52 protein-coding genes and 1 tRNA gene (1 of these 53 running past the window's edge) are annotated in these 56,462 nt (G+C 62.3%); 30 read left to right on the forward strand and 23 right to left on the reverse strand.

The window, feature by feature from the left end; translation table 11 throughout:
* Positions 1 to 85 precede the first annotated feature (85 nt).
* The 7 genes from AOQ71_RS31605 (at position 86) to AOQ71_RS31635 (ending at position 6,451) form a co-directional block, all read left to right on the forward strand.
* Positions 86 to 2,032, forward strand: a complete 1,947-nt coding sequence (locus AOQ71_RS31605) for a hypothetical protein (protein ID WP_057755376.1) — start codon at positions 86 to 88, stop codon at positions 2,030 to 2,032.
* Between the two features lie 3 nt (positions 2,033 to 2,035).
* Entirely contained in the window at positions 2,036 to 2,722 is a 687-nt protein-coding gene (locus tag AOQ71_RS31610; protein ID WP_057755377.1) for a hypothetical protein, read from the forward strand.
* A gap of 664 nt (positions 2,723 to 3,386) precedes the next feature.
* Complete coding sequence (locus AOQ71_RS31615; RefSeq protein ID WP_057755380.1) at positions 3,387 to 3,719, forward strand: hypothetical protein; 333 nt, start codon at positions 3,387 to 3,389, stop codon at positions 3,717 to 3,719.
* A gap of 1 nt (position 3,720) precedes the next feature.
* Positions 3,721 to 3,921 (forward strand): hypothetical protein, encoded by a 201-nt coding sequence (locus AOQ71_RS31620; protein WP_057755382.1) that lies wholly within the window; start codon positions 3,721 to 3,723, stop codon positions 3,919 to 3,921.
* A gap of 18 nt (positions 3,922 to 3,939) precedes the next feature.
* Positions 3,940 to 4,215, forward strand: a complete 276-nt coding sequence (locus tag AOQ71_RS31625; protein WP_157083721.1) for a hypothetical protein — start codon at positions 3,940 to 3,942, stop codon at positions 4,213 to 4,215.
* 2 nt (positions 4,216 to 4,217) lie between these two features.
* A complete protein-coding gene (locus AOQ71_RS31630; protein WP_057755386.1) occupies positions 4,218 to 4,826 on the forward strand; it encodes a hypothetical protein in 609 nt (202 codons plus the stop codon).
* A 5-nt stretch (positions 4,827 to 4,831) separates the two neighbouring features.
* Positions 4,832 to 6,451 (forward strand): hypothetical protein, encoded by a 1,620-nt coding sequence (locus AOQ71_RS31635; protein WP_057755389.1) that lies wholly within the window; start codon positions 4,832 to 4,834, stop codon positions 6,449 to 6,451.
* 309 nt (positions 6,452 to 6,760) lie between these two features.
* Here the strand turns inward: AOQ71_RS31635 and AOQ71_RS31645 are convergent, their stop codons facing one another.
* From AOQ71_RS31645 to AOQ71_RS31660, 4 genes are all read right to left on the reverse strand, one after another.
* Positions 6,761 to 7,288 (reverse strand): hypothetical protein, encoded by a 528-nt coding sequence (locus AOQ71_RS31645; protein ID WP_057755393.1) that lies wholly within the window; start codon positions 7,286 to 7,288, stop codon positions 6,761 to 6,763.
* A complete protein-coding gene (locus tag AOQ71_RS31650; protein WP_057755396.1) occupies positions 7,285 to 7,743 on the reverse strand; it encodes a hypothetical protein in 459 nt (152 codons plus the stop codon). The genes AOQ71_RS31645 and AOQ71_RS31650 overlap by 4 nt, the downstream gene beginning before the upstream one ends.
* Complete coding sequence (locus tag AOQ71_RS31655; protein ID WP_057755397.1) at positions 7,740 to 8,045, reverse strand: hypothetical protein; 306 nt, start codon at positions 8,043 to 8,045, stop codon at positions 7,740 to 7,742. The genes AOQ71_RS31650 and AOQ71_RS31655 overlap by 4 nt, the downstream gene beginning before the upstream one ends.
* A 637-nt stretch (positions 8,046 to 8,682) precedes the next feature.
* A complete protein-coding gene (locus tag AOQ71_RS31660) occupies positions 8,683 to 10,062 on the reverse strand; it encodes a site-specific integrase (RefSeq protein ID WP_057755399.1) in 1,380 nt (459 codons plus the stop codon).
* A 309-nt stretch (positions 10,063 to 10,371) separates the two neighbouring features.
* On the opposite strand from AOQ71_RS31660, the gene AOQ71_RS31665 reads away from it, so the two are divergent.
* The gene (locus tag AOQ71_RS31665; RefSeq protein WP_057755401.1) at positions 10,372 to 11,595 is read left to right on the forward strand and encodes a hypothetical protein; all 1,224 of its coding nucleotides are present in this window, start codon (positions 10,372 to 10,374) and stop codon (positions 11,593 to 11,595) included.
* Between the two features lie 212 nt (positions 11,596 to 11,807).
* Here AOQ71_RS31665 and AOQ71_RS31670 read toward each other — a convergent pair whose 3' ends face one another.
* The 3 genes from AOQ71_RS31670 to AOQ71_RS31680 form a co-directional block, all read right to left on the reverse strand.
* Positions 11,808 to 12,938, reverse strand: coding sequence for an acyl-CoA desaturase (locus tag AOQ71_RS31670; RefSeq protein WP_057756698.1), 1,131 nt, complete (start codon positions 12,936 to 12,938; stop codon positions 11,808 to 11,810).
* A gap of 296 nt (positions 12,939 to 13,234) precedes the next feature.
* Positions 13,235 to 16,753, reverse strand: coding sequence for a transcription-repair coupling factor (mfd, locus tag AOQ71_RS31675; RefSeq protein WP_057755403.1), 3,519 nt, complete (start codon positions 16,751 to 16,753; stop codon positions 13,235 to 13,237).
* Entirely contained in the window at positions 16,750 to 17,040 is a 291-nt protein-coding gene (locus AOQ71_RS31680; protein ID WP_057755405.1) for an FAD assembly factor SdhE, read from the reverse strand. Before AOQ71_RS31680 ends, mfd begins: the two co-directional genes overlap by 4 nt.
* 257 nt (positions 17,041 to 17,297) lie before the next feature.
* On the opposite strand from AOQ71_RS31680, the gene recG reads away from it, so the two are divergent.
* Positions 17,298 to 19,406: an ATP-dependent DNA helicase RecG gene (recG, locus tag AOQ71_RS31685; RefSeq protein WP_057755409.1), complete on the forward strand. Its 2,109-nt coding sequence runs from the start codon at positions 17,298 to 17,300 to the stop codon at positions 19,404 to 19,406.
* Here recG and panE read toward each other — a convergent pair.
* The 4 genes from panE to glmS form a co-directional block, all read right to left on the reverse strand.
* Positions 19,403 to 20,332: a 2-dehydropantoate 2-reductase gene (panE, locus tag AOQ71_RS31690; RefSeq protein ID WP_057755411.1), complete on the reverse strand. Its 930-nt coding sequence runs from the start codon at positions 20,330 to 20,332 to the stop codon at positions 19,403 to 19,405. The two genes, recG and panE, sit on opposite strands and share 4 nt — an antisense overlap.
* Positions 20,333 to 20,391: 59 nt before the next feature.
* Complete coding sequence (locus AOQ71_RS31695; protein WP_057755413.1) at positions 20,392 to 21,246, reverse strand: NAD(P)-dependent oxidoreductase; 855 nt, start codon at positions 21,244 to 21,246, stop codon at positions 20,392 to 20,394.
* Positions 21,247 to 21,354: 108 nt separating this feature from the next.
* On the reverse strand, positions 21,355 to 22,125 hold the full coding sequence (locus AOQ71_RS31700) for a DUF502 domain-containing protein (RefSeq protein WP_057755415.1): 771 nt from the start codon (positions 22,123 to 22,125) through the stop codon (positions 21,355 to 21,357).
* 79 nt (positions 22,126 to 22,204) lie between these two features.
* A complete protein-coding gene (gene glmS, locus AOQ71_RS31705) occupies positions 22,205 to 24,031 on the reverse strand; it encodes a glutamine--fructose-6-phosphate transaminase (isomerizing) (RefSeq protein WP_057755417.1) in 1,827 nt (608 codons plus the stop codon).
* Between the two features lie 221 nt (positions 24,032 to 24,252).
* Between glmS and AOQ71_RS31710 the strand changes: the two genes are divergently transcribed.
* The gene (locus tag AOQ71_RS31710) at positions 24,253 to 24,474 is read left to right on the forward strand and encodes a hypothetical protein (protein ID WP_057755420.1); all 222 of its coding nucleotides are present in this window, start codon (positions 24,253 to 24,255) and stop codon (positions 24,472 to 24,474) included.
* 6 nt (positions 24,475 to 24,480) lie between these two features.
* Here the strand turns inward: AOQ71_RS31710 and glmU are convergent, their stop codons facing one another.
* A complete protein-coding gene (gene glmU, locus AOQ71_RS31715) occupies positions 24,481 to 25,836 on the reverse strand; it encodes a bifunctional UDP-N-acetylglucosamine diphosphorylase/glucosamine-1-phosphate N-acetyltransferase GlmU (RefSeq protein WP_057756700.1) in 1,356 nt (451 codons plus the stop codon).
* Between the two features lie 180 nt (positions 25,837 to 26,016).
* Between glmU and AOQ71_RS31720 the strand changes: the two genes are divergently transcribed.
* Together AOQ71_RS31720 and AOQ71_RS31725 are read left to right on the forward strand one after the other, a co-directional pair.
* Positions 26,017 to 27,468, forward strand: a complete 1,452-nt coding sequence (locus AOQ71_RS31720; protein WP_057755423.1) for a hypothetical protein — start codon at positions 26,017 to 26,019, stop codon at positions 27,466 to 27,468.
* 393 nt (positions 27,469 to 27,861) lie between these two features.
* Positions 27,862 to 28,242, forward strand: coding sequence for a hypothetical protein (locus AOQ71_RS31725; protein ID WP_027534560.1), 381 nt, complete (start codon positions 27,862 to 27,864; stop codon positions 28,240 to 28,242).
* Here the strand turns inward: AOQ71_RS31725 and AOQ71_RS31730 are convergent.
* Complete coding sequence (locus AOQ71_RS31730) at positions 28,202 to 29,761, reverse strand: glycoside hydrolase family 17 protein (protein ID WP_057755425.1); 1,560 nt, start codon at positions 29,759 to 29,761, stop codon at positions 28,202 to 28,204. The two genes, AOQ71_RS31725 and AOQ71_RS31730, sit on opposite strands and share 41 nt — an antisense overlap.
* Before the next feature lie 329 nt (positions 29,762 to 30,090).
* On the opposite strand from AOQ71_RS31730, the gene AOQ71_RS31735 reads away from it, so the two are divergent.
* Complete coding sequence (locus tag AOQ71_RS31735; RefSeq protein WP_057755430.1) at positions 30,091 to 30,687, forward strand: hypothetical protein; 597 nt, start codon at positions 30,091 to 30,093, stop codon at positions 30,685 to 30,687.
* A 210-nt stretch (positions 30,688 to 30,897) separates the two neighbouring features.
* The gene (locus tag AOQ71_RS31740; protein WP_057755433.1) at positions 30,898 to 33,564 is read left to right on the forward strand and encodes a glycosyltransferase; all 2,667 of its coding nucleotides are present in this window, start codon (positions 30,898 to 30,900) and stop codon (positions 33,562 to 33,564) included.
* A 51-nt stretch (positions 33,565 to 33,615) separates the two neighbouring features.
* Here the strand turns inward: AOQ71_RS31740 and AOQ71_RS31745 are convergent, their stop codons facing one another.
* From AOQ71_RS31745 to AOQ71_RS31760, 4 genes are read right to left on the reverse strand one after another with little or no spacing between them, the layout of a single operon-like run.
* Complete coding sequence (locus tag AOQ71_RS31745; RefSeq protein ID WP_083514627.1) at positions 33,616 to 34,689, reverse strand: alcohol dehydrogenase catalytic domain-containing protein; 1,074 nt, start codon at positions 34,687 to 34,689, stop codon at positions 33,616 to 33,618.
* Positions 34,690 to 36,588: an acyl-CoA synthetase gene (locus AOQ71_RS31750; protein ID WP_057755439.1), complete on the reverse strand. Its 1,899-nt coding sequence runs from the start codon at positions 36,586 to 36,588 to the stop codon at positions 34,690 to 34,692. It abuts the gene before it with no gap.
* Positions 36,589 to 36,631: 43 nt separating this feature from the next.
* Positions 36,632 to 37,741 carry a VOC family protein gene (locus AOQ71_RS31755; protein WP_083514628.1) on the reverse strand — a complete coding sequence of 370 codons (1,110 nt, stop codon included), beginning with the start codon at positions 37,739 to 37,741 and terminating at the stop codon, positions 36,632 to 36,634.
* Positions 37,742 to 37,756: 15 nt separating this feature from the next.
* Positions 37,757 to 39,370: a bifunctional 3-(3-hydroxy-phenyl)propionate/3-hydroxycinnamic acid hydroxylase gene (locus AOQ71_RS31760; RefSeq protein ID WP_057755444.1), complete on the reverse strand. Its 1,614-nt coding sequence runs from the start codon at positions 39,368 to 39,370 to the stop codon at positions 37,757 to 37,759.
* A gap of 170 nt (positions 39,371 to 39,540) precedes the next feature.
* Between AOQ71_RS31760 and AOQ71_RS31765 the strand changes: the two genes are divergently transcribed.
* A complete protein-coding gene (locus AOQ71_RS31765; RefSeq protein ID WP_057755447.1) occupies positions 39,541 to 40,494 on the forward strand; it encodes a fumarylacetoacetate hydrolase family protein in 954 nt (317 codons plus the stop codon).
* 13 nt (positions 40,495 to 40,507) lie between these two features.
* Here AOQ71_RS31765 and AOQ71_RS31770 read toward each other — a convergent pair whose 3' ends face one another.
* The gene (locus AOQ71_RS31770; protein WP_245317285.1) at positions 40,508 to 41,467 is read right to left on the reverse strand and encodes a TetR/AcrR family transcriptional regulator; all 960 of its coding nucleotides are present in this window, start codon (positions 41,465 to 41,467) and stop codon (positions 40,508 to 40,510) included.
* 294 nt (positions 41,468 to 41,761) lie between these two features.
* On the opposite strand from AOQ71_RS31770, the gene AOQ71_RS31780 reads away from it, so the two are divergent.
* The 3 genes from AOQ71_RS31780 to AOQ71_RS31790 all read left to right on the forward strand — a co-directional run bounded on the left by AOQ71_RS31780 (position 41,762) and on the right by AOQ71_RS31790 (position 43,633).
* A tRNA-Lys gene (locus AOQ71_RS31780) sits at positions 41,762 to 41,837 on the forward strand.
* A gap of 189 nt (positions 41,838 to 42,026) precedes the next feature.
* The gene (locus AOQ71_RS31785) at positions 42,027 to 43,145 is read left to right on the forward strand and encodes a hypothetical protein (RefSeq protein ID WP_057755452.1); all 1,119 of its coding nucleotides are present in this window, start codon (positions 42,027 to 42,029) and stop codon (positions 43,143 to 43,145) included.
* 2 nt (positions 43,146 to 43,147) lie between these two features.
* On the forward strand, positions 43,148 to 43,633 hold the full coding sequence (locus AOQ71_RS31790) for a hypothetical protein (protein WP_057755455.1): 486 nt from the start codon (positions 43,148 to 43,150) through the stop codon (positions 43,631 to 43,633).
* A 198-nt stretch (positions 43,634 to 43,831) separates the two neighbouring features.
* Here AOQ71_RS31790 and AOQ71_RS46085 read toward each other — a convergent pair whose 3' ends face one another.
* Entirely contained in the window at positions 43,832 to 44,326 is a 495-nt protein-coding gene (locus tag AOQ71_RS46085; protein ID WP_162268431.1) for a hypothetical protein, read from the reverse strand.
* Positions 44,327 to 44,471: 145 nt separating this feature from the next.
* Here AOQ71_RS46085 and AOQ71_RS31800 point away from each other — a divergent pair, with 145 nt between their 5' ends.
* The 5 genes from AOQ71_RS31800 to AOQ71_RS31825 all read left to right on the forward strand — a co-directional run bounded on the left by AOQ71_RS31800 (position 44,472) and on the right by AOQ71_RS31825 (position 47,185).
* Complete coding sequence (locus AOQ71_RS31800; protein WP_162268432.1) at positions 44,472 to 45,098, forward strand: hypothetical protein; 627 nt, start codon at positions 44,472 to 44,474, stop codon at positions 45,096 to 45,098.
* 465 nt (positions 45,099 to 45,563) lie between these two features.
* Complete coding sequence (locus AOQ71_RS31810) at positions 45,564 to 46,169, forward strand: hypothetical protein (protein ID WP_057755470.1); 606 nt, start codon at positions 45,564 to 45,566, stop codon at positions 46,167 to 46,169.
* Positions 46,170 to 46,250: 81 nt separating this feature from the next.
* The gene (locus AOQ71_RS31815) at positions 46,251 to 46,514 is read left to right on the forward strand and encodes a hypothetical protein (protein WP_057755473.1); all 264 of its coding nucleotides are present in this window, start codon (positions 46,251 to 46,253) and stop codon (positions 46,512 to 46,514) included.
* A gap of 126 nt (positions 46,515 to 46,640) precedes the next feature.
* Positions 46,641 to 46,886 carry a hypothetical protein gene (locus AOQ71_RS31820; RefSeq protein WP_057755477.1) on the forward strand — a complete coding sequence of 82 codons (246 nt, stop codon included), beginning with the start codon at positions 46,641 to 46,643 and terminating at the stop codon, positions 46,884 to 46,886.
* 11 nt (positions 46,887 to 46,897) lie between these two features.
* Positions 46,898 to 47,185, forward strand: coding sequence for a hypothetical protein (locus tag AOQ71_RS31825; RefSeq protein ID WP_157083722.1), 288 nt, complete (start codon positions 46,898 to 46,900; stop codon positions 47,183 to 47,185).
* Between the two features lie 25 nt (positions 47,186 to 47,210).
* Here the strand turns inward: AOQ71_RS31825 and AOQ71_RS31830 are convergent, their stop codons facing one another.
* Positions 47,211 to 49,430 carry a KAP family P-loop NTPase fold protein gene (locus AOQ71_RS31830; protein WP_083514631.1) on the reverse strand — a complete coding sequence of 740 codons (2,220 nt, stop codon included), beginning with the start codon at positions 49,428 to 49,430 and terminating at the stop codon, positions 47,211 to 47,213.
* A gap of 232 nt (positions 49,431 to 49,662) precedes the next feature.
* On the opposite strand from AOQ71_RS31830, the gene AOQ71_RS46090 reads away from it, so the two are divergent.
* From AOQ71_RS46090 to AOQ71_RS46095, 5 genes are all read left to right on the forward strand, one after another.
* Positions 49,663 to 49,815: a hypothetical protein gene (locus AOQ71_RS46090; RefSeq protein WP_162268433.1), complete on the forward strand. Its 153-nt coding sequence runs from the start codon at positions 49,663 to 49,665 to the stop codon at positions 49,813 to 49,815.
* Positions 49,812 to 50,033, forward strand: a complete 222-nt coding sequence (locus tag AOQ71_RS31840) for a hypothetical protein (RefSeq protein ID WP_057755489.1) — start codon at positions 49,812 to 49,814, stop codon at positions 50,031 to 50,033. The genes AOQ71_RS46090 and AOQ71_RS31840 overlap by 4 nt, the downstream gene beginning before the upstream one ends.
* Positions 50,034 to 50,037: 4 nt before the next feature.
* Positions 50,038 to 50,376 (forward strand): KTSC domain-containing protein, encoded by a 339-nt coding sequence (locus AOQ71_RS31845; protein ID WP_057755492.1) that lies wholly within the window; start codon positions 50,038 to 50,040, stop codon positions 50,374 to 50,376.
* Positions 50,377 to 50,411: 35 nt separating this feature from the next.
* A complete protein-coding gene (locus tag AOQ71_RS46710; RefSeq protein ID WP_205668278.1) occupies positions 50,412 to 51,554 on the forward strand; it encodes a hypothetical protein in 1,143 nt (380 codons plus the stop codon).
* 269 nt (positions 51,555 to 51,823) lie between these two features.
* A complete protein-coding gene (locus tag AOQ71_RS46095) occupies positions 51,824 to 52,780 on the forward strand; it encodes a hypothetical protein (protein ID WP_205668279.1) in 957 nt (318 codons plus the stop codon).
* Between the two features lie 1,040 nt (positions 52,781 to 53,820).
* Here the strand turns inward: AOQ71_RS46095 and AOQ71_RS31860 are convergent.
* The 3 genes from AOQ71_RS31860 to AOQ71_RS31870 all read right to left on the reverse strand — a co-directional run bounded on the left by AOQ71_RS31860 (position 53,821) and on the right by AOQ71_RS31870 (position 55,463).
* Positions 53,821 to 54,324 (reverse strand): hypothetical protein, encoded by a 504-nt coding sequence (locus tag AOQ71_RS31860; RefSeq protein ID WP_057755502.1) that lies wholly within the window; start codon positions 54,322 to 54,324, stop codon positions 53,821 to 53,823.
* Positions 54,325 to 54,566: 242 nt separating this feature from the next.
* Positions 54,567 to 55,172 carry a hypothetical protein gene (locus tag AOQ71_RS31865; RefSeq protein ID WP_057755505.1) on the reverse strand — a complete coding sequence of 202 codons (606 nt, stop codon included), beginning with the start codon at positions 55,170 to 55,172 and terminating at the stop codon, positions 54,567 to 54,569.
* A 12-nt stretch (positions 55,173 to 55,184) separates the two neighbouring features.
* Entirely contained in the window at positions 55,185 to 55,463 is a 279-nt protein-coding gene (locus AOQ71_RS31870) for a hypothetical protein (protein WP_157083723.1), read from the reverse strand.
* A gap of 125 nt (positions 55,464 to 55,588) precedes the next feature.
* Here AOQ71_RS31870 and AOQ71_RS31875 point away from each other — a divergent pair, with 125 nt between their 5' ends.
* Entirely contained in the window at positions 55,589 to 55,825 is a 237-nt protein-coding gene (locus AOQ71_RS31875; RefSeq protein WP_057755513.1) for a helix-turn-helix domain-containing protein, read from the forward strand.
* A 240-nt stretch (positions 55,826 to 56,065) separates the two neighbouring features.
* Positions 56,066 to 56,462, forward strand: the 5' portion of a protein-coding gene (locus tag AOQ71_RS31880; RefSeq protein ID WP_057755516.1) for a hypothetical protein. 662 nt of this gene lie beyond the right edge of the window; 397 of the gene's 1,059 nt are visible here — the first part of the coding sequence; the start codon lies at positions 56,066 to 56,068; the stop codon falls past the right edge of the window.

A 56,462-nucleotide genomic window follows, 5' to 3' on the forward strand; every position in this document is an offset into this window, starting at 1 on the left:
CCCGCCGCAGCGGCGCAATCAAAACGCGCCCGGTCATGGGCTGACGTGAAGAACCTGTAAGCCCAAAGGAACGGAGCACCTAGTCGTGTTTGACCTCGACCCGATCAAAATCGACCTGACGAAGCCGGAAGACCTTGGCAACGTTGCTGAGCAACTTGCGGGCATCAAGCGGAACAAGTCCGGCGACGTGACTGAGGGCGGCGACCTTGGCGTGTTGCGGTCCTTGGCGGAGGACATTATTCGACTCGTCAAGACCGACGAAGACAGCATGAGCGAGTTCCTGTCGCAGGCGGAAGCTGCGATGGAGTCCACGGCGCACGAGCGCAACACGTCGGCAAGCTCCGCCGATGACGAACAGCGCGGCAGCGGCGAGAAGCAACCACCGTCGACAGGCCTAATCAGCACGGCAGTCGCGCAGACGTCGGCACACACGGTCGGTCAACTGTTCTCTACGCCCGACATCGCTCGCGCCAGCAACAGCGGCGGCGAAGCTTTAGCTAAGTGGGTTTCCGATCAGGTGCGCGCGGTCGATCCCATGTGGGCCCAAGACACTGACGACTTGATGGGTCATGCCACGCTGACCGGCTTGGCTTGGCGCAAGCGTTCGTTCTCGACGATCACGGGAGGCTTCGAAAGCGAGTGGCTGACCGGAACGAGCGTCATCGTCAACGCCAAGACGAAGCGGCTCGACAAGACCCCACGCGTTGCACATCGCGATTGGCAGTACCCTAACGACATCATGCGCAAGATCGCAACCGGTCATTGGGTTGATTTCGAACCGAACTTTGACGACGACGAGATGGCTGGCCAAGAGGCGCAGGAGACGCTTGAAGTCGACATGTCGCTGGACCTTGACGGCGACGATATCGGCGAACCGTACATGGTCACGGTCGCGGGTGTCGGCAAGACTCCATGCGTCGTCAAGATCGAACCGCGCTGGACGAAAAAGACCGTCGTCATGATCGACGGTGACCCGGTCTTCCGCCCCTTCCTGCGTTATACGCCGTATCGCACGCGGCAGTCGCTCGACGGAAAGTTCTTCACGCCGGGCTACTACTCGCTGCTTGTGAACGACGAAAGCGCCATAAACCGGCTGTACGCGGCCATCATTGACGCTGCGGAAAGCGCTTCGGAAAACGGCGGCGTCGCGTTCGGTGGCGCTGCGTTGCCGAGCAAGATCGAACTGAAGGGCAACCGCATCACGACCATCCCGGGCGCGGACGGTCGCAACATCAACGAAGTCCTGCAGATGTTCCCCGTGCGGCAAGTTTCGCCGGCTGCGGTCCAAGCGCTTCAGTACATGATGACCGTTGCTGACCGTAAGTCCGGCGGTCTCAACGCCGCGGAGAATTCGCCGGCAAGCATGACAGCCACGCTCGCGAATGCGTTGACGCAGACCGGTGCGGCGTCTCAATCGGCTGTGTACCGTCGCGTGCTTAACGCGGTCACGGCGGAGTTAAAAGCCTTTGCCTACATGGCCTGGGCGCTCGACAAACTGCCGGAAGGTGTCGACCCGGCTTCGGTTTTCGAGTTGACAGCTGACCCGAACATGGCGACGCAGCAGGACCGCAACCGGCAAATTGCGGTCATGGCTCAACTCATGGCGAACCCGCACGCCAACCAGCAAGAGGCGCTGAAGCGGTTTCTCGAACTGTCGTACACGCGCAACCCGGAAGCGTTGATCGCACCTCCGCCGCAGGGACCGGCTCCGATGCCGCCGGAGCTGCAAATCAAGATGCAGGAAATCCAGAACAAGCACGAGATTGCGAAGGCTCAGCTTCAGGTCAGCATGGTCGAGGCGTTGGCGGCTGCGTACTTGGACGTCGCGAGGGCCGGCGCGGTCAGGACAGACACGCAGCAGCAGTTGCTGGGTCTCATGCAGACCGCCGGTCAGATGGGGCTACTGCCACCAACGCAAGCGCCGGGCGGTCCGCAAGTTCCTCCACCGATGGGTGGGCCGGGTGGCGCGCCGATGCTGATGCCACCAGCACAACCGCAAGCCTTCCAGTTCCCCGCACCGCAGGCAGCGTAACCCATGTCCACAACAGCAGCATCCATCGTCACGACCGCGCTCCGCTTGTATGGCGTACTGGACCAAACAGAACAGCCCGGCCCTGCCGACATCGCAAACAACGTCGCCATTCTGAACGACTTGCTGCGCAACGAGCACATGCACGGCGCGGCGCAGTACCTTATGCGGAGAATAACGGCCACAGTCCCCGCGGGGGTGCAGGGTAGCATCTACTCGTTTTCGATCGGTACGGCGTCCAGCAGCTATCTCGTGCAGTCCGACATCGTGGGCATCAAGGACATCTGGTGCAACGATGTCAGCCCGACAGTGAACCGCGAAACGCAACAGGCGCCGATTGCTGACGTCGTGCGCACCACGTTTCTCGGACTTCCGACGAAATGGCATCAGGAGCGGCAGGTAGACGGTTCGGTCACGGTCACGTTGTGGCAGCCGCCGCGCAAGGCAACCGCTATCCTCTTGGACGTTGGCGGTCGCATCTCGCCACTGACCGCGACCGATGGCAGCGATATCGTTGCGCTACCCCCGGAAGGCGCGCATGACGCGGCACTTCTGCTTGGCATGACCGTCATGAGCAGCTACGGCCGCAACCCCGCTAGCGTCAGCGCGGTCCTCGCACGTGCGCAGCAAGTCGACAAGCGCTGGCGCGAATGGTGCCTTGGGGCACAGTGGCTGAGGTTCGTTCGCTCTTAACGCTGATGCAGGATCGATAGACGTCATGGCACTCTCAGGAATTCACGTCACCGTAGGTCACGCGCGAACGGGCGGCGGTACGTACAGCACCGGTCCGACGCCGTTGCCGTACGCCGCGACCGCGTCACAGAACACGGCCAGCGCGGGGACTTTGTCCATTACGGCGCCCGGATCGTACGATCTCGCGTCTCCGGTGCTCACCAGCGTCAACGCGTCGTCGACAGTCTTCTACGCGGTCGGACCGTCGCCGGATGCCGTCAACGGTCCGCGGCGCTACTATGATCCGAGCCTTGGCCGCGAAGACATCTTTGCTGACATCGGCGATAGTATCGCGTGGACACCCGCGACGCTCTCTGGCGTACACGTCGCGTTCAGCTACGCAACCGCTGGGGGCGGCACCTATCGCAACGGTGATACGGCCCTGCCCTACAAGACTCTTGCCAGCCAAACGATGGCCGCGGCGGGTACATCAACGGTCTCATGTCCGCCGGCAACCACTGACGTCAACCCGGCGCTTATGTTGATGTCTCTCAGCGCGGCCGCGCCGATACTACGACCCGTCGTTCGGTCGCGAAGACATCTTCGTTAATCCCGGCGACAAGATCGCTTGGATCTTCGCTTAGCGCTTCTACCGAAGGAAAGGAACTGGAACATGGCTAAGAATATGACGTTCGGCGAGAAGGACCGCAAACCGGTGATGCCGAAAGGCGAGGTCCTGATGCATCGCCAGCAAGCGCACGCACTGAACGCGAAGGCTGAATTGCTTCGTGCACGTGCCGCGCTACACCACGCGAAAGCGGACTTGCAGGAGAAGCGGGAAGGCAAAGAGAGCACTCGCTATGTTGACATTCCGGTCCCGGCGCTGGCTGTGGTGGTTGCCAGCAACAAGCCGAAGAAAAGCGCCCTGAAGCCGGCTGCAACCGCCAAGGCTCCGGGGCTCGCGAAATCCGCAAAGGCCTTCGGTGCCAAGCCGGCGAAGCGCTCCAGCGGGAAGTAGGATGACAGACGCAGAGAAGGCGGCACTCGCGAAGGGGGATCGGGTGTTCTACCTGAACCTAGGGAAGATGACCGCCGGCACGGTCGTATCGCGGGACGATGCGAACGATCGAATTACCATCAACTGGGATGACACGGGCATGGGCGCGGTACCGATCAACGTTCCCGGGTTTTGGTCGTACGCAAATCGTCGCGTGCTGTAGAGAAAAGGAACTCGTACCATGTCATACGTCAACGCACGTCGCGGCTGGGGTGCCGCAAAGACCGGAGCCGGTCACTCTACTACCCGCACCTCCCGGCCGAAGGGCCATCGGATGACGAAGGGTGCGGCGCAAGTCGAGCGGCGTCGCGCCAATCAATCCGCGCTGTCGGCTGCCGGCGGCGGTGGCTTGGCGTCGAATATCGACCCGAACGACGTCGGCCCGACCGTGTCGGGTGCGATGCCGACCGGCATGAGCCAGTTCGGTCCTGACACCGCACCGCAACAGGAAGGCTGATCATGCAACAGGTCGCCGCGCAACTCGATAAGCTGCACATACTTGCGGCCCACAGCCTCCTGCAGCAACGCGATGCACTGGCGCGCGGCGACACCAAAGCCGCAGCCGCGCACCGGAAGAACGCAGACGCCGCGCTGAAGGTCGCCAAGGCCGCGGCGAAGAAATACTTTCCGGGCGAAGTCGGCGAGGCTATGGACCGTCAGCTAACCATGCTGGACGCGCGCCACCGCCGCTTGGTGAAGGCCACGGGCAAGACCGGTTTGCTTGACGTGGTCAACGCCGGGGGCGACAGGGGCAAGGAAGCGAAGGCCGCGTTTGAGGCGTTGGCCTACAACGACCCGCTAGCCCGTAGGGTCCTCAATGCGAACACGAACGCGATCGCAGAAGGTCGCCACCACAAGAGCAAGGGCGCGAAGGACAAGCTCGCGAAGGCCCTGCCGGCATACGACGGCAATCTGTCGCCAAAGGCTGCGCAGCAAATCCTTCGCCGCTATATCGCGGTCCGGGGCTCCGGCCGTCCGGTCATGATGCAGGATTTTCTCGCCGGCCACGGAGTCCGCAAGACCGCCGGACCGCAGGACATCGCTTCGCAGTTCGGAATTCAAGGTTGAGACCAATGTTCGGTACCACGCAAACGCTTGACGACCTTCTCACGCTGATCGGCCGCGACTATGCCGCTCGCTTCCTCCTCACTTGCGGCGGTGGCGACGGCGGGGGTGGCGGTGGCGACGGCGGCGGAGGTGGGGGTGGAGGCGACGGCGGCGGAGGCGACGGCAGCGCGAGCGCGTCAGATAGCGGCTCCGCGTCCAGCGACAACGGTCCCGGCGCATCCGCAGCGAGCGAGAGCGACAACGCACCAGCGGCGGACACCGGCACGGCAACCGCTACCGACGACGACGCGGAAGCACAAACGGACCCGACCTCACTACCGGCCATCAGCATCACGGCACCCGACGCAATAGGTGTTGCTGTTCCGGGCCCGACAGGCGCACCGGGGCACGCAAGCTCGGTCAGCAGCGACGACGACACCGGCCCGGATACTGGCGCGTCCACTACCGGCTTCGGGGCACTTGCTGGCTCCATCGGCGATGCAATCGGCAACATCGCCATGTCGCTGTTTGGCATCGGCCCGGCGGAAGCCAAGACCGCTACGAAAGGGCAGGCCCACACTGCAATCGCCAATGCGTTGGGCGGCTTTGCTTCGTTCGCCACGAACGCCCAGATTGCCGAAGCGGAACATGGTTTCACGTCTCTGACAGCCCAGCTAACGCAAGCTAAGACGCAGGCAGAGTACAATCAGGCTATAGCGCAGGCGAAGGCCGTTGCGGCACAGCGGGGCGCACCAAACTCGATTACGCAGGCGGTCATCTCCCAAGCGATGGCAATTGCTCCGTTCAGCCCTCCGCCGGCCCCACCTCCGCCCGCGCCTGCAAATCCGGCTCCGACACTCGCCCCGCCGTCAACGGCGGTTGCACCGCCGTCGCAAGCGACTAACACAAACCCCGCAGCGCTGACGGCCGCACAGATGACCGGCCTGATGGGCGTCGGTGCGTTCGGCAATCTTGGCTTGGGTATCGCGTCAAGCCCCGGCAGTTTGAGTAGCATCGGCACGCCGGCTGATACGGATTTCGGCAACATCGCTGGTACGGCCACGTCCGCGTTGGGCGAGATGGGTGCCTTTGGCGTCGGTCCGAACATCGGCACGCCCGGGACCGCTGGCATCGGTCCTGCCACCATGGGGTTTGACAACAGCATGGGCGTTGCACTCGGGCTCAACGACGTAGGCACCGCTGCACCGCAGGCCCCAGCGAACCCAGCCCCCACGGCAGCACCATCGCAAGCGGACGTCGCCAGCAGCTTCGGTATCGGATCAGACGCAACAGCCGCTCCCGGTCAGGCGAGCGCAAGCGTTGGGACCGGTGCGGTTGCCAGCAACAGCAGCGGGTTCGGCTTCGGCACGGGCGATAGCATCGGAGCGGGTGACGGTACGGGCGGCACTCCCGGGACCGGAGGCGCGCCAGGAACCGGTCAGGCAAGCGTCGGAACCGGTGACTTCGGCAGTTTCAGCAACAGCAGCGGGTTCGATGGCTTCGGCACGGGCGGCTTCGGCGGCAGCGACATCGCAAAACTGTTTGGGCTTCAACCGCAGGCGGTCCCCCAGCAACCAACGGACTTCTCCAGTCTCACGAGCGACCTGTACGGCGAAAGCCTCATGGCGCACGGGTTCGGGGGCTAGCGGCAGGGGTGCAAGTCAAGCGTCCTGTCTGCGGGGTGGTAGCACGAGACGTAGTTGACCGGTTCCGTTGCGGGCCACGACGCTGCTTGCGGTTCGGGCAACGCGCCGTGGCCGTCGCTGTCGTAAACGCGCTTGGTACAGCCTACGATAATGCCTATGACGCCCAAGCCGCGCGCTGCTCGCGGGTCCCTCGCCTTCGCGGTGGCTGAGCACTTCGCGTAATCGGACTTGCCGCTCATGCCAGCGCTGACGGTCGACAGTGTCGATAGCAGAGCGACGGTCGCGAGGACGGTTGCACGGAGCATGACGTTAGCGCACCGCATGTTGCGACTGCCTGTAGTCATGGACCGCTGGCGTGGCCTGCGTCATCTCCGAGACGGTCACGATTGCGGCAACCAGTCCGATGGCAGCCAGCGCGATGGTCAGCGGCGATAGCCTATCCGCGACAGTGGTCATGAAGGCAGCCGCCACCCCGTATAGCACGCAACCGGCGACCAAGACCGCTGCTAAGCCGGCCGAGTAGAGCGCTGCAGGACTGTGTACGGCGCTCCAAACGGTGCTTGCACTCACGTCGTAGACCCAAACCAAGTACGCCCCACCACCGATGACAGCGAGGACAAACAACGCCGGAGCGGCGAGGTCGCGAGCCAGTGCCCAGATGGTAAAGCCTACCCAAAAAAGCGCGCTCAACGCGAGAAGCGTCCACCAAGGCAAGCCGAGTACAGGAACGGCGATGGCGGTGACCGCTGCGGCCGCCAGCATCCGCCAATTCGACTTCAGCCAGTCAATGGCCGCGTTGATCCTGCCGGCTAGCCGTTCAGTCTCGGTACTGCTCATTGCAAAAGCCTCCTCTTGAGATCACTCAGTTGCTCAGAGTCTAGCGTATGGTTCTCGCACAGCGCTACCGCAATTTCTGTCAACTCGCGGTCGCGACCGGTCAGCAGCGACTTCGCAAGAGCCATCCCGGCGAAGAAGCACTGCGAGGCCTCGTCTGCCGACACGGTACCGAAGCGGGCTTCCAGCAGCCCGCGGACCGACTTGAAGTCGCCAAGGCAGGTATCGGCGACGTCTGCGTTGCGCAGCCAGTCTTTTTCGATCACAGCCCCAGCGGCCAACGCGGCGACCGCGTGCGGCAGCGGGATGGCGTCCGTGTTGACCGGGGTGACGCTGCCTAACGCTCCGGTGGTATCGGGAACGACTGTCGCTGACGCCAGCGGGATGCTCAGCACGAAGCAAGCTAGAATGTGCCCGGCTTCGTGGAGCGCGGTGTGTATGGCGCTATCCGCGTTCACCTGTCGCTCCGCGAGATGCCGGGCACCAACGAACGCCCGCCGATGCCAAGTTGCTCCAGCACAATGACGAGCACGTCAGCATCTGACATCCCGTTCGCTCGCTCGCCCATGCCGTCGCGTGCGTTCTTGCCGGCGAGATACGACGTAACCAGCGGTCTTGCGGTGCCGGCGCTGAGCGTTTCGATTATCGCTTCCGCGACGACAACGCCCGGATCGCAGTCCAGATCGGCGATTTCGGCTTGCACGGCTTCGGCTTCCTTGCGGTCGCGAAATGCGGCGAGGTTGGTAGGCTCGTCAGTCATGGTTCAGTTCCTTCTGCTTTTTGCGCCTTTGCGCGTTGATGGCTTTGCGATTGGCTTTCTGGTAAGCGCCGACTTTCTTGAGCACGGTTGCCCGGTTAGCCGCGTAGTGCGCTCGACCGGTTGCGCGTGTCTTTTCAGGGTCATCCTCGCGGCGCTCGCGGCTCCGCGCCTTCGTGCAAGTCGGACATTTGCGGTTTGAGACGTAGCGCAACGGGGCGCCGCACTGCCGACAGGGTTGCTGAGCAACGTAGAACTGCGTTCGCTTAGCCACGACGAACCCCGGTCGCGTGCTGCGCTCCGGTCGTGCTCGTTACCTTCGGTCCACGTTTGGAAAGCGCCCACGCGTCCAGATCGGCCGTGGCGTACATCGGATATCGGCCAGCATAGGAGAACGCTGGACCGTCACCGGCAGTTGCGAGGTTGGCGAGCGTCTTTGACGCAACGGCGAAGTGATTGGTAGTGAGGTAGGCGGCGGCTTCAGCGCGCGTGAGATCACGGGGCAAGGGAGACGTCTTTCGGTGGCGCGCAATGTGCGCGGTTGCCGCCGGGTCAACCGAAAGACTTCAGACTTCGAATACTTCAAACGTCAGGCCGGCGTGTGCCTGTGACTTGTTCCTACGAATTCCCGCTGATGCCGTCAAGTGCCCGCGGGGTCCCCCGTATACATCAACCACGCCGCAATGGCCCCGGATACCTTGTCGGCAGCGTTGCGGAGTTGAGCCGCGGTCTTGTGCGAATAGTCTTCCGTCTGCGTCTTCTTTGCGTGACCGACGAGAAGCCCCTTCGTCACATCCGACAACTCAATGTCGTCCGCTGTCGAGATGAACGAGTGCCGGAAGCCATGGATGCTGAGGCCCTTTAGTGCTGCCGGCCGGTCCCTCAGCGCGGCGCGAAACCATTTGCCCAAGGCATTGGCGCTGTAGTGCTTGCCGGCGCCGCGCGCGTCCGGAAATACGTACGGGTCGTTTCGGTCGACCCCGGCTGTCTGCTCCGCCAGTGCCAAGGCGTGCCGCAAGATCGCCAGCACTTCCGTCCCAACATGGCGGTCGTCGGTCTCGCCGTCTCGCGCGGCTGCGACGCCGATTGACTTGGTGTCGCGAAGCCGGAGCACGCCGCTATTGAACCCGATGTCGTGCTTTCTCAAGGTCAGGATTTCGTCGCGCCGGCAGCCCGACAGCGCAAGGGCGCGCACCGCTAGGACGGCTTGCCACGGCGCGCGGTTGCCGTTGTGGCTGGTGTCGCCCAGCCCGTCGCGTTCGGCCACTGCAAGGGCGCGTCCAAGCCACTGGTAGCCGTCCGCGTCTAATCTGAACTTACGCTTGCGGTCCTTGCCGGCGGTCAGCCCAGCGGCCGGGTTGTCTGCGCGAAGCCCCTCGCCTACGGCCCAAACAAACATGGTCGATATCCAGCCCATCATGCGGCGGTCAAAAGCGCGGGTGGGCGCGCTATCGCGGTTCCGCTTGATCCCGGGATACGTGGCACGCTGAAGCGCCTCCGTCGTGATCGTTGCAGCGCGTTCGTCGGCAATCGTGGACCGCTTCAAGACCGCCAGCCGGTATTCGTCTGCGGTTAGCGTCTTGGGCTTCCGTGCATAGTCGCTCTTGCGGTTCGGGGTCTCGCTCACGGCCTTGCTCTCCGCCTTGACCATGGCGTGGAATGCGTCGCCGATCTCCGCCACGGTCGCGCTCTTGCGTGCCGCCTTTCGCTCCGCCGCAGGATCAACGCCGTCAATCAGCAGCGCGGCAAGCTTGGACTTCGCCAGTTCGCGGGCTTGATCGACCGTGAGTTGACCGAACTGGCCTAAGGTATGCCGGCGAGCGGTCCCGTCCGGCAGCGTGTAGCGGATCAGGAAGCTTTTCGTCGGTGGCCGCTCAGATCGCGCGGGAGCCGGTTTGACGCGTAAGCCGAAGCCCCGCACTTCCACGTCCCAAAAGAATTGGTCGCTCTCGCAGCCATCCACATCGCGTTTGGGGGCCGCTTTATCGGCAACGGTCTTGGTCAGCTTGACGACGGGCATGGGGCGGTCCTGCGTCCTTAAAATGGTTGAGGCCTTTGGTTCAGGTAAAGCCGGGGTACCTCACAAGGCGGGAAAGTGCAAGAATTTGCGGGAACCGGCGGGAACGCGATTTGCGCCAAGCTGCTGTAGTTTCGGTGTTTCTTTGGGGTACCATGCACAGGGAACGCCGTTCGCTTAACCCTCTGATGGTTGAGGCTTTTCGCGATCGCTCCGGCCCGGTTTGAGAGCAGTTTTGCCGGGAACATTGACGCCGCATTAAGGCGGCCGGACTAGATTGCGCAGCATCGATTGCGTGATCCGAGTTTCCTGATGCCCCAGGCGGGCCCGATCCTCTTTGTGTCCAATTCCGAGCGCCCGGCCTTCGTTGCGGCGCTGGACGAGGCGCGTCTGTTTCCTGTTGTCGACAGCGATTGGGCGAGCGCCTCGCGCGCGGTCGAGGAGGTGCAGCCGGCCGCCGTCCTTGCGGCGATGTCCGGCGGGCACGAGCCGTACATGCCCCTGCTCGCGAAGAAAATCGCCGATCAGCCGCTCTATCTGCCGATGGTCGCGCTGGATGCGCCAGGCGCGCTGCCCCACAATGCGCTGCCTTTCGCCACACGCAGCAATGCCGCCGAGCGCCTGATCGCGCGCCTGCGCGCCGCCATCCGCGTCCGCACGCTGCACGCCACCGTGCTGCGCCGCCTGCCGGAAGTGAGGGTCGCGATGCCCGAGGCCGATCCGGTGCGCGATGCCATCGTGCTCCTGATAGGTCGCGGCGCCGCCTACCCCGCGCTATCGGTTGCGCTCGGCGAACGCACCGGCGTCGTCGGCGCGCTCTCGATCGAGGCTGCCGCCAAGCATCTGAATACGCGCGAGATCGACGGTGTCGTTCTGTCTGACGGTTTCACCCCGCGCGTCACCGACGCCTTCCTCACGGTGCTCGCGGAGGATACGCGCTTCCGCAACCTGCCGGTGGTCGTCACCGCGCACCAGCTCACGCAGAGCTACGACCTGCCCAATCTCGAGCTGATCCCGGGCGAGCCCGCCAAGATCGCCGCCAACGCGCTGCCCCTGATCCGCCAGCACGCCATGGCGGCGCAACTGAGCCGCACGCTGCGCTCGATCGATGCCGGCGGCTGGCTCGATCCGCGCAGCGGCCTGTTGACGGTAGAAGCCTTCGCGCGCGATTTCGCCAAGGCGGTGGAGCAGACGCTCGCCCGCGGCGGCGGCCTGTCGGTCGCGCGCTTCGCCTTCGATCCCGGTAATCCGCGCGCGCAGCTCGATGCTGCTCGGATCCTCAGCCGGCTGATGCGGCAGATGGACTTTGGCACGGCGCAGAAGGACGGCTCTGTGATCGTGGTGTTCGCCGAGACCGACTTCCGCACGGCGCACATGATCGCCCGCCGGCTGTCGGCGGTGATGAAGCACACGTCGAACGGCAAGCACGAAATGCGCAGCGATCCCGTGGTATCGGTGGATTCGCTGTCGCCGTCGGATACGGCAAGGTCGCTGCTGGCACGGCTGTCGGCGGATGCATCAAGGGCGGCGTCGTAAGGTCTCGTGCCCCGGGCGCAGCGCCCTTCGCGGTGCGCTGCCCCAACCATCACCGTCATTGCGAGCGCAGCGAAGCAATCCAGAATCTTTCCGCGGAGGATTTCTGGATTGCTTCGTCGCAAGAGCTCCTCGCAATGACGCGGTGAGAGCGGAGGCCTAAGCCGCCTTTTATTTGCCCTGCTCACCATATGGTCGAGGAAGGTCGCTCCGCGCTAAACGCGCCCCCTGGACTTAGCGTTGGTCGCCAAAACTGGAGCGGGCGCGGCCAGGAGAAACCCGACGGAGTCGTTGAGGAGCTCGTAGGCGCGGTCGACGATGTCGTCCAGGGAGATCGTCTTGGCGAACATGCGCTGTGCTTCGGCCAGCAACTGATCGCGGGTCGGCATGCTGGACAGGCGCAAATCGGCCTGATGCTGCAACTGGCTGAGCGTGTCCCGGACCGACAATTCAGTCTCGTGGATGGACGTTCTGATCGCATGCGCGATGTGCTCGGGGTTGAAGCGGGCGGCGAGCTGCTCGGCCGCCTGCTTGACCGCCCGTGATCCCAGCCGATGCTCATTGCGCAGAACCTGACTGGGCGGCATTTTCATGTCCCTGACAATGCCGAGCCAGGACAACGCCACCAGCACATAATAAGTGAGATCGATCTCATACCAGTGGAAACCCTGCCGCGCGCTGGCCTGATAGGCGTGATGGTTGTTGTGCCATCCCTCGCCCATCGTCAGCAAAGCAAGCAGCCAATTGTTGCGGGAGTCATCGCCGGTCACATATCGCTTGCGCCCGTGAACATGCGCGAGCGAGTTGATGCAGAACGTGGCGTGATAGAGCAGCACCGTGCTCCAGAGGAATCCGACCACGAGCCCCGACCATCCGGCAACAAGGAAGCACAACGCGGCGAGCACGACGGAAGGCAACAGCTCGATCCGGTGCAGCCACATCAACTCCGGATACGAGGCCAGATCTGCGACCTTCACCAGGTCGGTCGCATCATGCTGCCGGTAAAAGATCCAGCCGACATGGCTGAACACAAACCCCTTGTGCCGGGGTGAATGTACATCCTGCACTGTGTCCGAATGCAGATGATGATGGCGGTGCTTGGCGGCCCACCACAGCACGCTCTTCTGGGCGCTGCTCTGGGCAAGGAAGGCCAGGATGAACTGGAACCCCCGGCTCGTTGCGTAGGATCGATGCGAGAAGTACCGGTGATATCCGCCGGTGATCCCGAACATGCGCACCCAATACAAAGCGGCGCACATTGCAATCGCCTGCCACGTGATGCCGGACCAGATCGCAGCAACGCATCCCGCGTGAATCAAGACGAACGGCAGCACCTGCGGATACATGACATCGTCGTGGCCGTGCTCCGTTTCCTGCTCTGATTCCCGGTTCGAACCGGCATTGATAGACACGCGCGCGACCTCGACTGTTTCGACGTGCGGGCCAACCCGCAAACCGGTGTAAAAAAACCGCGGCCGGTAAACCAGTCGCGGATCGACGGATACGGTACGCAGGACTCAGTTAGCGAATTCGGAATCTGGCGGCTGCTTCGTCATTCCGCAAGTGGCCCAATGTCACTGTTTTCAGCCTTGGCGCGGCGCAGCCTGTATCATGGTGCGCCGCCTCCGCAATAATACGGACGCTACGCCGCCTTCTTGCTCGTCGCGAGCTGCGCCAATTGCCGCATGATTTCCGTCGTGCCGGCAAGCCGCTCTTCCGGCGTCTCCCAATCCTGCAGGAACACCACCTTCATGTCGGGCCGTACCTTGGCGGCCTGGCCGTGGCTCTTGATGAACGTCACCAGGCGATCGGGATAGGCGAAGGAATTGTCGCGGAAGGTGATGACGGCGCCCTTCGGGCCGGCATCGATCTTCTCGACATTGGCGTTTCGGCAGAACGCCTTGATCGCGGCAACCTTGAAGAGATAGCGCACCTCGTCCGGCAGCACGCCGAAACGATCGCGCATTTCAGCGCCAAAGTTCTCGATCTCCTCCTCGCTGTCGAGATCGGCGAGGCGCCGATACAGCGACAGGCGCACCGAGAGATCGCCGACATAGTCCTCCGGAATGAGCACGGGCATGCCGATGGTGATGGTCGGCGACCAGCGATCGGCGGCGGGCTCGGACACGCCGGCCTTGAGGTTGACGATCGCCTCCTCCAGCATCGATTGATAGAGCTCGAAGCCGACCTCCTTGATGTGGCCGGACTGCTCTTCACCGAGCAGGTTGCCGGCGCCGCGGATATCAAGGTCGTGCGAAGCGAGCTGGAAGCCGGCGCCCAATGTCTCCAGCGACTGCAGCACGGTGAGGCGGCGCTCGGCCTGCGCGGTGATCTTCTGCTGCGACGGCAGCGTGAACAGCGCATAGGCCCGCAGCTTGGAGCGGCCGACGCGGCCGCGCAGCTGATAGAGCTGGGCAAGGCCGAACATGTCCGCGCGATGCACGATCAGCGTGTTCGCGTTGGGAATGTCGAGGCCGGATTCGACGATCGTGGTCGAGAGCAGGATGTCGAACTTGCCGTCGTAGAACGCGGTCATGATGTCCTCGATCACGGCGGGCGGCATCTGGCCGTGCGCGACCGCGACCTTCATCTCCGGCACGTTCTTGTCGAGGAAATCCTTCACCTCGGCGAGATCGTCGATGCGCGGCACCACGTAGAACGCCTGGCCGCCGCGATAACGCTCGCGCAGCAGCGCCTCGCGGATCATCAGTGGATCGTGCGGGGCAACGAAGGTGCGGACCGCAAGGCGATCGACCGGCGGCGAAGCGATGATCGAGAGCTCGCGCACGCCGGTGAGCGCCAGCTGCAGCGTGCGCGGAATCGGGGTTGCCGACAGCGTCAGCACGTGCACCTCGGAACGCAGCGCCTTCAGCCGCTCCTTGTGGGTGACGCCGAAATGCTGCTCCTCGTCGACGATGACGAGGCCGAGATCGCGGAACTTGATCGCCTTGCCGAGCAGCGCATGGGTGCCGACGACGATGTCGACGGAGCCGTCGGCGATGCCCTTCTTGACCTGGTTCAGCTCCTTGGTCGGGATCAGGCGCGAGGCCTGCGCCACGTTGACCGGAAAGCCCTTGAAGCGCTCGGTGAAGGTTTTTGCGTGCTGGCGCGCCAGAAGCGTGGTCGGCACCACGACCGCGACCTGCTTGCCTTCGAGCGCGACGGCGAACGCCGCGCGCAAGGCGACCTCGGTCTTGCCGAAGCCGACGTCGCCGCAGATCAACCGGTCCATCGGGCGGCCGAGCTCGAGATCCTTGAGGGTGGATTCGATGGCGCCAAGCTGGTCCTCGGTCTCGTCATAGGGGAAGCGCGCGCAGAACTCGTCATAGAGGCCCTGCTGCACCGGCAGCTTCGGCGCCTCGTGCAGATGGCGCGCGGCGGCGATCTTGATCAGCTCGCCCGCGATCTCGCGGATGCGGTTCTTGAGCTTCGCCTTGCGGGTCTGCCAGCCGGAACCGCCGAGGCGATCGAGCTCGACATCGGTCTGGTCGGAGCCGTAGCGTGACAAGAGCTCGATGTTCTCGACCGGCAGGAACAGCTTTGTCTCGGCGGCATAATGCAGCTCGAGACAATCATGCGGCGCGCCGGCGACATCCAGCGTCTGCAGGCCGATGAAGCGGCCAATGCCGTGGTCGACGTGGACGACGATGTCGCCGGCGGTGAGGCTCGTGACTTCCGAGATGAAATTGTCGAGCTTGCGACTGGCCTTGCGCGGCCGCACCAGGCGGTCGCCCAGAATGTCCTGCTCGCTGATGACGGCGATCTCGTCGGTCTCGAAGCCGCTCTCCAGGCCAAGCACGGCGAGCATGGTCTCGTTGCGCGGCGTCGCCTGCACCGTGCGCCAGGAATTGACGCTGGTGGTGTGGGTCAGCTTGTGGTCGCGCAGCATCGAGGTCATGCGGTCGCGCGAGCCTTCGCTCCACAGCGCGATCACGACCTTCTTGCGCTGGGCCTGCAAGGCCATGACATGAGCGACGACTGACTCGAAAACGTTGACCTTGGAGTCGTTACGTTCTGGTGCAAAATCGCGGCCCTTGCGCGCGCCTGCATCGACGACGCTGGTGCCGTCGGCAGGCACCGAGAATGCCGTCAGCCGGATCAGCGGCATGTCGCGTTCGCGCTTGCCCCATTCCTCCTCGGTCAGATAGAGCCTATCAGGTGGCAGCGGCTTGTAGATGGCGCCCCCGCCGGGATGCTCCATCGCATCGCGGCGCGCCTCGTAATAGTCCTGGATCTGCTTGAAGCGCTCGCGGACGGCGTCCTCGGCCTGCGGCTCGATTGCGACGGCGGCACCTTGCAGATAGTCGAACAGCGTGTCCATCCGGTCCTGGAACAGCGGCAGCCAGTGCTCCATGCCGGGATGGCGGCGGCCTTCGCTGACCGCTTCATACAGCGCATCATCGCGCTCGGGCGCGCCGAATTCGGCGACATAGCCCATGCGGAATCTACGAATTGTGTCGGTGACGAGCTGGAATTCCGAGATCGGCACCAGATCGAGCGAGCGCATGTCGAGCAGCGTACGCTGGGTCTCGGCGTCGAAGGACCGGATCGATTCCAGGCTGTCGCCGAAAAAGTCGAAGCGAACAGGCTGATCGAGGCCGGCCGGAAACAGATCGAGGATGCCGCCGCGCACGGCATATTCGCCGGGCTCACGCACGGTCGACGACCTGACGTAGCCATTGTGCTCGAGCCAGGCGACGATGGTGTCCATCGGCACGACATTGCCGGGCGCAACCGACAGCGCCTGCGCCGCAACCAGCTCGCGCGCAGGCACGCGCTGCACGACGGCGTTCACCGTTGTCAGCACGATCAGCGGCTTGTCGCTGCCGGTGAGCGCGGCGAGCCGGGCCAGCGTGGTCAGGCGCTGCGCCAGAATGCCGCCGTGCGGCGAGACGCGGTCATAAGGCTGGCAGTCCCAGGCCGGAAAGGTCAGCACCGGCAGGTCGGGCGCGAAGAATTGCAGCGCGCGTTCGAGCTGCTGCATCCGCCCGCCGTCGCGGCAGACCACCGCGAGGCTGACAGCCGGCTGCTTCGGCCGTGCCGCGATGGCGCGCGCCAGATCCGAGACGATGAGGCCTTCGGCCCCCTCGGCGACATTGGCAAGCGTCAGCGCGCGGCCGGGCGTAAGCAGCTCGGCCGGTGATTTCATTCCTTGCTTCATACGTTGCCGTCCGCGATCGGATAGGCCTTGATGCGGGCGAACAGCGCGCCGGTGACATCTTCTGGCAGCAGCTTGTCACCGGTGATGGCGGCATAGAGATCGGGATCGTTGACCTCGAGCAGGGTCTCGAGCTCGGTCAGCTCCGCGTCCGTGAGGTTGCCGATCTCGGCATCCGCGAAGCGGCCGAGGATCAGGTCCATCTCGCGCGTGCCGCGGTGCCAGCAGCGGAACAGAAGCCGCTTGCGGCGATCGTCCAGCCCGTCGCTCGATCGTGTCGTTCCCGTCATGTCTCAAATCCAGTCAAACGCCGAAAGCCCGGACGTGCCGGGCCGGGGTGATATAGCCATTGGAACTGGCCGTGTCAGCCCTTTGTTATTGCAATTGTTTGGAGACCGTCATTGCCGGGCTTGACCCGGCAATCCATCGTCATTGAAAGATGGATGCGCGGGTCGCTGCTCCGCCAAAGGCTTCGCCGGGCTTTCGATCTTGGGCCGGCGAAGCCCTAGCGAAGACGGCAAGCCCGCGCATGACGAATGTTGCGAGAATGCGCCCCAGCCTGCTCAATCCGCTGTTTGCTCCCGTGACCAGCCTGCCCGGCGTCGGTCCGAAGCAGGACAAGCTGCTGCAATATCTGCTCAGCCGGAGCGAGACGCCGCGGCTGGTCGACCTGCTCCTGCATCTGCCGAGCCAGGTCATCGACCGCCGGGCGCGGCCGAAGATCCGCGACGCCAGCGTTGGAACCATGGTGACGCTGGAGGTCACCGTCGACCGTCACCGCCCGCCTCCGCCGCGCAATGCGCGCGCGCCGTATCTCGTCTACGCCAGCGACGACACCGGCGACGTCGTGCTGACGTTCTTCCGTGCCAAGCCCGGCTATGTCGAAAAGCTGCTGCCCGTGGGCGAAAAGCGCTACGTCTCCGGCACGCTGCAGATGTATGACGGCATCCCGCAGATCGTCCATCCCGACCGCGTGCTGGACGAGGAAGCGATCGCAAAACTCTCCGGGATCGATCCCGTCTATCCGCTCACCGAGGGTCTCGCGCTCGGCTCGCTCCGCCGCGCCATTGCGCAGGCCTTGCAGAAGCTTCCGGCCTTGCCGGAATGGATCAGCCCGGATGTGCTGCGCCGCTGCAATTTCCCGCCCGTGACCGAAGCGCTCCATCGCGTGCACCAGCCGGTCGAGTTGACGGACATCCTGCCCGATCAGCGCTTCTGGTCGCGCCTGGCCTTCGACGAGTTGCTGGCCGGCCAGCTCGCGCTCGCTCTGATCCGCGCGCAGCTGCGGCGGCCTGCCGGCGTGCGCAACGCCGGCGATGGGCATCTGCGCCACAAGATCATCGACGCCCTGCCCTACGCGTTGACACCTTCCCAGCGCAATGCCGCCGCGGCCATCGCCGACGACCTGAAGCAGCCCGTGCGCATGCTGCGTCTGCTCCAGGGCGACGTCGGCTCGGGCAAGACGGTGGTGGCCCTGCTGGCCGCCGCGGCCGTTGCCGAGGTCGGCAAGCAGGCCGCGTTGATGGCCCCGACGGAAATTCTCGCGCGCCAGCACATCAAGACCATTGCGCCGCTGGCCGAGCGCGCCGGCATGCGGGTGGCGATCCTCACCGGCCGCGAAAAAGGCAAGGAGCGGCGCGAGATCATGACCCAGCTCGCCGACGGCGAGATCGACCTGCTCGTCGGCACCCATGCGCTGATCCAGGACGACGTCGTCTTCCATGGTCTGGCCCTCGCCATCGTCGATGAGCAGCACCGCTTTGGCGTCCGCGAGCGGTTGGCGCTGACGTCAAAGGGCGAAGCCGTCGACGTTCTCGTGCTGAGCGCAACGCCGATCCCGCGCACGCTGGTCCTCACCTATTTCGGCGACATGGACATCAGCGAGCTCCGCGAAAAACCCGCCGGCCGCCAGCCGATCGACACCCGCGCGGTCGCCATGAGCCGGCTCGGTGAGGTCATGGATGGCGTCGGCCGCGCGCTCGACTCCGGTAAGCTGGTCTACTGGATCTGCCCGCTCGTCGAGGAATCCGAGGCCGAGGGCACCGAGCATCTCACCAACGCAACGAAACGTTTCGACAGCCTGCAAAAGCGTTTCGGCGATCGTGTCGGTCTGGTTCATGGCCAGATGAAGGGCACCGAGAAGGATCGTGTCATGGGCCAGTTCGCAGCCCACGAGATCGGCCTTCTGGTCGCGACCACCGTCGTCGAGGTTGGTGTCGACGTGCCGGCCGCCACCATCATGGTGATCGAGAATGCCGAGCGCTTTGGCCTCGCCCAGCTGCACCAGCTGCGCGGCCGCATCGGCCGCGGCTCGGAGGCCTCGACCTGCATTTTGCTTTACAGCGAGCCGCTCGGCGAAATGTCGAAGGCGCGGCTGAAAGTGATCCGTGAGACCACCGACGGCTTTCGCATCGCCGAGGAAGACCTGAAACTCCGCGGCGAAGGCGACGTGCTGGGCGTCCGCCAGAGCGGCCTGCCCGGCTACCGCATCGCGCGCTCGGAGGTGCACGGCCAGCTCATCACGCAGGCCAGAGACGAGGCGCTGCGCATCATGAAGGCCGATCCGAAACTGAAGGGCGAGCGCGGCGAAGCGCTGCGCTGCCTGCTGTATCTCTATGAACGGGACGAGGCGATCCCGTTGATCGGGGCGGGTTAGCTCACCGCTCGCCGCCGTCCGACTTCATAGGCCGCCACGTGCGCTCGCGCCAGATCCAGCAGCGGCGTGTCGACATTCAGCTTGCGGGCCCGGTTGGCCATATCGCCCAGGATATGCTCGGACTCGGTGATCGAGCCGCGCTCGATGTCGCGCAGCATCGAAGCCTTGAGCGGCGAGTCCAGGGTCGTGAACAGTTTTCGGTCAAACTCGATGAACGGGGCGCGCGGCTCGAAACCCGAGGCGGTCGCAACAGTGCAGCATTCCGCGAACAGGCGGAAGATCGATTGCTCGCCGTTCGGGACAGCCAGGATGTCGCCGATGCTGGCGCGCATCAGGCAGGTAATGCCGGCGAGCGTCGAGAGCTGGACGAACTTCTCCCACATGTCCTGCATGATCGCTTCGCTGGCGCGTACGTCGATCCCGGGGACCTGGAACAGCTTCTCCAGGGCAAGGGTGCGCTCACTCAGCGAACCCCCGGTTTCACCGAAGACGATGGTCTGATTGGCCATGAACTGAACGACACGGCCATCCACATCGAGCCCGGCGCTGACATTGGCGAGCCCACCGAGAACGCGCTCGCCACCGAACCGCGCCGTCAGGGCGTCGATGTGTTTCAGCCCGTTCAGGATCGGCAGTATCATCGTGCTCGGGCCAACGGCCGGGGCAAACTGGCTCATGGCGTCGTCGAGCGAATAGGCCTTCACGCCGAGGAGCACGACGTCGAAGGGCTCGCTGAGCTCGTTCGCCATCAGGATCTTCGGCTGCACGGCAAAGTCGCCGTGCGGGCTTTTGATCCGCAATCCATCCCGCCGCAATTGCTCGGCGCGCCCGGCCCGCACCAGAAAGGTCACGTCGGCGCCCGCTCGGACCAGGCAAGCTCCGTAATAGCCTCCGAGCGCTCCTGCGCCGATCACCAGCACTCTCATCTGAACTCCTGTGCCATGTTCCCGGCAGGCCAAAGCTTTGGCCGCCGAACAAGTGAAGATCAGGCCTTCTTTGCAGCACCGGTCGCGAACGCCTTCAGGAGCGACGCATCGACTGCCTCGCCTTTGGCATCGGCGGCCAGATGCTCGAACCATCTGGCAAAGCCTTCGTAGATCTGGCTCGCCGGATGATCGGGCCCGAGGAACCCCGATATCTCATGCATCTCCGCGACCCAGCGATAGGCCTTCGGGATCATGTCGGGCAGTGCGACCTCGAGCCGGGCCAGGATCGCGGGCTGGCTGAGCGCGAGCTCATCGCGCAGTGCATCGGCGGCCCCCGCCTTGGTCGCCGCGATCACCATGGCCGAGCCGATGCCGGCGAGGCCCTTGACGATGCCAGCATAGGACATTTTTAGCGCTGAGGCAGCACCCACCGGACCTTCGACGATGCGGATGTCGAGCCCCAAATCCTTGAGCAGGGCGAGATTCCTGGCGTGTTCGCCGGACATGTAGAAGGCCGGGCTCTTGCCGCCCGGCTGCGGCGGGAAGCCGATGATGCCGCCATCGACGAAGGGCGCCTGCGCCGAGCCGATGATCTCCTCGATCCGCTTCACCGTGTCGACATTGACGGCGTTGCAGTCGACCACGACCGGCTTCTTGTGGCGCTTCACAATCAATGCGGCCAGCCGCTCCGCCAGCGCCTCCGCCTCGCCCGGCGGCACGATCGAGAGAATGATATCGGCATCCGCGATCGCATCGTCCTCGGCGCCGATCATGCCGGCATCCGCCGCGCGTTTCAGCGTCGCCTCGCTGCGTCCCTTCAAAGACGTCAGCACGCGCGCGCCGTTCTCGCTGAGGCGACGGGCCACCGCGCTGCCCATGGCACCGGGGGCGAGGATCGCAATGGTCGTTGGCATCGGGCGCACTCCAGTTCGACGTCCGAGCGCTGCGCTCGGTCCGACCGGAACAATAGCAGAGGACGCGAACGCCAGCGTGACCGCAGGCCATCCCGCCGGGGAATAGCCCTACTCCGCCTTCGCAGGCTCAGGCTGGAGCGTAGAGGCATTGGCAATGCGCGCGGCATTGGCCATGCCCGCGAGCGCGGCGGCCTTCTTCGGGTCCGCTGCCGAGCCGGGCTGCACCACGCCGGCGGACATGATCAGCGTTGCGGCATCCTCGGCGGTGAGGTCGACCTCGATGATCTTGCTCTTGGGCACGTAGAAGAAGAATCCGGTGGTCGGGTTCGGCGAGCACGGCAGAAATACCGAGACATGTTCGTCCTGCCCCGGCAGGCTGCGCGAGATCTCTTCGTTCGGCGATTGCGAGATCAGCACGATCGACCACATGCCGGGCGAAGGAAACTCGACCAGGCCCACTTTGCGGAAGCTCGAACCCTTGCCCGAGAACAGCGTCTCGAACACCTGCTTCAGGCCGCGATAGATGGCACGAACCGCAGGGATCCGGCCGAGGAAAGTCTCGCCGACATCGACCAGCGTGCGGCCGATCAGGTTCGCCGCGAGGAAGCCGACCAGCGTCAGCGTGAAGAATGCGACAATCAGTCCCCAGCCGGGAACGCCGTAAGGAAGATAGGTTTCCGGCCGGTAGGCCTGCGGCACGAAGGGTCGCACCACGCCGTCGACCCAGGTGACGAACCACCAGACCAGATACAGCGTGATTGCAATCGGACCGGTGACGATCAGCCCGGTCAGGAAATAATTGCGAAAACGGCCCATCAGGCCGGTATGCGGTTCCGGAATGGGATCAAGTGGCGCAGGCGCGTCGTCGCGGGTGGTCATTCGGGTTCCAGGTCGGTCGCTTCGTCCAAGCTAGGGGCTTCTAGCAGGTTTTGGAAGAGTGCGACGTGATCCCTTCTGCCTATTCCACGGTCACCGATTTCGCGAGGTTGCGCGGCTGATCGACGTCGGTGCCCATCACCACAGCCGTATGATAGGCCAGCAGCTGGACCGGAACGGCGTAGACCATCGGGGTGAAGGCCGCGGCCATGTCGGGCAAGACGATGGTGACGAGCGAATTCACCGTCGCTTCCGCCGCCCCCTTGGCGTCCGTCATCAGGATGATGTTGCCGCCGCGGGCGGCGACCTCCTGCATGTTGGAGACGGTCTTCTCGAACACGCGATCGTAGGGCGCGATGACGACAACAGGCATGGTCTCGTCGATCAGCGCGATCGGGCCGTGCTTGAGCTCACCGGCGGCATAGCCTTCGGCGTGGATGTAGGAGATTTCCTTCAGTTTCAGCGCGCCTTCGAGCGCCAGCGGGAAGCTGGTGCCCCGACCGAGATAGAGCACGTCCCGGGATTTTGCGATCCGGTGCGCGAGCTTCTCGATCTGAACCTCATTGGTGAGCGCATCCGACATCAGACGCGGGATCTCGACGAGACCGTGAACGAGCTTGGTTTCGTCCTCATCGGACAATACGCCGCGCGCTTTGCCCGCGGCAATGGCGAGGTTTGCCAGCACCATGAGCTGGCAGGTGAAGGCCTTGGTCGAGGCGACGCCGATCTCGGGGCCGGCCAGCGTCTGCAGCACGGTCTCGCTCTCGCGCGCGATGGTCGAGGTCGGCACGTTGACGACGCCGATGGTGTGCGCGCCCTCTGCCTTGGCGTAGCGCAGCGCCGCCAACGTGTCGGCGGTCTCGCCGGATTGCGAGATGAAGATCGCTAGATCGCCCTTGCGCAGCGGCGCTTCGCGGTAGCGGAACTCGGAGGCGACATCGACCTCGACCGGCAGGCGCGCAAAGCGCTCGAACCAGTATTTGGCGACGATGCCGGCATAGCTCGCGGTGCCGCAGGCCGTGATGTTGATGCGCTGGATATCCTTGAAGTCGAACGGCAGCTTGACCGGCAGCGAGACGCGCTCGGTCGCCATGTCGACATAGCGCGCCAGCGTGTGGCCGACCACTTCCGGCTGCTCGTGGATCTCCTTCGCCATGAAATGGCGGTAGTTGGCCTTGTCGACCAGCGAGGTCGAGGCGGCGTGCTTGATCTTGTCGCGTTCGACGGCCTTGCCGTCCTTGTCGAAGATCGTGGCGCTCTTGCGGGTCAGCACCACCCAGTCGCCATCCTCGAGATAGCTGATCGTGTCGGTGAACGGGCCGAGCGCGATCGCATCCGAGCCAAGATACATCTCGCCGTCGCCATAGCCGATCGCCAGCGGCGGCCCGTTGCGGGCGCCGATCATGAGGTCGTCGTCGCCGGCGAAGATGAAGCCGAGCGCGAAGGCGCCGCGCAAGCGCGCCAGGGTCAGCTTGACTGCTTCCACCGGCGTGCTGCCGCGCGTCAGGAGATCGTCGACGAGGTGCAGCACGATCTCGGTGTCGGTCTCGGTGTGGAACACCGTGCCCTTCGTCTCGAGTTCCTCGCGCAGCTCGCGGAAATTCTCGATGATGCCGTTATGCACGACCGCGACGCGATCGGTCGCATGCGGATGGGCGTTGTTGACGGTCGGCTTGCCGTGGGTGGCCCAGCGGGTGTGACCGATGCCGGTGGTGCCCAGAAGCGGCTCAGCTTCCAGCCGCTTCTCCAGGTTCTTCAGCTTGCCCTCGGCGCGGCGGCGCGCGAGGTGCTTGCCTTCGAGCGTGGCGACGCCCGCGGAATCGTAGCCGCGATATTCGAGACGTTTGAGCGAATCCACCAATTGCTCCGCAACCGGCTCGCGCCCGAGAATGCCGACAATCCCGCACATGCGGATCAATATCCCCCAAATCGTCGAAAAATCGCCTAAACGACGCGTCCGATTTTTAGCCAAGTTCCTAAGGAACCAGATACTCAATAATTATGACCGATTGCGACAAGCGTCGCTGACGGCAATCCCGGGTCCCGTATCGATGTGACCAGCTTTTAACCTCGCGCATTAACCCGACGTCAACAAGTTTGGCCAACGATTCCCGCCCAGGAGATCAGGCCATGAAAGCCACCACGTCCGACCGCAAAGGTCGGTCATCGCTGTATATTCGTGCCAGTGAGACCTCCGGCACGCACCTAGCGCATTGGCCGCCGCCCCAGCGCGGCAAGGAAAGCAAGCCTGTCTTCATCAAGCATCCTGAAGGCGAGCCGATCAAGCGCGCCAAGCCGCGCGGCTGGCGCCTGACGCGCGCGATCTTCTCCGAATTCGCAGACGACGAATAACGCATCTTATTTTTCAGCCTTCTTCCCGCCGCTCTTCATCTCGCGATAGCGCGCCGCGCCGCCTTCCCTGATGGTCTGCTGGCTGCGCTCGAGCGCCATCGCATCGTCAGGCACATCTTTTGTGATCACAGAACCCGAGCCGATATAGGCGCCGTTGCCGATCTTGACCGGGGCGACCAGCGAGGAATTGGTGCCGACGAAGGCGCCCTGTCCGATCACCGTCTTGTGCTTCTTGAAGCCATCATAGTTGCAGGTGATGGTGCCGGCGCCGATGTTGGAATTCGCGCCGACGGTGGCATCGCCAATGTAGGAGAGATGGTTGACCTTGACGCCGGCCTCGAGCGTCGCCGCCTTGGTCTCCACGAAATTGCCGATCCGCGCGCCGTCGCCGAGCGACGTGCCGGGCCTGAGCCGCGCATAGGGCCCGACCGAAACCTTCTTGCCGAGCGTGGTCTCGACGATATGCGAGAAGGAATGGATCACGGTGCCGTCGGCGATCGAGACGCCGGGGCCGATCACCACGAACGGCTCGATGGTGACGTCCTTGCCGAACACGGTGTCGGCGGCGAGAAACACAGTTTCGGGGGCGATCAGGGTCACGCCCGCATCCATCGCGGCCTTGCGCAGCCGCGTCTGCATCACGCCCTCCGCTTCCGCAAGCTGGGCCTTGGTGTTGATGCCGCGCACTTCGTCCTCGCTGGTTTCGATCACGACGGACTCCCATCCATTGTCGTTGGCCACGCCGACCGCATCGGGTAGATAATACTCGCCCTTGGAATTCGCATTGCCTATTCTGTCGAGGATCGCGAGCGCGCGGCGGCCGTCGATCGCCATCACCCCGGCATTGCACAGATCGATCTTGCGCTCATCATTGCTGGCATCGGCATGCTCGCGGATCGCCACCAGGCGATTGCCCTCGACGATGAAGCGTCCGTAGCCTGTTGGATCCTTGGCGCGGAAGCCGAGCGCGGCGATCGCGGCCCCGCCGGCAAGCGGCGCGCGCAGCCGCGCAAAGGTCTCGGCCGAGATCAGTGGCGTATCACCGAAGGCGATCAGGACGTCATCCACGCCGCGCGCAATCGCCTTTCGCGCCGCCAGCACCGCATGCGCCGTGCCGAGCCGCTCGGCCTGCACGAAGATGAGCGCATCGGGGCGGATACGCTTGGCCTCGTCCGCGACCGCCTGATGATCGGGGCCGATCACGACCGCAAGCGCTGTGCCGGTTCCCTGCGGAGCGGCGCCAAGCACATGGGCGAGTAACGACTGGTGAGCGACGGAATGCAGCACTTTCGGCAGGTTCGATCGCATGCGCGTGCCCTCGCCGGCGGCGAGCACGATCGTGAGGCTTGAGCGGATGGTCATCGCAATCCTGTCAAATACGGCCGAATCGATCATCACATCGGCGGGCGGCACGCCGAAGCCGCCTGGGCTTTCAGCCTTGCTACCCCCGCAAACGCCCGGAATTCAAGTGCGCGTGGGTTTTCCTGTTAATGTTCCTTGATTGATTCGGGGAAGCCAGACAGGGCTGGGCACTTAACGTTCATGGCAAGGGATTCCGACCCACTGGCGGATGCCTTCGGCGACAAGGAGACCGGCGGGCTGTTCTCCGGACTTTTGGCCGAGGAAGGCGCGTTCGATCGTCGTTTGCTGTGGCGGCTGGGCTCGTGGGGCGTCGCCGCGGTCGGCGCCGTCGTGGTCGCCGTGATGGCCAACCAGGCCCAGCTCGGCTGGCGGCGCGACCAGGTCGCCTCCGCCGACCTCGCCCGCCAGTCCGACCAGATTCAGGTGCTGACCAAGCAAATCCAGCTCGAAGCCCGCCGCTTCGCCTCCGCGATCGAGACGCTGAACACCGATCGCGACCGGCTCTATTCGCGCGTCACGGTGCTCGAGCAGGGGCTCGATTCCGTCACAGGCGCCATCGCCAAACAGAACGCGACATCGCAGCCAGCGCCAGCCTCGAAGCCGCAGGACGTTCCCGTCGCCCCTGCACAGCCCCCGGCCCCGGCGCCGGAGGTCGCACCGGTTGCCTCGACGGCCGCCTCGCTGGTCGACAGGCCGCGCGTCACGTCCGCCAAGGAGCCCAAGGACGTCGCGAGCAAGGACAGTTCGAGCAAGGACAGCTCGAAAGAGGCTGCGAAGGATCAGCCGAGCCCGTCGCCACAGACAGCGGCTGCCGCCTCGCTGGTTCAGCAGGCGCCGGTAACGCCATCGGCAGCGCCGATGCTTCCGCTGCTGCCATCGAAGTCGATCATGGCACCGCCGGATCCTGCCGCGTCGAAACTGATCCAGCCGGAGCCAACCGAGAAGGCCGCCGACAAGAAGCCCGAGCCGGCGCCAGCTCCGACCGAAGTCGCAGCAGCCAAGCCAGCTGAAGCGACAGAAGCCGAGGTCCCCGCCATCGCAGTTCAGCAGACGCGCTTTGCCATCGAGCTCGGCGGTGCGAATTCGGTCGACGGCTTGCGCAGGCTCTGGCGCGGGCTGAGCAAGTCCAACCCCGAGATCGCCGCACTCCGGCCCATCATCATGATCAAGGAAGGCACGAACGGCCTCGGCATGCAGCTCCGCCTCGGTGCAGGTCCCCTGATCAACGCCGCCGCCGCGGCAAAGCTCTGTGCGGGCCTTGCCGAAAGCGACCGCCATTGCGAGACCACGGTGTTCGACGGCCAGCGCCTGTCAATGCGCGGAGGCTCGGACAAATCCCAAGAAAAGTCCCAAGAGAAATCCCAAGACAAATCCCAAGAGAAATCCCAAGAGAAATCCCAGGACAAGGGATCGGAGAAGAGCTCCGAGAAGGCGCAAGACTCCGTGCCGCAAGCCGAGACGGCCCCCGCGGCCGCGCCGACCGCCAAGCCCGACAAGCATCGCCGCAGCTACTCCTCCAAACGCTCAAAGCGCGAGGAGCCGGCGCCCGCGCCGCAACCAGCGCCGGCCGCAGCCAAGCCACCGGAGACGGCGTCGGCGGGATCGACGATATCATCCTTCTTCAGGCGATAGGGCTATCAGGACGCTTGATTGATGAGCCGGAGCTCAGCGTCGCGTGAGCGATGCGTTCGGCTAAAAGGCCGTCAGCTGGCTGATCTTGATCACCGCACAGATGATCATGCCCCACAGCGCAAAATTGATCTGCAACGCTTCAGTCATTACCAATCCTCTCGCGTCCTCCTCAGCGCGCTCTGGAACGAGGTGATCCGCTCCTGATCGAATCAGCAGACACGCTCGGCGCGTTCACGACGAACGTTAGGCCGGGTCGAAACTTTCGCAAATCCGTATCGCTACGGTTCCGAGGCGCGGAGTGCAGCAAAAAGCCAGCGACCCGAGGGATGCCCCCGGTGTAAAAATCGCCCGCCCCCTGTTGCTCCCTCCCGCCATCCCGACCATATTGCCGGCATGACAAAGAAGCCGTTTCGCCTCACGCCGTATCAGGTCCAGTTTCTCATCGTCGTCGGGTTCGTCACCGTCGGCTGGGCGCTCTATGTGCGCTATCTCGCGATCGAGTTCTCTCAAGTCGCGCTCGCATGCGACGCCGGCCTGCAGACCATGATCTGCAAGGCGCGCTCGGTGTCGACGTCGCTGTTCAAGAACTCGGTGTTCGGCATCGTCGCGCTTGTGATCGCCACGCTGAACCTGATGCGGCCTTCGATCGTGCTGCTCACGCTCGGCGTCGTCGCAGCCGGCCTCGGCATCGTGCTCTACAACATCGTGCTGTCGGGCCTTGCAATCGGCCTGCTCATCCTTGGCTTTGCTCGGCCCGCGCCCGCCACAGCGTGAGCGCGAACAAGAGATAGATCGCGCAGGTCCACATCGCCTGCCAATTGTCGCGGCCTTCGTTCAGAAGCACGTAGACCGCCGACACCGCCAATAGCCCCGCGAACACCGCTTCCGCGATCGGCCGCGCGCCGATCTGCGGCCGGTTCAACATCAAGAGCGCGAACGGCACCACCGCCATCGTCAGCGAGGCATAGGGGAAGTCGCGGTAGCGCGGATCGAACACGAAGCCGAGCGCGGTCTCGGCCGCGATCACCGCCGTCACCGCCAGGGTCAGGCCGAGCACGGCCGAAAGCTTCGACCATTTGCGTCCCTCGCGCGGCCCGAGCAGGTCGAGGAAGCTCGGCAGATTGCGACCGATCACAAGCGCCTGCGCGCAGAAGATCGGCGAGAGGATGCCGGCGAGCAGCAGCGCGCCCCATTGCAGCCAGCCACCCCAGCCATAGCTCTCGTAATACATCTTGTCAGCGGCGATCCCGAGGAGGATGCCCGCCGATGTCGCCGAGATGCCGACGGCGAGCCAGGCCGAGAAGCGCGGCGTCCAGGGCCGGCGCCGCAGCGTGATGAGGGCGACCGCGAACACCAGCACGCTGAGGCCCATGCCTGACCCCATGTACCATTTCCAGAGGGGGAAATTGCTGATCGGCTCGCCCGGCGGATATTTCAGCTGGCGCCGCACGGAATCGAGCAGACCCCAATAGCCGCCGACGGTGCCTTCCAGCCGCCGCTTCCATGGCTGGTCATAAGCCTCGATGAGATTGACGCGAAACTTCAGCGTCTTCGCAAGCGCCAGAATCTCCGAGACGACGCGCGCCTGGTTGGTGCGCGACGGCAGCGCGCCTTCGCGCATGCGGCCCTCGCTCGGCCAGCCGGTTTCACCGATCAGGATTTCCTTGTCAGGGAACGCCACCGCCATCCGCTCGCGGATCGCCTCGACATGAGACGAGGCGAATTTCGCCTTCACCGGCATGTCCTCCCAGTAAGGCAGGATGTGAATGGTGACGAAGTCGACGGCGTCATAGACCTCGCGGTTCTTCAGCCAGTATTCCCAGACGTCGGCATAGGTCACGGGCACGGTGACCTGGGCCTTCACCGAGCGGATGATCGCGATGAGATCCTGCGTCGTCATCTCGCCGCGCAGCAACACCTCGTTGCCGACGACGAGCGCGGAGATGGTGTCGGGGAATTCCTTGGTGAGGCGGACCGCGGTCGCCACCTGCGCAAAGTTCTTGGCACGGTTGCTGCCGAGCCAGATGCCCTGGATCACCTTCAGCCCGCCGACCTTGGTCGCAACCGCCGGCACCTGGTCGAGCCCGTTTTCAATGGAGTAGGTGCGGACGCAGTCGGTGATCTCCTTGAGCTGGCGCAGATCCTGCTCGATCTGGTCGGCCTCGATCTGAGTCCACGCGTTCAACGGCGTCTGCTCGCCGCGGAACGGCGCATAGGAGACGCATTGGACCTTGTCATTGGGATCGATGGGGGCGCGCGCGAGCGTGATCGGCGTGGCAAGCCACCACCACACGGCAGCAATCGCACCCAGTGAGACGAGCAGGAGCGCCAGTGGCGTACGAAGTGAAATTTGTTCCGTCCTCCGCGAAGGGCCCGTCGATTACCCGCTCGCACGCCGTCTGCCAAGGGGGGACCGGGGCCGCACGCGCCCTCTCCCCGACGAATTAGGCTGCGGCGGTTCGACCATTCCCTAGGATCGTGACTTTGCTGGACAAAAATCCAAATACAGGCCAATGGATTTCGCGGGACTTTTCCGCCGCATTGGAGACCCATTTGGACGCCATCACGACCGGCGTCCGCGAGGTCCTCCCGCGGGCGGACGGCTGAGACATTGGGGAATTCATGCGGCGACGGGTGTTCGAGTTACGAAATGCGGTCCTGCGGCAGTTCGCCGCCTCGTTGGCCGTTTCCTCCCTTGTCCTTCTGGCCGGCCTCGACGGTGCCTCCGCCCAGAGCGGGACGCCCGCCCCCGACCAGGGCAAGGCCGCTGCCCAGCCTGCCGACGCCGCCAAGGACGCCACCGCCCAGAACCAGCGCCGCACCGACGAATTCGCCGAGGCCGCCCAGGCCATCAACGGGCCGGCCGGCAATCCCGAATGCGTCTGGCTCGGCCGGCGTGTGGTGCGGCTGATGTGGCGGGATGACCTCGATACCGCGTTCCGCCATCTCGACCTTTATGATCGCTTCGGCTGCCCCGGCGGCCACATCCAGGCTGCGTTCCGCTGCCTGACCCGCTTCGGCGCCCAGATCGATCCCAAGGTCGCCGAGACCCTGGACAGCCGCGTCCATGCCTGCTGGATCAATCCAGCCGCCCAGCCGCAGCAGGCGGCGGCTGCAGCCTCCCAGCCTCCGGTGCCCACGACCGGCAATTCGCAGCCACCCCAGCCGCCCGCCAGCCCGGCACCTGCGGCAAGCCCCTCGCCCGCGCCCCAGAAATAGCCGCGATCGTTTCACCTGTCGTTCAGGAACGATCGGCGATAGCTGGGGTTGGCACTGCCGCTCCCAAAAGGCCATGCCCTCATAAGGACATGAGGCCATGACAGTTGAGAAACCGCGCGGCAGAGGTATGCTCCCTTTGCCGCGGACTCGGTCGGATCTCGGGGTCGGATCCGCAGCCCTGCCATTTCAGCCCCTATTGGTTTAGCCGCGATGCGCGTTGTCGCCGCCGTTCTGTTGCTCGTGTCCGTCCTTCACGCCGGCATCTGGGGAGTCCTGCGCGACCGGGAACCCGCGCCTGATTTCAAGGGCCTGTTGCCGAGCGTCTCCTACGCGCCGTTCGAGGGCTCGGCCCATCCTGATATCGACAACATTCCGACCATCGAGAAAATCCGCTCAGACCTGAAGACGCTGTCGACGATGACGCGCGCAATCCGCCTCTATTCGTCGACGGGCGGTGTGGAGCTGGTGCCGCCGATTGCCGCCGAGTTCGGCCTCAAGGTCACCGTCGGCGCCTGGATCGACAAGGACCCTGACCGTAACGAGCGCGAGATCAAGGCCGCGATCGAGCTCGCGCGCAAGAACAGCAACGTCAACGGCGTCGTCGTCGGCAACGAGGTGATCTACCGCGGTGAGCAGAAGGTCGAAGACCTCATCGAGATGATCAAGAAGGTGAAGAGCGCGGTGCGCGTGCCCGTCACCACCGGCGAGATCTGGAACATCTGGCGCGACAATCCCGACCTTGCCTCCAACGTCGATTTCATAGCCGCGCACGTGCTGCCCTATTGGGAGAACTTCCGTTCGGACCAGGCGGTCGATCAGGCCGTCGACCGCTACAACCTTTTACGCAATTTGTTCCCGGGCAAACGCATCGTGATCGCCGAGTTCGGCTGGCCGAGCGCGGGCTACAATTTGCGCAACGCCGACCCGGGCCCGTTCCAGCAGGCGCTGACGCTGCGCAACTTCGTCAGCCGTGCCGAAGCCATGGGCATGGAATACAACATCGTCGAAGCGATCGATCAGCCCTGGAAATATTTTGAAGGCGGCGTCGGTCCGTACTGGGGCATCCTCAACGCCAGCCGCGAGCCGAAATTCGCCTGGACCGGCCCGGTCGAAAACCCTGATTATTGGAAGCTGATGACGATCGCGCTGCTGGTCGGCATCCTGATGTCGTTGCCGATCCTGCGGCTGGAGCAGCCGACCGCAAAACAGGCCTTCCTGCTGTCGGCCACGGCCAACGGCGTCGGCGCCTGGGCCGCGACCGTGTTCGCATTCTGGAACGGCCATTATTTCATCTTCGGCTCGGCCTTCGCGCTGACGCTCGGCATGATTCTCCTCGTTCCTCTCGTCCTCATCGCGATGGCCCGCATCGACGAGATCGCGGCCGTCGCCTTCGGACGGGCGCCGCAGCGGCTGCTCACCAAGGGCAAGGCGATCGAGAACGTGCCGGAGAATTACTATCCGAAGGTCTCGATCCATATCCCTGCGTATTACGAGCCGGTCGAGATGCTCAAGCAGACGCTCGATGCGCTGTCGCGGCTCGACTATCCGAACTACGAATGCGTCGTGATCATCAACAACACGCCGGACCCGGCGTTCTGGCAGCCGATCCAGGATCATTGCCGCGCGCTCGGTGAGCGCTTCAAGTTCATCAACGCCGAGAAGGTGCAGGGCTTCAAGGCCGGCGCGCTGCGCATCGCCATGGACCGCACCGCCGTTGACGCCGAGATCATCGGCATCCTCGATGCCGACTATGTCGTCGAGCCCGACTGGCTCAAGGACCTCGTGCCCGCCTTCGCCGATCCGCGCGTGGGCCTGGTGCAGGCGCCGCAGGAGCATCGCGACGGCGACCTCTCGATCATGCACTACATCATGAACGGCGAATATGCCGGCTTCTTCGACATCGGCATGGTCCAGCGCAACGAGCTCAACGCCGTCATCGTGCACGGCACGATGTGCCTGATTCGCCGCGCCGCGATGGACATGGCCGGCGGCTGGTCATCCGACACGATCTGCGAGGACTCCGATCTCGGCCTGGCGATCCAGGAGCTCGGCTGGACCACCCACTACACCAATTATCGCTACGGCAAGGGGCTGCTGCCCGACACCTACGAGGCCTTCAAGAAGCAGCGTCACCGCTGGGCCTATGGCGGCCTGCAGATCGTGAAGAAGCACTGGCGGCAGTTCCTGCCCGGACGGAGCCGGCTGACGCCCGACCAGAAGCGCGAATACGGCCTTGGCTGGCTCAACTGGCTGGGAGCCGAAAGCCTCGGCGTGGTCGTGGCGCTGCTCAACCTCGTCTGGGTGCCGATCGTCGCCTTCGCCGATATCGCCATTCCCGACAAGATCCTGACGCTGCCGATCATCGGCGCCTTCATCGTCTCGCTCGCGCACTTCCTGTCGATGTATCGCGCCCGCGTCGCGATCAAGCCCGGCCAGATGCTGGGCGCCATGATCGCCGCGATGAGCGTGCAATGGACGGTGTCGCGCGCAGTCGCGCAGGGCCTGATCACCGAACACATTGCGTTCGCGCGCACCTCCAAGGGTGGCCTCTCCAGGATGTCGATCGAGTTCCAGGCGTTCTGGGAGGCCGTGATCGGCGTCCTGCTTCTGGTCGGCGCCGGCGTGCTGATCGCCTCCAACTCTTTCCGGCAGATCACCGAAATCTATATCTTCGCCGGAGTCCTGGTGCTGCAGAGCCTGCCGTTCCTGGCCGCGGTTGCCATCGCGATCCTCGAGCTCAGCCGCATCAACTCGTTCCAGTTCTGGCGCGACAGCGCGATCCGCACCGCCGAGCTGATCGGCCTCCGCCCCGTCGCCCTGCCGGGGCCCGGCAACGCGCAGGCCGTGCCGAGCGAAGTGCGACGGGAGGCGAACTGAGGGGCGGATCGGGCCGGTGGCCCGACGCTTAAGAGACATGCCAGGGGGGCGTCACGAGTCCGGCAGGATCAGCACCCGTCCTCGCCTGCCGGTCTTAACGTGATCGAACCCTTGTGCAGCGTCCGTCAGGAGCACTCGCGGGCCCATCGGGAGAAAGATGCGCCGCCGCTCGACCAGTTTTCCCAGCTCGCTCAACGCAGCCGCTTCGGGCTTGAAGATTGTCCAGTGGTAGTTTTGCACGCGCTTCGGCAAGGCGGCGCGGTGGCTCCGCTTGTCGGACATCGTCTTGAGCGCGCCGCGTACCCAGCCGAGTTCATCGAAATTGCCGAGGAGCGGATGCACCGTTGTGGCATGGCCGAACGCACCGTCGTGAAGGCAGCCGAGCAGCAGCCGATCGAGTTCCCAAGACGCGAAATTAAGCGTCGCATCGAAAGTTCGCGAGAGTGATGCGAACGGCTTGCCCGTGCTGTCGATCACGACACGGGCGCCCGCTTCCCGGCAGGCCGGGAAATCCTGCGGCCGTGCGATGGCCGCAACCGTGGCTCCCCAGGTGGACAACATCTGCAGCGCCAGCGTCCCAAGGCCGCCGGCGGCCCCGAGGACGAGCACGCTTTTTCCGCGAGCGTTCTGCGGCGTCAGTCCGGCACCACGGACGGCAAGCCACATGGTGACGAAGCTGTAGGGAAGCGCTGCGAGCGCCTGAAGGTCACCCTCCGGCGGAGCCGGCAGGAGATGCGCAGCCTTGACCAGCACATGGCTCGCATGGGTGCCATCAGTCGACGGTGGTTTCGTGCCGTACACGCGATCGCCAAGCCTGAAGGCGCTGACCCCGCTTCCAACGGCCGTGACGACGCCCGCTAAATCGTTACCGAGCACCATGGGAAACTTGCCGGCACCGAGCAGCGATAGCAGCCGCCGGCCGTATCCCTGCGCGCGTCGCACGTCGATCGGATTGACCGACGCAGCCGTCACCGCGACCTCGACCTCATCAGATCTCGGCTTTCGGCGGAGAACTCGCTGGATTTGCAGGCGGCCCTGCGCCGATGGCCCCAGACACAGCAGGACTGCGCGGGAACTCGCTGGCGCCGGCTCGCAGCTTGGGATGATTTGAGTTGTTGCGACCATTTACCAATCGACCACTTCGAACTTGAAGGCATAGAGCTCCAGCCTTGCACGAAGGGCCGCGGCCCCCACACCGGCGCGGACGCGCATCACCCTTCCCACTCGGGGGCTACTTTCGAGAGCCATCCCGATGATGGTTGACCCGACGTTCTGTGCCTCGCCGCGAACAGCAGCCTCGATCTCACGTTGCTGAAGGGCCGGCTTGAAGACCTTGCCGATCCCGGTCACCGGCAGCGACGGCACGATCTTCACGTGCTTGGGGATCGCCGCCCGCTCGGGAACGTGAGCCGCCGCAAAATCCATCAGTTCGTTGTCCTCGACGACAACGCCCGGCTTGAGCTGTACATAGGCGACTGGGACCTCGCCCGCATACGGGTCGGGGCTGCCGACAGCGGCAGCCATCGCGACCGCGGGGTGTTTGGACAGCGCATCCTCGATCAGCTTCGGATCGATGTTGTGCCCTCCTCGGATGATCAGCTCCTTGCGCCGGCCAGCAAGCCAGAAATATCCCCGGTCATCCTGACGTCCGAGGTCGCCGGTGTTGAGCCAGCGCCTTCCCTCGATATCGATCCAAAGGTCCTTGTTCTGCTGCGGATCGAGATAGCCCACAAACACGTTGGGACCGCTGATGGCGATCGTTCCGATCTCGTCGACGTCCGCCATTCGGACAAAGCGTCCGACATCGTCGAGGATGACGACGCGCATCTGCTGGTATGGCAGGCGAAGGCCTATCGATCCGGCGAGGCGCTTGCCCTCCGGTGGGTTGAGGCAGGAGATGCAAGTCCCCTCTGTCAGCCCATAGCCCTCAACGATCTTGAGACCGGTCTTGGCCTCGAACGACTCGATCAGCTTGGCCGGCATCGGCGCGGCGCCGCAGATCGCATATTCGAGGCTGGACACGTCGTTGTCGCCGACCGGCACCTCCAGCAGGGCGGCGTAGACGGTCGGCACGCCGGAACACGTCGCGATACGGTGATGGGCGGCAATCTCCCAGAAGCGCGCGATCAGGTTCTTGCTGCGGTAGCCCTCGGGCGTTGCAAGGAGCACATGCTGACCCTGCATCCATGGCAACAGACCGGTCACGAGCTGAGCGTTGACGTGAAACAGCGGCAGGCCGCAAAAATATGTCCGCGGCTCTTCGAACGCGCCGAACACTTGCGCCGCGGCCCAGGCATCGAAGACTTCATTGCCGTGCGTGCGCACCGCAATCTTTGGCGCGCCCGTCGTGCCACCGGTGCAGAAATAGGACGAGACCGAATGGTCCGTGATCGTCCGCGGCACGACCAGGTGATCGGCAGGTTGCGCCAGCATCGCCGCGCGGAAATCCACGACCTTGAAGTCGGCATTCGGCAAGCCCGGGGCGGCGGCGGCCGTCGACGCACCGACGCCTCCTTCGCGATAGGTCATCGCGTCGACCAGCGCGACCACTCGCAGCTCGGACAGCGTCGAAAGACGAGGCGAAAGCTTGCTCCATAGCTCGGCGCCCGCCGCCGGCGCGAGCGTCACCAGCACCCGCACCTTGGCGGCGCGAAGGATCTCGACGACCAGGTCCGGCTCAAGCAGAGGATTGACCGCAAGCACCACGCCCGCGGCCTCGCCGCCCCAGATCGTGAAATGCGTTTCCGGCAGGTTCGGCAGCACATACGCGACCGGGTGGTCAGTGTCGACGCCAAAAGCCTGAAACGCGTTCGCGGCCCGGGTGATTTCCGCCAGCAGCTCTGCATAGCTCCATGTCGAGGCGCGCTGATAGTCGTCTGCGGACAGAAAGAAGGTCAGCGCCTTGCGGTCGGGCCACCGCTGAGCGCCGGCCCTGAAGACCTCATAGGTCGTCTGTGGCAAGCGCCGCGTCGCGAGGTGCTCGGCCTCTATTCTCTGAATGTCAGCAAGATCTCGCACCGGCATGGGACACCTTCGTTGCAGTCGTGAGGAGGGAGCCGATGGCGGCTCAGCGTTGCCACTGACGGCCCGGGCGCGCCATGCTGTTCTTAAGTGCCAACAGCAGCTTCACCCGCGCCTTGTCCTTGATGGACAACTTCAGGACCCGCCAGAGCCGCGCCGGCGTCATGCGGGCATCGATGAAGTCATCGGGCAGATCCGGTCCCCATTGATAGAGACCGCCGCGGTCCATCAGGTGGTATCCCGCCGGCTGCGCGGCGTCGAACAGATCCCCGTCGGCATAATGCTCGTGCTTCTGCCCCCAGGGATCGCGCCAATAGTCGAAAATCTGGCTCCCCAGCAGGTGGCGGCCCACGCCCCAGGCGTGACGGTAGGGCTTTGCCATCAGCACTTGCTGGCCCATTTCTACGGCGTCCAGATCGACGACCTCAAATGCGACGTGATCGACCTTGGATTCCATTCCCATGGCAATGAAGACCGTATGATGGTCGGTCGGCTCGCTTCCTCGGTCGAGGCGGGTGAACGATCCCACCGGCGTACCGTCGGCAAGGCACATCACATCCGACGGAATGAAACCGAATGTGTCCATGTACCAACGTACGCTGCGGTTGAAATCAGGGGTCTCCAGGACGAGGTGCCCGAGCTTGGTCACCTGTGGCGGCTCCAACTTCGGTCGCTGCGTGTCATTGACGCGAACGGTCAGGCTCGGCGCGTTGTGCAGGATCTGGGCACGGACCACCAGCGGCTCGCTCTCCACAAAGCCGTGGTGAACGTGGACCGCGACGCCGTCGGGATCGCGCAGGTGGACGACCGCGCCGCCGCCCGGCCCTGGCGCCCGTTCGACACGGCTGCCGAATCTGCGGGCCAACAGCTCGAGGTCCTCGGCGTTCGGCACCGACAGGCCCATGCCAAGGAAGCGCGCATTGCGTCCGCGCGTGACGCGGTAGATGTAGGGCGCCGTCCCCGTTCCCCGCATGAACAGCTCGTTCTCGCTCCTCATCGCTTGAACCAGGCCGAAGTCGACGAGGTATCGCTCGGTCATATCGAGATCGGGGCGCTCGAAATGTGCGTAGAGAAGCTGCTTGGCCTTGACGAGAGGCGACGCACTTCGTGGCAACGCGATGGCGCCGGGACCGCTCTTGAGCACACCGTTAGACATATTTGCCTCCTTGGCTCAGGCCGCGATTGGCGCGGCGACATCGAGCGACTGCTCGAACGCGGTGAGAACCTGCAGATCGCTTGCCTTCATATTGAGCCGGCTCGCGATGAAGCGATCAGGCCGAACGAGAACAGCGCGCACTGCATGGCGCTTGAGCCACGTGTCGAACGCGGCGTCATTGCATTGCAATTCGAGCGTCTGCGGCCACTCTCTGCGACCATTGATGCAGACTGAGCGGACGCCCAGCACACCAAGAATGCTACGATCCCGCGCCGAGAGCATCGTGATCGGGTCAACGCCGACGCCGAGCACCATCCATTGATGACAAGCCTGGAAGGTATCCAGCGGGAACGAGCCTTCCAGCGTCGCGACGGTGGGTTGCAGCATCATCTGCCCGACCAAGCCATCGCTCCCGGTTGCGGTCAGCAGGCTGCGGCCGATCGCCGGCGGCGGCACTACACCACCGCGGCCGATGAAGGCGCGGAACGCACGCGACATATTCAGGCAGGCCAATACTGCGTCGCGGAAGGCGGCTGCTACACGGTTGGTCGGCATGATGATGGCGCCGAGCCTGCGCGACACCTCCACCATCTTGCGCACAACTGGCGCGCGTTCCTGCTGATAGCTGTCGAGGATCGCCTCCTTTGCAAATCCCTTGAGAACGGAAGAGAGCTTCCACGCGAGGTTGACGGCATCTTTCATGCCCCCGTTCATGCCTTGTCCGGCGAAGGGCGGCATCAGATGGGCTGCGTCACCGGCGAGAAAACCGCGGCCGTTGCGCCAACGGTCGGCAACGCGCGCGTGAAAGGTATACACGGCCTTGCGCTCGATCTCGACCTCGCGATATCGCGTGCTCTCCACGATCAGCTTGGTGATCAGGTCATCGTTCTTCAGCTCTTCCTCGGTCTCGCCCGGTAGCTGCATGAATTCCCACCGGACACGCTCGCCAACGGCCGGCAGTTCGACGCGCGGGCGGCTTGGATCGCAGTAGAAGCTGATCTGGTTGACCTGATGTCCCCTGACGATGGCATCAACGACCAACCACCGCTGCGCGTAGGTCGAGCCGACCAGCTTGGCCCCGAGCAGATCGCGCATCCGGCTCGTGCCGCCATCGCAGCCGACCACGAACTTCGCGCGCAAGCTGGCCGGTCCACTGCGTGTCGTGATCGACAGCACGGCATCCTCATCCCCCTGCAACAGGCTGGTGACTTGATGGCCGAACAGCACCCTCACTGTCTCGAACCGTTCCAGCCCCCTGAGCAGGACCCGCTCGAAATCTGGCTGGTAGAACGTGCCGAGCGACGACTGGCCGTAAGGTCCTTGGGCCGGCATGTCCGCCTGCAGCAAGATGCGACCTCGGGAATTGAGATGGCGGACATGAGGGTTCTTGATAAGCCCCGGCTCAATGTCTCCGAGCAGCCCGATCAGCGCGAACAGCCGAAGCGTCTCCGCGTCATAGGCGATGGCTCGCGGCAATCCGAGCAGGCCTCGATTGGCCTCGAGGACAGCAAGCTGTATCCCGGCAGCCCCGAGCAGATTGGCGACCATCAGCCCGACCGGCCCTGCGCCGACGATCGCAACTTCGACATCCCGCAGCGGCACCCGCGCCGCCATGCTTTCCACAACCATGAGCTCCCTCGCCACCGCGTCGACAGGATCGACAATTATTGTTAGACATGATAGTCAAAACGACTAAATCGTCAATATGAGATTGTCGTCGCCGGACGAGATCCGACAACCGTCTGTACCGGCACCGGAATTCGGCAAGCTCTGCGACAGCCCGTGAGACGGAGGAAGCCATGGCAACCAATCTGGTACGTTTCGAAACAGGTGCTGGTCCCCGCTGGGGCGTGGTGACGGGGACGCAGATCGCGCCACTGTCGGGCGACTATCCGAACACTGCCGCTCTGATCGAGCGAGGCGAAGCGGACTGGCGCGAAGCCTCTGGCCGGACCACGCGGATCGCCCTTGCGTCGGTTGAGATTCTATCGCCGGTGACCACACCGGCCCGGCTCTATTGCCAGGGTGCGAACTACCGTCAGCACATGATCGAGTCCGGCATGGATCCCGATTCCAAACCGTTCAACATGTTCTTCACCAAGGCCGACGCCTCGGTTTGCTCCGCCGGCGATGCGGTGCTCCGGCCCGCGCACGTCAAGCTCTTGGACTACGAGATCGAGCTCGCGCTGGTCTTCCGCCGCTCGATCACGTCTGCCATCACGGTCACGCGCGAGACGCTTGCCGACTATGTGTTCGCGATCACCATCGCCAACGACCTCAGCGCACGTGACGTGCAGTTGCCGCAAACGCAATTTTTCAAAGGCAAGAGCTACCGTGGGTTCTGCCCGATCGGACCGTGGTTGACCGTTCTGGAAAGAGAGGAGTTTCCCGTGATCGACCAGCTCGCCCTCGAGCTGGACGTCAATGGGGCTCCACGGCAGCGCGACACCACCGCCAACCTGGTGTTCAAACCGGCCGAGACCATTTCCGAGCTCTCCACCTTCGCCAATATCGCTCCCGGCGATGTGTTGTTGACCGGCACACCGAGCGGCTGCGCGCTTCGTATCCCGCCTCCGCCGATTCGCAAGCTGGTTCAGTTGCTGCCCGACCGGAAGTTCTGGAAGCTATTTCTCGCCGCCCAGGCGCGAAGGCCGCAGTACCTCAAGCCGGGGGATCGGATCAGCGCACGCATTCTCAGCCGCGACGGCAGGATCAATCTCGGAGAGCAGCTCACCGAAATCGTCGGGCCTTGAGCAACTCGCAATTCTAGGCCGTTGACGCACGGCGAACCCGGCCCTTCGCCCTCCCCTTGAGCTTCTCCGTGCCTTGCGACAGCTTCGGCAGGTGCGCCAGCGCGAATTCGATCTGGCGTGCGTCGGCATCGATCGCACGCAGAATTGCCGCAATCGCGCCTTCGCGGTGACGCGAAGTCAAGCGGCCTTCGGCGATTGCACCGAGCACCTGGAGCAGGATGCCGACCACGACTTCCAGACCGAGTTCGGAGCTGATGGAGCTGGTCCCAGGCAGGCGTTTCACATGCTGCTTGATGTCTTCGAGCAGGCGCCGACGGGCGACCTCGCCGACATTCGTCGCGGCTATGGCCATTCGAGCCGTCACGGCAGCCCAGCGGGCATCGGCAAGTGCCCGATCGAGGAAGCAGCTACAGCCGTAGGCGATGCGCAGCGTCGGCTCGTCGATGGAAAGCCGGACTGGCTGCAGCAGGTCGTCTATGGCGGAGACCAACTCGTCGGCGACCGCTGCGGTCAACTCGCTCAGGTCCTTGAAGTGAACGTAGAACGTTCCCTTTGCAACGTCCGCTTCCCGCACGACATCGTCAACCGTGATCGACTCCACAGCCTGCCGGGCGAAGAGCGCGTTCGCGGCAGCAATGAGCTGCGCCCGAGTTCTTGCTCGTTTCTCGCGGCCGATTTCGGCACGACGGATTGGGTCGATATTGGCCATCTGGCAGCAGCGTTCCGACTTTGATTTGTTCAATAAGTCAAAATGACCAAACCGTCTAGGTATGCCATTTCCCGGTCCTGCCGCGCCGCGCGGGACGAGGTGATCCGGTAAGCGCGCCAGCAACGTCGCCAAGCCGGGGTCAAGCATCGAGAAGATGGAATGCCGCAACTGATCGTTCGAGATCAAGGCTGGTGAAGGCAGGGCCGCGTCCAGGGTCAACGCCGGCGGACAGTTCGAGCAGCAGCAGGCCATGTTCAATGACATTGCCGCTCCACCGGAGCAGGCCTGGTGCGACGCAGCGGAAATGACACCCGCCAAACAGGTTCAAAACCCCGGCCTAAGCGCTGGAAGCGGCAACAAAAACCCCGCTTCTGCCGCGAGTTTCGGCAGCCACTCCCGCTATTGACCTCAGCGCCTCATCCCCCTACACAGCGCGGGCCGAAGGCATGATCCGGAAACAGCCGGTTTTCCCCGCGACGCAAACTGAAGCGCAGCGGCAAGACATGCTTCTCGAATGTCCGAAGACGATGGCGATCTCGCAGCCATCAGCGGCCATGGGAGCGCGTAGCTCAGCCGGTAGAGCACGTGACTTTTAATCACGGGGTCCTGGGTTCGAGCCCCAGCGCGCTCACCACTTAAGTCATTGTCAATAAACAAATCTCCGAGTTCGCGGGCGTGTCAGGAAGTAGAGGTGGGTACAAACTGCTTGCCGCTGGGTACAAACTCGGTTCTCAACTCGTTCTCGACAGCTTGCTGGTTACCCTGCTGAGTGCAACTGTGGCGCGCTTCCCTCCTGAGTCTCACGTCCTTTTCCTGCAAGATCATGATCGAAATTGATTTGAACGCGCGCGTGTTGCCCGAAGAGCATAACGTTTTCGTCGTGCGCCCAGGCAATAGCTATGGGCTGTTTGCAGAGATCACACAGCAAAATGTCCTGCTGTTAGAGCTCCCAGCGCTCGGGTTTGAAAGCGGAACGCGCCCCGACGACGATGACCTCCGACGGCGCGTAAACCGGTCGCGCGCCCTGCGCGCCTGGTACGGCGGCACCCTCGACGAGAACCTAAAGCCCAACCTCGATCTAGCGACCTATTCGGCCACGGAAGGAGGCCCGAGTACCGCCCAGCTCGCGGCACTGGTCCGTACCTTCTTTGAGCGGATGAAACCTGGCGACCTGGTCGTTGTACCACCCAAATCCTACATGGAGGATGCTTGGATTGGCGAGATCGCTAGTGAGAGCTACGTCGTCGAGCCGGTCAAAGTTGCCCGTCTGTATGGTGACGAGATCTTATCGGGTCGAGCCGTCCGTTGGATCACCCGGATTCCGAAGCGGGACCTTCCCTACGAAATCCTTGACGCACTGCAAAAGCCTAGTGCGGCCTTTCTCGTTGAGCGATCCCTACGCAGCAGGTTTTACAAGGTTGCTTATGGCAACTACTCGATCAGTGATTTCTATTCCGCCAAATTCGAGGTCACGGAAGCGGACTTCGACACCGTCGATGACGTCTTGTTGCAGGCCTTCTTCAACTTCGTTGCGGCTAACACCAGGGCAGTCCAGGAGCCCGGTCAGCATGTTCTAGGGTTCGGGGCTGCCGCTTTCAAAGATTCCGGGGATTTCATCCCCAAGCTGCAGACCAATGTGAACTCGCCGGGTGACATTTCCCTGGTCAGCAAGGTGATTACCCCGCTTGTTGCGTCTGTGCTATTCCTTCTAGCCGTAGACGTCGGACCGTCGGCCAAGGCCGAGGCCGAACAAGGGACCCTGGTTTTACGGAACAGTAAGGCTGCTGAGAACGATCCCTGCACCGCGAAGGTCTTTGAAAGTTCGATGCAGATACTTAAATTGCTTAACTTGGATGATTGGCCTGAGGCCTGCCAGCGCGCGCAAGAGGTCGCCAAGAAGACTGGGCTGAAGAGCCCCGCGCGGGTCGAGAAGAGGCAGTGATCATGAAAAAGCTTGTGGAATGGCTGCGAGTCCACCTTCTAGCCGCGCTTACCGCCACTGGGCTGGTGGGAGCTGCTGGCGGGGCTGTCATTAACGATTTCACAAGTTGGCGAAACGCCAACCGCGACTTTCTGAAGGCTCAGACGGAAGCAAGCCTGAAGGCAGATCAAGATCTGATCGATATCTTGCGGAAATTTTCAAACAAGGCGTTGGGTAAAGAAACGACGACGCCTGATGATCTAAAGACCCTCCAGGCGAATATCGCCAAATCCTACTTGGTTGCCTCGGCTCTGAAGGATCGAATACCCAGCCTAAAGACCGACATTGACGGATATGCAGACGCGCTGTTTGCCTTACAAAAGACCGCGGAAAAGATGACGGGCCCAGCCGATGCGCAGGCCTTTGTTGAAGCTGTCTCAGCGTTCGGCAACCGCCGGCAGACGTTCCAGAAACGGATTGCCGGAATCCAGACAAGCTGGCCTCTGTAGGCCCACAACAAACATCTCGGTCATGATCATCCCCGCTATGAGCGCGATGGGATGTTCGACCCCTTATGCGGTATGACCTCCGCCGTCATGATCGTCCTGATCCCCACAATCGATGTGTGGCTTGGCCTCTGGGCCCGGTTTGGCAGGCGGCTCGGGTGATGAAGCTACCATATGCCCTGGGAGGGGCGTCGCCACCACTCAGTAGCCGTACGTCCCTCGCATGCTTGAACCAATAAATCCGGCGGCTCCGTAGAACATCCCATAACTGATCCAGAACCAGAGATAATACCCAATCCCGAGCAGTGTTTTTCGAAAGCCGCCCCACTCCGACCAGAAAGTGGTATCGCGCATATATTTGTTAACGTCCTCGGTGGCAGCTCGCGTGCCTTCCTGCATGATCTGCTGAAAATCGATGTGCTTACGATCGCGGAAGCGATCGAGCAGCTTTTCAAAGATCAGTCGATCGGTAAGCGTACTGTGCCATTGCTGGTTCGAAGATGCGGCATTGATCGTCACGATTACCTCGCCCAGGTTCCACGACACTACGTCAATCAGAAAGACGAGCGTTGCCAGGATTGTCCCTGTTTTTTCGTCTCGCTGGGCAAACGCAGCGATGGCCACAAAGAAAAATACAGTCCAACGGAAGGCTCCCACGGCCCAAGCCCTGTGAACTGCAACCGGTGTAACGCTCATGTAATTTGCCCCCTATTCTTTTTACGGGACTAAGGCCGGGATCGTCACGCGAATTTTCAATCCCCAGAGGGGAATGGAAACAGTGCGCCGGTGGCTGGACAACCGCCGCGAGCGAAGGCAGCCTTGCCCAAACAGGGAGACGGGCATGTCCTTCAAAGTCATCGACGGCGGTGGACCGAGCAAGGAAGAACGCGACAAAGCTCAGGCGCAAGAGGACCAGGCACGCAGGCGCGAGTGGGCAAAGGGCGACCTCTCATGGGCCGTCCGGGAGTGCGCGGCCAACATGCTCAGAATCATCCGTGGAGCAGGCAAGCCTCATGAGCTGCTGCTCCAGATGAAGAAGGTCATCGATAGTGCCGTCAAATTTCAGGAAGTGCACGGCTACTGGCCAGATGATGTGATCGCCGGGGAATTGCATCTAGACGACGAGAGGCAAAAGATCCTTGAACGGTGCCGTGCTGGCGACTTAAGTCAGGCAGCCATCGACCGCTGGCGCGCCGACGGGACGTTTGATGAAATGTCGGCCGAGTACATCACCTTCTGCGGTGCGTTGCAGATTATCGCGTCGCGCATGATTGGACAGAAGACGCAGGAGAGTGCAGGCGATAGCGAGTTTCACCGCGGTCTTCGGGAGCTGGAAGAGGTTCGAGAAGTGCGGCGGCGGAGGGTCCTCGAGGAAATGCGCGCTAGTCGCGCCGCCCCCCCTCGCCGCAAGACCGGCAAGAAGCGCAAGCTGAAGCCGCGCACCCCACCGGGAGGAGTTGTGCTGTAGGCGAGATTTCCACACCCACGACCGGCAGTAGCCCGGCGCCATTCCGACCTACTGGGAATCGTCAATTTGACTCAGCTCTGGTCAGGCCATTCTTGGCGGGATGCCTCGCCCGACCGGACGCATCACCCCCGCCCTGCCAGATGGCCGCCCGGTCAAGATTACCCTTGGCCAGATGCGCGAGACCGGCGCGCGCGGCGTCATCGTGTTCTGCGAGGACTACCGCTGTAGCCATAACGTGAAGCTGGCGCCGGACGTGGTCGATCAATGGCCGGATGAACTCCGCATCTCCGATCTGGAGCCTCGATTCGTCTGTGGGGTCTGCGGCAGGCGAGGCGCCATCGTCCGGAGTGATGATCCACCGCCTCGGATGGGAACGGGATAGCTCGGTGGATAAGAAAAGTCGGCGCTGTCAACCAATCTCGGCAAGCGGCAGCATACCCTATCCCCGATTCGGACCTGACTGCGATGCCAGCGAGCGCAAGTGCAACCAAAGACGACATTGCGCGAAAGGCGAAGCAACTCGTCGACCTTCACCACGAAACCAGCCTTGTGATCACGATCCTAAGGTTTGCGCGGAGTGGACACGCCACGGACGTGATGGTTGAGCAAGCGATTGCGCTGGTCGAGCGGCATATCGCCGTCGCCCGCGATCAGGGGGACGACGGTATGCTCAGGTCGGCGGTCGATCTCAAGGCAGGTCTTGAGGAAGCGCTCAAAAATGGCGTCGATTCGTTGCGATCGAAGTTAGGTCCCACCAACGAAGCACTTAAGGTTGAAGAGCCGTTGGCGCGTGCACGGCGGGCACTTGGACATGAAATACGTCGCCAGCACCGGTGTGCAGGTGGAATTGTCGATATCTTCGATCTGACGGCGGATGAACTGATCGAGTGCAAGTTCCGAGGGTCGAGCGCGGCCCTCGGTGAAGCGGCAGGACAGCTAAAGCGCTACTCGAAATCGTTTCCGGGAACGTCATTGAGCATTGCTGTCCGCAGCATCGAACCTGAGGCGAGTTGGCTTGCCGATGTTCTGCGCCGTCAGGGTATCGCCATCATCGAAATCGAGCCTGGCTGAAGAAGGCCAGGGTCTATACGGTGATCCGCTGAATTGAGAATCGCCTATAGCTCGGCGGCAATTGCGGCTGAGGATAGATCCATGAAATTGATAAGCGAGCGTCCCTACTCCGATCCAGAGGCCGCGGCGCGCAAGCTGATCGAGCTCGCCATGGGCATCGAGGCGGTTCAGGACGGCCGCATTCATATCGAAAAGATCAACGCGCCGTTCCTCTCGAAGCTCAAGGCATCAGGCCCAGAGTTCGGTGCCGGCATCAAGCATGCGATCAATCAGGGCTGGCTCGAGCTTCATGAGAGCGGGACTTACGTGCGGCTATTGACGCCCGGGAGCCTTCTCGGAGGCTGACAACCCGTAAATTTCCCAAGTTCTAGCGCGTGAGCTGGCGCGTCCTCATCCATTGGTCGGACTCGACACCGTGGGGCGGCCCATGGTTGCATCCCACGTTTCATAAAACCATGGGGGGGGGACCAAATGAGAATTATCGCACTCGCCTTCGCGCTTGCACTCGTCGCGACCGCAGCTCAGGCGCAATACACCAGCGGCACCGGCTCCAATCCGAATAGCCACACCACTTCGGGCTACACCAGGAGCAACGGCACCTACGTGCAGCCCTACACCGCTACGAACCCCAACGGCACCCAGAGGGATAATTACGGCACGTCGGGCAACTACAATCCAAACAACGGAACGTTCGGCACGCGCACGCCGCGGTACTGAGTCCGATGTCCGTGTACCGGCTGGCGCCCATCAACATCAGAGCAAACGACGAGAAATGGGCAGCCTCCAACCTCAAGGAAGCAGTCTGGGTCGAAGCGGCAGACGAGATGGCCGCACGCCATTTCGTCGAGAGTGCCACTTTGAGGATGGTTGATTTCAAGCCGGGGCGACCATTGATCTTCTCGCCTTGGCTCGATGATGTTGTGACGTCGTGTCACCGCGATCTGGAGGCCGAGACTGTCCCACCAGGACATCTTCGCACCCAGGCCGGGAAGCTGGTCGCCCTTCCCGCGGTCTGACTTACGATATGGGTATTATTGAAAGCTACGTCTCGGGCTTGAGAGGTACCCATTCCGCAAGCAGGGCTTTTGCGACCTCGCGATGCTTGGGCTTTCCATTAAATGCAAGCCGATTCAGTCTGGCATAAACATCATCTGGATCAGCAAAATAAGCTATATACTGCGCGTGGATCGGGTGATGCACGCCAGTGTTTGAACTATTTGCCCACCCCTTGAATGTTCCGACGGCCTTCAAAAACTCGGCGTGGGTTTTTGTTGCTTCCAGGAAACGCGCTTTTACGTCCGCCTGATCGCCTAGCTGAGCCCAGCAGAAAAGCGGATTCAGCGGCGCGGGCAACTCGAAGATCTCTTTCATGCCAATATGTTCGAAGCGCCCAATCGTTACAGCAATCGCCTCCTGGAAATCGTTCTCCGTCACCCATGCATTCTCGGGATTGCTGCGGTGTCCTTCTGGCTTCCCAAGTGCGAAGCCTTGATCGCGCATTATGAACGAGAGCCAGCTAAGACTTGCGCCATCCTTGAGCACCTGGATCAGATTCGAAGGGGAGTTTTTGCGCAAAAGAAATCTAGATGTTTCCCAGATTGCGTTGCGTCCTTCGGTGTCGTTGAAGCCTGTCGTCCGCTCAACATCGTCCATCGTTTCAGTGAATGCGTAAAATAGTCCGGCGGATTCCTCTTTATCGTAGCCAACGGGTTCATCCATTAGGCGGTCCAACAGAACTCCAAGAAAGTGACCGGGGCGCTCATGTGGGCGCGCGAGCATACTGCGGATCAAGCTCGCTGCGGCGTCTGGGTTACTCTTGCAGGCCGCTCGAAGTTCAAACAGCTCGCTGTCTTTCACAGCATAAGTGGGCAATGCGAATGCGAAGTATCCTCGCCAATGTGACGGACTACCCAGCCGCCTTCCGCGTTCGAAATACTCAAGTTCACCTTGTTCGAATTTGAAGACATCAAAATCGGCACCCTCCCGCGAGTATCGAAGCTGCTTCAGACCAGGAAGAATTTCGTCCAGCCCCGACAAAAACAGCCGCTCATGCCAACCGAAACGTTCGAGAAGGGTAAGAAGCCCCTTGCCTGCCGTTGCGGACTCGGCATCACCCGGGCGGCCTCGATCCCGATAACTTCCAACATTTTGAACATAATTCTGAACCCAGGCATAGAAATCGGGCCACTTCAACTTAACTAGCTGTAGCCAAACGAAGTCGCAGAAGTCGGACCCTTTCGGTACTTCCGGCCAAGCAAGCTGCACTGCTTGGTGAAGTCGAACTACGTCTCGGGGGGTGTTCAAAAGCGCCCCACCCCATCGGTCGAAAACGACCTCAAGACGATATTGCGCCTCGTTATCTTGCGCGTTCATCTCGGTCTGAAAAGAGTTGCGCAGAAGCCGCTTCAAGTAGCGCCGTAGCGCGAATGGTTCTTGCGGTGGGATATGAACCACATCCTGGAAAATCCTTTCCAGGTACTCTCTCCCATTGCTTATGCTGAGAGCGGTCTCAACTTGCTTCGACAAGATTCGGCCGTCGAAACACACCACATACGACACCAACGGGAAGTCCGCGGCCTTCCGCGCGAGACGCAATACTTCAACGGCTTCGGCAACGTCGAGACGATCGGTATCGTCGATGATAACTGTGAACCGAAGCTTTGGGCGCTGCTTCTGAAGCGCGTGCAATTCGGCGACGATCCTTGCTTTGAGGGCATCAAGCGTCTCTGCGCGACCAAAAAGAGCTGAGAACCAGCCCGCCGTCTTGAGGCCGGTCGCGGCAAGAGCCGTGCTACCGGTAGGATCGATGGACGCGGCGCCGGCAACCGGCGCAGCCAGCGAACCGAGGTAACCGCCATACTTCCGGATCATCTTTGGAAGTCGGCTGCCGCGCCACCATGCAAACCATCTTTGATAGTGCCACCACCTCCATTGGTTCGGTGAAACTCTATCCACTTCCGAAGCAAATTGACCAAGAAAGGATGCGATCAACGCACTCCTTTCTCCGACCAGCCAAGGTTCGAATCGGATCACAACATGATCCTCACAATTGCGTAGATTTTCAGCGACGAAATTTGAGAATGTCGATTTCCCACTACCCCAAGCGCCCTCAATGCCCATCGTATAGCCGCCAGACGGGATCCGATTTGCGAGTATCGAAGAAAGACCCGCGACCATTTCGCGGAGACCGAACTCGTCATGCTCAAGCATTTCGAGTGGACTATCGCCCCTCACAACATGTCCTAGGTCGGTGATGCTCATTTTCCCTCAACTAGCAAGACTTGATCAGTGGGCAACCAAACATCAAACCATCCCTAGGCAGAGATGGTCAGCGGTGTGAACGTTCTGGGGGGTGCTGGCCGAGCCCCAGCGGAGACTGGCCCTAAATTTGACTTTGGTCGTAGTCCCCAGGCCAGCTCCTTTCAGGCAAAGCCCTCCACAGCGAGCCATTTTTAAGGTACTACTAGGCGTTGATAAAACCCAGGGGGAAGCCATGGCAAAGCAATCGAGTCCCAAGCTGTCCACGCTCGCGTCGAAAATCCTCTCAGGAGAGAAGAAGCCGACCCTCACAGACGCGAAAAAGCTCGCAGCATCTGTTTTAAGCCAGGACGAGACCAAGGGGCAGAAGCCTAAAAAGACGAAATGAAGAAGAGCGAAGCCGAGCCGGCCATAAGGTCTCTTGCCACCACATGGTTCGACACACTGCCCGCCGGAAAGCGCGAGCATCCGAGTTGGTATGCGTTCAAGGACTGGCTATCGGCTAACAACTACGGTCACTATCTGAACTTTAGATCCCGCATTAGTGCCGATTACGACGCCGAGATGTGGTTTGACGACGAGTTAGGCCAAAACTGGCGAAGGTGAAAATATGAAGAGACTAGCTGCGCTACTTTTCCTCACCGCGAGCGGCGCCCATGCTGAGACCGTGGAGGTAAAGTATAGAGGCTCGGTCGATCTAAAGCCATTTGCCTGCCAAGCTATCACCAAGAGCAGCTTCATAAACCGTGTCTGCTACGATGCAACCGAACAGTACATGGTGATCTTGCTCAAGGACACTTATTACCACTACTGCGAGATACCCAAATCAACGGTCGATGCGCTTCTCTCGGCCGATTCTCTTGGCAGCTATTATAATGCTAACATCAAAGGCACCGGCAAAGACGGTCCTTACGACTGCCGGACACACAAGGTTCCGGTATACCGATGAGTGCATCGGATCAGGCAGACGAGAGCCGTCCCAGTGTGCTCATTGACAACAGCGGACAGCCGATAAAGCTTTCAGGACTACAATTGAATGGCGTGTCCGCAGAAGCTGCGCGCAACGGGGATACGGTTAAAGTTTGGACCCGCCTCTGCCTGACGTCGGATGATCGGCTCTTCCATCGGGTTGCAGACGGGTTGAACGGCCATATTGAACACGTGGCTCGACGGGCTGGCAAAGCCGTGAACCTTAAGCACGCGCACACTGTATTGCTTGTCATTCATCCAGACAACACGGGAGATTTGTGGGTCGATACGGCGGCGGTCGCTCTGCGGATTATGCCAAAGCGCGATTTGGTTGCCGGTGGCATCGTGTTCGAAAGTGACATCGCTGATGTGACTGAGATGGCTTTTCCGCTCGTCCCGATTGGAAAGGAAGATCGCGCTGTTTGCATCTTTCGCGAGGGATGGCGGTTCGGCTTATTTTTTGATTTCAATCCAGCCGGCGATTTTTCCGTCCAAGATATGCAGCGCGATCTGGGCACGATGCACCGCCGTCTTAGGTACCGCGATCTTTACGACGCCCTCGCCGACACCGCGATATTCTCGCGGCTTTTCGACACCGGATGGTTCCCGTTTGTGGAGATCATAGGACCTGAATTTCGCCTCTTTGCCGATTGTTCCGAGGCCGGTTTTGACCTGAAGGATGAGGAAGCGCAACTCATCTCAAAATTCGACTCTGAGCGATTAGAGCACATGTTTAAACGCTGGATGGCAAAACCCCATTTTGCGGGGAAAGAGCCGCTTCTGAGATCGGCCCTTAGGGCTTTCCTGGCTGGAGAGGCAGTCCCAGTCATCAAGATCGTTTTGACTGAGATCGAGGGTATCCTCGCAGACGCTTATCGTGCCGTCCACGGAAAAGGAGCCAAGGTCCAGATCCTCTTGGATTTTGCAATTGCTTCCGCCGAACAGAAGGCAGGTCAACCGGACACGCTATTGTTTCCCGCTGCCTTTGCACATTATTTGAAGTCACAAACATTCGCGAACTTCGACCCCGAGGCCGGTGTCGGAAAGGCGACGTCCAGGCATGCCGTGGGTCATGGCGCCGCAGTCGCTGAAAGCTATACTCTTGTGCGCGCACTACAGGCGCTACTTACTCTCGATCAGTTGGCGTTCTATACCTAGTCAAAAGCCGGAGTGATGTAGCCGACGCGAGCTAACTGCTCTGACTTTCGATAATCAGGGTTATTGAAGGTTAGAAACTTGAGCCGCCGAGCGCGCCTTACACCGTGACGTACATGCAGATCTCCCGCGCTGCCCTTTACGACCTTGTCTGGAAGTCGCCGCTCAGCAAGACGGCACCCCAATTCGGCATATCTGCGACATCCTTGGCCGCGATATGCAGAACACACAACATCCCATATCCAGGATCTCTGTACTGGACGATGAAGGCGATGGGGCGTCCTGTCGAGGTTCAGCCGCTGCCGGCTGCCTCAGGTGAACCGACTTCCCAAATCACCATCGAGCCGGCGAAGCCGCGAAAAAGCCGGTCAAATAAGCGTATCGTCGAGGAGCGGCAGAGCGCCGTGGATCGAAACGAGCCCCTCACCAGAACGGCACGTCACGTCAAAGACCATCCGATCATCAATAATTGGATTGCCGAACGCGAGAGGCAGCGCAGGGAGGCGTCGGCAAGTCGCAACGAATGGGCTATTAAGAATGCGCCGGGTCCTATTACGGAAGTCGACAGGCGGCGATATTCTCTATTGAGCGTTCTCTTGAATGAGATCGAAGCAAAGGGCGGCCGGATTTCCACCTCGCCGAAAGGCAATCTGGAGGCTCGCATAGAGGGTGAGACTGTAGAGTTTCAGATCAGAGAAAAACAGCGACAATCGAGAGTGACTACCAGCTTCGCGGGTCGCTCGTTCTCCAAAGTGGAACTAGTTGGGACCGGCAAGCTGGCGTTTCTGGTTCTCACCTATTGGCCGGGGCACCACAGCACCGAATGGCGCGAGACAAACTCAGTCGTCTTGGATTCCAGGCTACCAGAGATGGTGGCTCGCATATTCGAAGGTGCGAAGGCCCTGAAGGCTTGGCATTTGCAACGCCAAACCGAGGAAGAACAGCGCAGAAAAGCCGCAGCCGAACGGGTAGAAAGACAGCGCCAGGCCGAGATTGAGGGGAAATATCGTCAGAAGCTGATTGAACTGGCAACGGATTGGCAGACTGCAACTATCGTCCGCGACCTCGTCGCAGTGTTAAGGTCGAATGAAGGTGTTCAAAATCAGGATGTGTCAGGCAAGTCCGTTGCGGAGTGGCTCGCATGGGCCGACCAAGTCGCGAACGACCTGGATGCAACACGGAACGGAGCCGCGGCCTTCTTCTCTATGATCAAACCGCAAAGCTCCTGATGCATGAGCCAACGTTCGACGAGTTCACGCAGGCGGCCCGCCACCGGCGGNCCGCCATTCCGTGCAGCCGCTACCCCTTCGTTGAACAGCCGGTACCACTCCCCTTCCAGCTCTCGGACTTTTTCGGTCAGAAGTGAGACCGCAAACGTCGCGAGTTCGGCGTCCTCTGTATCCGGTGCTTCGACGCAAATCCCATTCTCGTACCTCAAATCACCGATGGCTTTTTGCAATTGAAGCTCAGCTAGTCGCGCCATCCTCGTTAGGTCGCAAATGTCGGATTCAAGTCCTCGGAACGCTTGCGCAAGCCCTTCCCCTTCCCGTGCTTTCAGAAGCTCCATTTGATCGCGGTCGATTGACTGCTTGGCGGACAGCGGAACGGCGGACTGAAGAAATCTATTGGCCTTCGCCAATAGGGAGATTTCCCACGGTTCGATGCTCTCGAATCCTTCGACGTTTTCCCGGATGACATCCAACAACGACAGCGCGCCTTCCGAGGTAGAAGGTGACAGCGCCTTAAGTGCATCTTGACAGGCTGCAAACTCTTTGCGGGAAGCCTCTGCTCGCCGAGTAAGCACCTCTAGGTCGGCTCGCTTATCCCACGCCTTGCCTGCTTGGATGGCGGCGCGATATCGCTTGCGCGCCGCGTTGTATTCCTCCTCCACCATTTGGGGATCCTCGCCGGCTGCGAGAAGCCGCTCGCGCATTGCCTCGATCTCGCTGCCGCCTATCGCCGAATAGTTGCGCCAAGCGATCAACGCAGCAGGCCTATGACCATGAATGTCGGATACCTTCTCATGCGCATCGTCAAGCTCGATGGACACCTGCTGTAACGCTGCCTTAGCGCATCGATAGCGGTCTACAACGTCAATTTCCGGCACTCTGGACGCCGCCAAAGTGGGGGCAGCGGTCGGCGAGGCGATGGCAGTTGAAATAGCAGTCATCATGTTCATGGTTGGATTCTCTCTCATTGAGGTTTCCTGGCAATCACCAGCGAGGCGTAACCATTCGACGGCCGGCGTGAACCGGTGCCTCCTCCGGTCTCACGATAAAGAAGGCTCATCGAGGCCCATCGTCAGGGCAACCGTGACGTTTTCGAGCAGGAAGTGGTGCCAGCTCCTTGTAATATTTCGGGCGTCGCCGCTCTCCAGAGCCCTGGGCCAGCTGTGCCCATCCTTGTCGTGTGTGAGCGCATAGTTGAGGAGTGCGAGCAGCCCTTGCCGCGTGGTGGGGCGAATGTCGCACAGTGCGCACGCTGCATCCGTCTCTGCATCAAAAGCCGAGAGCAGCGCGCGTTCACTCGCGATCCAGCGGGGATCATCGGTATCGACAATGAACTCGTCCTCCCAAGGGTTAACCTCCGACTGGCGCTTCTCCAGTGGAATCTCTGACTCCAGCGCAGAGTGGCGACCAACTTCCTTGCTGAGCTGCTCGCAAACTTGCCTATGGGTCTCTATCGCAGCGAGGATAGGATCCGCCCCCGCAGCACTGACACCCGCCTGCGGGATTGCTGTGCCGGTGACCGCGGCGCTAACCAACATGTTCATGACTGACCTCCTGCTGATCTGTGCCCCGCGCTCAGGAATGTTTGAGCAAGGGGTTAGTTCTGACTTTGCTTGTCCGGGCTGACATGCGTCCAGCCGGCTTTCCAGATGTAAGAAAGGCGTTGAAAATTGTCCGGCGCCGGTGGCGCCCTTAACTACCGCGTTGCTCATGCTGTTTCTCGAGATTGCGGGGTTGATGGGTTAACTGAGCACCGCCCGTGCTCGGTCTGTGACAGACGGGAAGCCTACGGTTGCTTCACCTCCTTTCGCGCATGCCAACCAAACAGTTGGGGCCAAAGAGGATCGAAGTGCTCACAGAGCGCCTCAAATGCCGCCTGCGCTGCACTTTCGATCAACTCGATATGAAGGCGCGGCCAAACCGCTGTCGCCTGGACTTGGGGCGTCCAATGGCTTGACGAGAAGCCCTGTCTCACGCCTTCGATCGTTTCGTGGAAATAGCCCTCGCACTGTCCGATAGTGCCAAAGCGGAGGGCGAGCACGCCGATCTCGCGTTGCTGCTCTGGTGTTAGACGCTCCCACGCCTTGACGGCATCAAACGAAGCCAGCTCATGAAACGTGGGCAACCGATCCGAAAGAGAAATTTCCGGCTCGGCTGCGGCAAGCTCTTCAGGAGCCGCACCGCCACGGCGGACGCCAATAATTGTCCGCGCATTCCAGATAGCCGCGCGCTTACGTTCACCCTTCTGCAAGAGAACATCGACCATGCCGCGCGGTGTTTTGGCGCCAACGCTGACACTCAATACGACTTCTCCCGAGCCAGTCACGTCACCACGCAGAAGGTGGCGCGCCGGGACCTTGACGAGTGAGTTTTGGTTGGAGGGGGCGAGCATGTTGGTAGCTCCTCAGAAGGCCGAACGGCGCACGCCATCGGCATGGATGCCAAAGGCCGACACGAATGTGGTTTCGACGGTCAGACCGCTGCGCTGGCGCCAAGCTGTCACCTGCATCGCCACGTGATCGCGATAGAGTTTGGAGGCCTGACGGATGTAGCGGGGAGCGCAGGAGCCGAAAGTCCGCATCGCCTCGCGGCGAACCAGCGCCTCATAGACCTCGCGGTTGAGCTTGCCAGTGGCCGGGTCGGTGAGGTTCGCCACCGTGAGGATTGCATTGCTAGTTGCCATCGCCGCCTCCATGTGGTTAATACCCATCCCGATAGGTATAAACACTAATTGGTTCCAATGGTGATGTCAACCAGTTTATTGGGTATAAAACCTATTTTTGTGAGTTCAGCCCACAGGGAAATCTGATGCTGTCGACTGGAAATCAGCTACGTGCCGCGCGCGCCTTAGCGGACATGGATCAGGGCACGCTGGCTGAAGCGGCGGGAGTCAACGTCAACACCATCCGCAATATGGAAGCTTCCAAGGACGAGACGATCAAAGCGAACAATCAGACGGTCGTCGCTGTGCAGAAGGCTCTAGAACAAGCCGGTATCGAGTTTTTGAATCACGGCCAGCCAGGCGTGAGATTAAAAGCCAAGTAGTCCTGCCTTGCTGAATGTCGAAGACGCCGAGCCCCCCTTACTTTGAGGGCCTTCTTGCCCCCTCGCCGAGCCCCTACGACTTCTGTTGGCGCAGCCACCGCGCCCATTGAAAGCCGAACTCTTTCGAATTAGATTCTGATCACTCGCCGATTTGGTCGGGCCGTGATGGTCCACTTCGTCGTGCAGTCTTACCCCTGATGCGGCTTGGGCTCCGCAGGTACGACAGCACGGATCGGTCCCATGGCGGGTGCCATCAAAACCCTCAAGCTCTTGTTGACCGCTGCGTGCCTGGCGCTCTGTGCCGGCACGTGGCTGCTCTCGCCGGCCATCGCTGCCGGCACAGTCCCGGGCTTCAATCTCACACCACAATTCGACTTGACCGGTAAGGCCGCGCCAGGATGCCGGCTATTTGTTATTCAAGCTGGTACGACGGCGACGCCCCAGAATGCTTATTCGGACTCCGGCCTGACGCAGGTCCTGCCGAACCCGTTGACGTGCGATGCCGCGGCTCGCTTGCCCCAATGGTTCGTATCCGATGGGCTCATCAAGCTTCGCCTGACGGACAAAAACGGCGCTCAGATCTTCACTGGCGACAATCTTTTGGTTGTCGGTCCGAGCGGTGGCGGTGGCGGTGGCG

The sequence above is a fragment of the Bradyrhizobium manausense genome (genome assembly GCF_001440035.1).
Classification (GTDB): Bacteria; Pseudomonadota; Alphaproteobacteria; order Rhizobiales; family Xanthobacteraceae; genus Bradyrhizobium; species Bradyrhizobium manausense.

Excerpts from the sequence above, each read along its gene's own strand:
- AOQ71_RS31765 (WP_057755447.1), top strand. The coding sequence starts at position 39,541 with ATGGCAACCAATCTGGTACGTTTCGAAACAGGTGCTGGTCCCCGCTGG.
- AOQ71_RS31620 (WP_057755382.1), top strand. The coding sequence starts at position 3,721 with ATGACAGACGCAGAGAAGGCGGCACTCGCGAAGGGGGATCGGGTGTTC.
- AOQ71_RS31840 (WP_057755489.1), top strand. The coding sequence starts at position 49,812 with ATGAAGAAGAGCGAAGCCGAGCCGGCCATAAGGTCTCTTGCCACCACA.
- AOQ71_RS31820 (WP_057755477.1), top strand. The coding sequence starts at position 46,641 with ATGAGAATTATCGCACTCGCCTTCGCGCTTGCACTCGTCGCGACCGCA.
- AOQ71_RS46085 (WP_162268431.1), bottom strand. The coding sequence starts at position 44,326 with ATGAGCGTTACACCGGTTGCAGTTCACAGGGCTTGGGCCGTGGGAGCC.
- glmS (WP_057755417.1), bottom strand. The coding sequence starts at position 24,031 with ATGTGCGGGATTGTCGGCATTCTCGGGCGCGAGCCGGTTGCGGAGCAA.
- AOQ71_RS31810 (WP_057755470.1), top strand. The coding sequence starts at position 45,564 with ATGCCAGCGAGCGCAAGTGCAACCAAAGACGACATTGCGCGAAAGGCG.
- AOQ71_RS31735 (WP_057755430.1), top strand. The coding sequence starts at position 30,091 with ATGCGGCGACGGGTGTTCGAGTTACGAAATGCGGTCCTGCGGCAGTTC.
- glmU (WP_057756700.1), bottom strand. The coding sequence starts at position 25,836 with ATGACCATCCGCTCAAGCCTCACGATCGTGCTCGCCGCCGGCGAGGGC.
- AOQ71_RS31670 (WP_057756698.1), bottom strand. The coding sequence starts at position 12,938 with ATGTATCCGCAGGTGCTGCCGTTCGTCTTGATTCACGCGGGATGCGTT.
- AOQ71_RS31710 (WP_057755420.1), top strand. The coding sequence starts at position 24,253 with ATGAAAGCCACCACGTCCGACCGCAAAGGTCGGTCATCGCTGTATATT.
- AOQ71_RS31630 (WP_057755386.1), top strand. The coding sequence starts at position 4,218 with ATGCAACAGGTCGCCGCGCAACTCGATAAGCTGCACATACTTGCGGCC.
- AOQ71_RS31760 (WP_057755444.1), bottom strand. The coding sequence starts at position 39,370 with ATGGTTGTGGAAAGCATGGCGGCGCGGGTGCCGCTGCGGGATGTCGAA.
- AOQ71_RS31870 (WP_157083723.1), bottom strand. The coding sequence starts at position 55,463 with ATGGCAACTAGCAATGCAATCCTCACGGTGGCGAACCTCACCGACCCG.
- AOQ71_RS31660 (WP_057755399.1), bottom strand. The coding sequence starts at position 10,062 with ATGCCCGTCGTCAAGCTGACCAAGACCGTTGCCGATAAAGCGGCCCCC.
- AOQ71_RS31745 (WP_083514627.1), bottom strand. The coding sequence starts at position 34,689 with ATGGTCGCAACAACTCAAATCATCCCAAGCTGCGAGCCGGCGCCAGCG.
- AOQ71_RS31700 (WP_057755415.1), bottom strand. The coding sequence starts at position 22,125 with ATGACCACCCGCGACGACGCGCCTGCGCCACTTGATCCCATTCCGGAA.
- AOQ71_RS31755 (WP_083514628.1), bottom strand. The coding sequence starts at position 37,741 with ATGTCTAACGGTGTGCTCAAGAGCGGTCCCGGCGCCATCGCGTTGCCA.
- recG (WP_057755409.1), top strand. The coding sequence starts at position 17,298 with ATGCGCCCCAGCCTGCTCAATCCGCTGTTTGCTCCCGTGACCAGCCTG.
- AOQ71_RS31725 (WP_027534560.1), top strand. The coding sequence starts at position 27,862 with ATGACAAAGAAGCCGTTTCGCCTCACGCCGTATCAGGTCCAGTTTCTC.
- AOQ71_RS31875 (WP_057755513.1), top strand. The coding sequence starts at position 55,589 with ATGCTGTCGACTGGAAATCAGCTACGTGCCGCGCGCGCCTTAGCGGAC.
- AOQ71_RS31860 (WP_057755502.1), bottom strand. The coding sequence starts at position 54,324 with ATGAACATGTTGGTTAGCGCCGCGGTCACCGGCACAGCAATCCCGCAG.
- AOQ71_RS31610 (WP_057755377.1), top strand. The coding sequence starts at position 2,036 with ATGTCCACAACAGCAGCATCCATCGTCACGACCGCGCTCCGCTTGTAT.
- AOQ71_RS31845 (WP_057755492.1), top strand. The coding sequence starts at position 50,038 with ATGAAGAGACTAGCTGCGCTACTTTTCCTCACCGCGAGCGGCGCCCAT.
- AOQ71_RS31635 (WP_057755389.1), top strand. The coding sequence starts at position 4,832 with ATGTTCGGTACCACGCAAACGCTTGACGACCTTCTCACGCTGATCGGC.
- AOQ71_RS31720 (WP_057755423.1), top strand. The coding sequence starts at position 26,017 with ATGGCAAGGGATTCCGACCCACTGGCGGATGCCTTCGGCGACAAGGAG.
- AOQ71_RS31695 (WP_057755413.1), bottom strand. The coding sequence starts at position 21,246 with ATGCCAACGACCATTGCGATCCTCGCCCCCGGTGCCATGGGCAGCGCG.
- panE (WP_057755411.1), bottom strand. The coding sequence starts at position 20,332 with ATGAGAGTGCTGGTGATCGGCGCAGGAGCGCTCGGAGGCTATTACGGA.
- AOQ71_RS31865 (WP_057755505.1), bottom strand. The coding sequence starts at position 55,172 with ATGCTCGCCCCCTCCAACCAAAACTCACTCGTCAAGGTCCCGGCGCGC.
- AOQ71_RS31615 (WP_057755380.1), top strand. The coding sequence starts at position 3,387 with ATGACGTTCGGCGAGAAGGACCGCAAACCGGTGATGCCGAAAGGCGAG.
- AOQ71_RS31750 (WP_057755439.1), bottom strand. The coding sequence starts at position 36,588 with ATGCCGGTGCGAGATCTTGCTGACATTCAGAGAATAGAGGCCGAGCAC.
- mfd (WP_057755403.1), bottom strand. The coding sequence starts at position 16,753 with ATGAAGCAAGGAATGAAATCACCGGCCGAGCTGCTTACGCCCGGCCGC.
- AOQ71_RS31740 (WP_057755433.1), top strand. The coding sequence starts at position 30,898 with ATGCGCGTTGTCGCCGCCGTTCTGTTGCTCGTGTCCGTCCTTCACGCC.
- AOQ71_RS31800 (WP_162268432.1), top strand. The coding sequence starts at position 44,472 with ATGTCCTTCAAAGTCATCGACGGCGGTGGACCGAGCAAGGAAGAACGC.
- AOQ71_RS31680 (WP_057755405.1), bottom strand. The coding sequence starts at position 17,040 with ATGACGGGAACGACACGATCGAGCGACGGGCTGGACGATCGCCGCAAG.
- AOQ71_RS31665 (WP_057755401.1), top strand. The coding sequence starts at position 10,372 with ATGCCCCAGGCGGGCCCGATCCTCTTTGTGTCCAATTCCGAGCGCCCG.
- AOQ71_RS46090 (WP_162268433.1), top strand. The coding sequence starts at position 49,663 with ATGGCAAAGCAATCGAGTCCCAAGCTGTCCACGCTCGCGTCGAAAATC.
- AOQ71_RS46095 (WP_205668279.1), top strand. The coding sequence starts at position 51,824 with ATGGGGCGTCCTGTCGAGGTTCAGCCGCTGCCGGCTGCCTCAGGTGAA.
- AOQ71_RS31815 (WP_057755473.1), top strand. The coding sequence starts at position 46,251 with ATGAAATTGATAAGCGAGCGTCCCTACTCCGATCCAGAGGCCGCGGCG.
- AOQ71_RS31655 (WP_057755397.1), bottom strand. The coding sequence starts at position 8,045 with ATGACTGACGAGCCTACCAACCTCGCCGCATTTCGCGACCGCAAGGAA.
- AOQ71_RS31770 (WP_245317285.1), bottom strand. The coding sequence starts at position 41,467 with ATGTCATTGAACATGGCCTGCTGCTGCTCGAACTGTCCGCCGGCGTTG.
- AOQ71_RS31785 (WP_057755452.1), top strand. The coding sequence starts at position 42,027 with ATGATCGAAATTGATTTGAACGCGCGCGTGTTGCCCGAAGAGCATAAC.
- AOQ71_RS31830 (WP_083514631.1), bottom strand. The coding sequence starts at position 49,430 with ATGAGCATCACCGACCTAGGACATGTTGTGAGGGGCGATAGTCCACTC.
- AOQ71_RS31645 (WP_057755393.1), bottom strand. The coding sequence starts at position 7,288 with ATGAGCAGTACCGAGACTGAACGGCTAGCCGGCAGGATCAACGCGGCC.
- AOQ71_RS31625 (WP_157083721.1), top strand. The coding sequence starts at position 3,940 with ATGTCATACGTCAACGCACGTCGCGGCTGGGGTGCCGCAAAGACCGGA.
- AOQ71_RS31790 (WP_057755455.1), top strand. The coding sequence starts at position 43,148 with ATGAAAAAGCTTGTGGAATGGCTGCGAGTCCACCTTCTAGCCGCGCTT.